General features: G+C 68.3%; 45 protein-coding genes (1 of these 45 running past the window's edge). 20 read left to right on the forward strand and 25 right to left on the reverse strand.

Going from position 1 to position 57671, the window contains the following annotated elements; genetic code table 11:
- The 3 genes from fliP to VD964_RS29165 form a co-directional block, all read left to right on the forward strand.
- Positions 1 to 470: flagellar type III secretion system pore protein FliP (gene fliP, locus VD964_RS29155; protein ID WP_324871929.1), on the forward strand; the 470-nt coding region annotated here is incomplete at its 5' end.
- Between the two features lie 282 nt (positions 471 to 752).
- Positions 753 to 2651 (forward strand): potassium transporter Kup, encoded by a 1899-nt coding sequence (locus tag VD964_RS29160; RefSeq protein WP_324871930.1) that lies wholly within the window; start codon positions 753 to 755, stop codon positions 2649 to 2651.
- Between the two features lie 189 nt (positions 2652 to 2840).
- Positions 2841 to 3386, forward strand: a complete 546-nt coding sequence (locus VD964_RS29165) for a fasciclin domain-containing protein (protein ID WP_324871931.1) — start codon at positions 2841 to 2843, stop codon at positions 3384 to 3386.
- An 81-nt stretch (positions 3387 to 3467) separates the two neighbouring features.
- Here VD964_RS29165 and VD964_RS29170 read toward each other — a convergent pair whose 3' ends face one another.
- From VD964_RS29170 to VD964_RS29190, 5 genes are all read right to left on the reverse strand, one after another.
- Positions 3468 to 7004, reverse strand: a complete 3537-nt coding sequence (locus tag VD964_RS29170) for a tetratricopeptide repeat protein (protein WP_324871932.1) — start codon at positions 7002 to 7004, stop codon at positions 3468 to 3470.
- 1 nt (position 7005) lies between these two features.
- Positions 7006 to 7713 carry an OmpA/MotB family protein gene (locus VD964_RS29175; RefSeq protein ID WP_324871933.1) on the reverse strand — a complete coding sequence of 236 codons (708 nt, stop codon included), beginning with the start codon at positions 7711 to 7713 and terminating at the stop codon, positions 7006 to 7008.
- Positions 7710 to 8486, reverse strand: coding sequence for a hypothetical protein (locus VD964_RS29180; protein ID WP_324871934.1), 777 nt, complete (start codon positions 8484 to 8486; stop codon positions 7710 to 7712). Before VD964_RS29180 ends, VD964_RS29175 begins: the two co-directional genes overlap by 4 nt.
- 4 nt (positions 8487 to 8490) lie before the next feature.
- Positions 8491 to 9198 (reverse strand): protein phosphatase CheZ, encoded by a 708-nt coding sequence (locus VD964_RS29185; protein WP_324871935.1) that lies wholly within the window; start codon positions 9196 to 9198, stop codon positions 8491 to 8493.
- Between the two features lie 290 nt (positions 9199 to 9488).
- Positions 9489 to 9617, reverse strand: coding sequence for a hypothetical protein (locus VD964_RS29190; protein WP_255542855.1), 129 nt, complete (start codon positions 9615 to 9617; stop codon positions 9489 to 9491).
- Positions 9618 to 9937: 320 nt separating this feature from the next.
- Here VD964_RS29190 and VD964_RS29195 point away from each other — a divergent pair, with 320 nt between their 5' ends.
- Together VD964_RS29195 and VD964_RS29200 are read left to right on the forward strand one after the other, a co-directional pair.
- Entirely contained in the window at positions 9938 to 10951 is a 1014-nt protein-coding gene (locus VD964_RS29195) for a patatin-like phospholipase family protein (RefSeq protein WP_324871936.1), read from the forward strand.
- Between the two features lie 84 nt (positions 10952 to 11035).
- Positions 11036 to 12616, forward strand: a complete 1581-nt coding sequence (locus VD964_RS29200; RefSeq protein WP_324871937.1) for a M10 family metallopeptidase C-terminal domain-containing protein — start codon at positions 11036 to 11038, stop codon at positions 12614 to 12616.
- Positions 12617 to 12626: 10 nt separating this feature from the next.
- Here VD964_RS29200 and VD964_RS29205 read toward each other — a convergent pair whose 3' ends face one another.
- A complete protein-coding gene (locus VD964_RS29205) occupies positions 12627 to 13613 on the reverse strand; it encodes an SAM-dependent methyltransferase (protein WP_324871938.1) in 987 nt (328 codons plus the stop codon).
- Positions 13614 to 13821: 208 nt separating this feature from the next.
- Between VD964_RS29205 and VD964_RS29210 the strand changes: the two genes are divergently transcribed.
- Together VD964_RS29210 and VD964_RS29215 are read left to right on the forward strand one after the other, a co-directional pair.
- Positions 13822 to 14106 carry a (2Fe-2S)-binding protein gene (locus VD964_RS29210; RefSeq protein ID WP_324871939.1) on the forward strand — a complete coding sequence of 95 codons (285 nt, stop codon included), beginning with the start codon at positions 13822 to 13824 and terminating at the stop codon, positions 14104 to 14106.
- 500 nt (positions 14107 to 14606) lie between these two features.
- Complete coding sequence (locus tag VD964_RS29215) at positions 14607 to 14912, forward strand: hypothetical protein (protein ID WP_149221741.1); 306 nt, start codon at positions 14607 to 14609, stop codon at positions 14910 to 14912.
- A gap of 76 nt (positions 14913 to 14988) precedes the next feature.
- On the opposite strand, the gene era is transcribed toward VD964_RS29215, so the two are convergent.
- The 7 genes from era to rpoZ all read right to left on the reverse strand — a co-directional run bounded on the left by era (position 14989) and on the right by rpoZ (position 21807).
- Positions 14989 to 15894, reverse strand: coding sequence for a GTPase Era (era, locus tag VD964_RS29220; RefSeq protein WP_044550586.1), 906 nt, complete (start codon positions 15892 to 15894; stop codon positions 14989 to 14991).
- Between the two features lie 253 nt (positions 15895 to 16147).
- Positions 16148 to 16933 carry a ribonuclease III gene (rnc, locus tag VD964_RS29225; RefSeq protein ID WP_324871940.1) on the reverse strand — a complete coding sequence of 262 codons (786 nt, stop codon included), beginning with the start codon at positions 16931 to 16933 and terminating at the stop codon, positions 16148 to 16150.
- On the reverse strand, positions 16934 to 17701 hold the full coding sequence (lepB, locus tag VD964_RS29230) for a signal peptidase I (RefSeq protein WP_324871941.1): 768 nt from the start codon (positions 17699 to 17701) through the stop codon (positions 16934 to 16936).
- Positions 17698 to 18183, reverse strand: a complete 486-nt coding sequence (gene acpS, locus VD964_RS29235) for a holo-ACP synthase (RefSeq protein ID WP_324871942.1) — start codon at positions 18181 to 18183, stop codon at positions 17698 to 17700. The genes lepB and acpS overlap by 4 nt, the downstream gene beginning before the upstream one ends.
- Positions 18180 to 18929 (reverse strand): pyridoxine 5'-phosphate synthase, encoded by a 750-nt coding sequence (locus VD964_RS29240; protein ID WP_324871943.1) that lies wholly within the window; start codon positions 18927 to 18929, stop codon positions 18180 to 18182. Before VD964_RS29240 ends, acpS begins: the two co-directional genes overlap by 4 nt.
- A 141-nt stretch (positions 18930 to 19070) precedes the next feature.
- Positions 19071 to 21230, reverse strand: a complete 2160-nt coding sequence (locus VD964_RS29245; protein ID WP_324871944.1) for a bifunctional (p)ppGpp synthetase/guanosine-3',5'-bis(diphosphate) 3'-pyrophosphohydrolase — start codon at positions 21228 to 21230, stop codon at positions 19071 to 19073.
- A gap of 142 nt (positions 21231 to 21372) precedes the next feature.
- Positions 21373 to 21807 (reverse strand): DNA-directed RNA polymerase subunit omega, encoded by a 435-nt coding sequence (rpoZ, locus tag VD964_RS29250; RefSeq protein ID WP_149221747.1) that lies wholly within the window; start codon positions 21805 to 21807, stop codon positions 21373 to 21375.
- 262 nt (positions 21808 to 22069) lie between these two features.
- Here rpoZ and VD964_RS29255 point away from each other — a divergent pair, with 262 nt between their 5' ends.
- Positions 22070 to 22717, forward strand: a complete 648-nt coding sequence (locus VD964_RS29255) for an NYN domain-containing protein (protein ID WP_206692521.1) — start codon at positions 22070 to 22072, stop codon at positions 22715 to 22717.
- A gap of 73 nt (positions 22718 to 22790) precedes the next feature.
- Here the strand turns inward: VD964_RS29255 and pdxA are convergent, their stop codons facing one another.
- From pdxA to lptG, 3 genes are all read right to left on the reverse strand, one after another.
- Positions 22791 to 23819 (reverse strand): 4-hydroxythreonine-4-phosphate dehydrogenase PdxA, encoded by a 1029-nt coding sequence (gene pdxA, locus VD964_RS29260; protein ID WP_324871945.1) that lies wholly within the window; start codon positions 23817 to 23819, stop codon positions 22791 to 22793.
- Positions 23816 to 25276 carry a peptidylprolyl isomerase gene (locus VD964_RS29265; RefSeq protein WP_324871946.1) on the reverse strand — a complete coding sequence of 487 codons (1461 nt, stop codon included), beginning with the start codon at positions 25274 to 25276 and terminating at the stop codon, positions 23816 to 23818. Before VD964_RS29265 ends, pdxA begins: the two co-directional genes overlap by 4 nt.
- A gap of 185 nt (positions 25277 to 25461) precedes the next feature.
- A complete protein-coding gene (lptG, locus tag VD964_RS29270; RefSeq protein ID WP_324871947.1) occupies positions 25462 to 26556 on the reverse strand; it encodes an LPS export ABC transporter permease LptG in 1095 nt (364 codons plus the stop codon).
- Positions 26557 to 26828: 272 nt separating this feature from the next.
- On the opposite strand from lptG, the gene VD964_RS29275 reads away from it, so the two are divergent.
- The 4 genes from VD964_RS29275 to VD964_RS29290 all read left to right on the forward strand — a co-directional run bounded on the left by VD964_RS29275 (position 26829) and on the right by VD964_RS29290 (position 31941).
- Positions 26829 to 27407: a GNAT family N-acetyltransferase gene (locus VD964_RS29275; protein ID WP_324871949.1), complete on the forward strand. Its 579-nt coding sequence runs from the start codon at positions 26829 to 26831 to the stop codon at positions 27405 to 27407.
- A 37-nt stretch (positions 27408 to 27444) separates the two neighbouring features.
- Complete coding sequence (gene guaA / locus VD964_RS29280; RefSeq protein WP_324871950.1) at positions 27445 to 29013, forward strand: glutamine-hydrolyzing GMP synthase; 1569 nt, start codon at positions 27445 to 27447, stop codon at positions 29011 to 29013.
- 119 nt (positions 29014 to 29132) lie between these two features.
- The gene (locus VD964_RS29285) at positions 29133 to 30710 is read left to right on the forward strand and encodes a glycosyltransferase (protein WP_324871977.1); all 1578 of its coding nucleotides are present in this window, start codon (positions 29133 to 29135) and stop codon (positions 30708 to 30710) included.
- Positions 30711 to 30714: 4 nt separating this feature from the next.
- Complete coding sequence (locus VD964_RS29290; RefSeq protein ID WP_324871951.1) at positions 30715 to 31941, forward strand: glycosyltransferase family protein; 1227 nt, start codon at positions 30715 to 30717, stop codon at positions 31939 to 31941.
- 430 nt (positions 31942 to 32371) lie between these two features.
- Here VD964_RS29290 and VD964_RS29295 read toward each other — a convergent pair whose 3' ends face one another.
- Positions 32372 to 33442, reverse strand: a complete 1071-nt coding sequence (locus VD964_RS29295; protein WP_324871952.1) for a lytic transglycosylase domain-containing protein — start codon at positions 33440 to 33442, stop codon at positions 32372 to 32374.
- Between the two features lie 360 nt (positions 33443 to 33802).
- On the opposite strand from VD964_RS29295, the gene VD964_RS29300 reads away from it, so the two are divergent.
- Positions 33803 to 35029 (forward strand): efflux RND transporter periplasmic adaptor subunit, encoded by a 1227-nt coding sequence (locus VD964_RS29300; protein WP_324871953.1) that lies wholly within the window; start codon positions 33803 to 33805, stop codon positions 35027 to 35029.
- A 15-nt stretch (positions 35030 to 35044) separates the two neighbouring features.
- Positions 35045 to 38170, forward strand: a complete 3126-nt coding sequence (locus tag VD964_RS29305; RefSeq protein WP_324871954.1) for an efflux RND transporter permease subunit — start codon at positions 35045 to 35047, stop codon at positions 38168 to 38170.
- Between the two features lie 3 nt (positions 38171 to 38173).
- On the opposite strand, the gene VD964_RS29310 is transcribed toward VD964_RS29305, so the two are convergent.
- Positions 38174 to 39256, reverse strand: a complete 1083-nt coding sequence (locus VD964_RS29310) for a patatin-like phospholipase family protein (protein ID WP_324871955.1) — start codon at positions 39254 to 39256, stop codon at positions 38174 to 38176.
- Between the two features lie 176 nt (positions 39257 to 39432).
- Between VD964_RS29310 and VD964_RS29315 the strand changes: the two genes are divergently transcribed.
- The 4 genes from VD964_RS29315 (at position 39433) to VD964_RS29330 (ending at position 44281) form a co-directional block, all read left to right on the forward strand.
- On the forward strand, positions 39433 to 40254 hold the full coding sequence (locus VD964_RS29315; RefSeq protein ID WP_324871956.1) for an RNA methyltransferase: 822 nt from the start codon (positions 39433 to 39435) through the stop codon (positions 40252 to 40254).
- Entirely contained in the window at positions 40251 to 42452 is a 2202-nt protein-coding gene (locus tag VD964_RS29320; RefSeq protein WP_324871957.1) for a helicase-related protein, read from the forward strand. Before VD964_RS29315 ends, VD964_RS29320 begins: the two co-directional genes overlap by 4 nt.
- A gap of 230 nt (positions 42453 to 42682) precedes the next feature.
- The gene (locus VD964_RS29325) at positions 42683 to 43972 is read left to right on the forward strand and encodes an Nramp family divalent metal transporter (RefSeq protein ID WP_324871958.1); all 1290 of its coding nucleotides are present in this window, start codon (positions 42683 to 42685) and stop codon (positions 43970 to 43972) included.
- Between the two features lie 81 nt (positions 43973 to 44053).
- Complete coding sequence (locus VD964_RS29330) at positions 44054 to 44281, forward strand: SlyX family protein (RefSeq protein ID WP_324871959.1); 228 nt, start codon at positions 44054 to 44056, stop codon at positions 44279 to 44281.
- A 206-nt stretch (positions 44282 to 44487) separates the two neighbouring features.
- On the opposite strand, the gene VD964_RS29335 is transcribed toward VD964_RS29330, so the two are convergent.
- The gene (locus VD964_RS29335) at positions 44488 to 46056 is read right to left on the reverse strand and encodes a multicopper oxidase family protein (protein WP_324871960.1); all 1569 of its coding nucleotides are present in this window, start codon (positions 46054 to 46056) and stop codon (positions 44488 to 44490) included.
- 684 nt (positions 46057 to 46740) lie between these two features.
- On the opposite strand from VD964_RS29335, the gene VD964_RS29340 reads away from it, so the two are divergent.
- Positions 46741 to 46950 (forward strand): hypothetical protein, encoded by a 210-nt coding sequence (locus tag VD964_RS29340; RefSeq protein WP_324871978.1) that lies wholly within the window; start codon positions 46741 to 46743, stop codon positions 46948 to 46950.
- A gap of 12 nt (positions 46951 to 46962) precedes the next feature.
- Here VD964_RS29340 and pbpC read toward each other — a convergent pair whose 3' ends face one another.
- The 5 genes from pbpC to cutA all read right to left on the reverse strand — a co-directional run bounded on the left by pbpC (position 46963) and on the right by cutA (position 57095).
- A complete protein-coding gene (gene pbpC, locus VD964_RS29345) occupies positions 46963 to 49029 on the reverse strand; it encodes a penicillin-binding protein 1C (RefSeq protein WP_324871961.1) in 2067 nt (688 codons plus the stop codon).
- Between the two features lie 3 nt (positions 49030 to 49032).
- The gene (locus tag VD964_RS29350; protein ID WP_324871962.1) at positions 49033 to 54249 is read right to left on the reverse strand and encodes an alpha-2-macroglobulin; all 5217 of its coding nucleotides are present in this window, start codon (positions 54247 to 54249) and stop codon (positions 49033 to 49035) included.
- A 191-nt stretch (positions 54250 to 54440) separates the two neighbouring features.
- On the reverse strand, positions 54441 to 55352 hold the full coding sequence (locus VD964_RS29355; protein WP_324871963.1) for a LysR family transcriptional regulator: 912 nt from the start codon (positions 55350 to 55352) through the stop codon (positions 54441 to 54443).
- Positions 55349 to 56587, reverse strand: coding sequence for a gephyrin-like molybdotransferase Glp (gene glp / locus VD964_RS29360; RefSeq protein ID WP_324871964.1), 1239 nt, complete (start codon positions 56585 to 56587; stop codon positions 55349 to 55351). Before glp ends, VD964_RS29355 begins: the two co-directional genes overlap by 4 nt.
- A gap of 175 nt (positions 56588 to 56762) precedes the next feature.
- Positions 56763 to 57095: a divalent-cation tolerance protein CutA gene (gene cutA, locus VD964_RS29365; protein WP_324871965.1), complete on the reverse strand. Its 333-nt coding sequence runs from the start codon at positions 57093 to 57095 to the stop codon at positions 56763 to 56765.
- Positions 57096 to 57220: 125 nt separating this feature from the next.
- On the opposite strand from cutA, the gene VD964_RS29370 reads away from it, so the two are divergent.
- Positions 57221 to 57538, forward strand: coding sequence for a hypothetical protein (locus tag VD964_RS29370; protein ID WP_324871966.1), 318 nt, complete (start codon positions 57221 to 57223; stop codon positions 57536 to 57538).
- Between the two features lie 70 nt (positions 57539 to 57608).
- Here the strand turns inward: VD964_RS29370 and VD964_RS29375 are convergent, their stop codons facing one another.
- Positions 57609 to 57671 carry the 3' end of an ATP-binding protein gene (locus tag VD964_RS29375; protein WP_324871967.1) on the reverse strand. It continues 1137 nt past the right edge of the window, so only the last 63 of its 1200 coding nucleotides appear in the window; the start codon falls outside the window, past its right edge — the gene reads right to left on this strand; its stop codon occupies positions 57609 to 57611.

Consider the following 57671-nt stretch of genomic DNA (forward strand, 5'->3'; position numbering starts at 1 on the left):
CGCTGGCCCTGTTCCTGACCTTCTTCGTCATGGCCCCGGTGTTCGAGCGCAGCTACAACCAGGGCATCCAGCCGCTGATCAACCAGGAAATCGACGAGATGGAGGCGTTCCGCCGCACGGTGGCGCCGCTGCGCGAGTTCATGCTGAACCACACCAGCGAGAAGGATTTGCGGCTGTTCATGGACATGGCGCGTATCCAGTCGGTGCCGGAGCCCTCCGACATGCCGCTGCACGTCCTGGTCCCCGCCTTCATGATCTCGGAGATCAAGCGCGGGTTCGAAATCGGCTTCCTGCTGTTCCTGCCCTTCCTGATCATCGACATGGTGGTGTCGTCGATCCTGATGTCGATGGGCATGATGATGCTGCCGCCGACCATGGTCGCCATCCCGTTCAAGATCATCTTCTTCGTGCTGGTCGACGGGTGGTACCTGATCGCCGGATCGCTGGCGCGCAGTTTCGGCACGCTTTGAAAATAGGTGCGGGCTGAAATTGCACGCTTAGCGCGAAATACCCTGCGCACTTCGTCGCATCCCCCGCGCTTGGGCTTCGCCGCGCAAGCGCGCGCTGGCGTCCGCCGCCGTAAACGCGTATGAGGAAGCCGATGAGCGCAGGCGGGGGACCGGCAAGGAGGCCGGACCGCCGGATGGCTCCGACCTGTCGCGATCGCCGGACCGGGGTTCGACAGTCGGTGCCGTCACCGTCGCACCGGGCGCCATCGCAACGACGGACCAACCTCGGACCGCAACCACTGCATGACTGACACCGCTTTGAAGGCCGCGCCGCCAGACACCGGCAAGCTCGCGACGCTGACCCTGGGCGCGCTCGGGGTCGTTTTCGGCGACATCGGCACCAGCCCGCTCTACACGCTTCGCGAATGCTTCGGCGGCGAGCACGGGCTGGCACTGACCCCCGACAACATCCTCGGCATCATGTCGCTGGTGTTCTGGGCCCTGGTGATGGTCGTCACCGTGAAGTATGTGGGCTTCGTCATGCGGGCCGACAACAAGGGCGAGGGCGGCATCCTGTCCCTGCTGGCGCTGGCGTCGAAGACGCGGCCGGATGCGTCGGGCCGTCTGACCCTGCTGACCGCACTGGGCCTGTTCGGCGCCGCGCTGTTCTACGGCGACGGCATGATCACCCCGGCGATGTCCGTGTTGTCCGCGGTCGAAGGCCTGGAGGTGGCGGAGCCGGCGCTGGAGTCGGTCGTGGTGCCGCTGACGGTCGCCATCCTGATCGCCCTGTTCGCCATCCAAAGCCACGGCACCTCGCGCGTCGGCGCGCTGTTCGGCCCGATCATGCTGGCGTGGTTCTCGACGCTCGGCATCCTGGGGCTGGTCGAGGTGGTCCAGCAACCGGGCGTCCTGGTCGCCTTCAACCCGCTCTACGCCCTGTCATTCTTCGCCAACCACGGCGTGGCCGGCTTCCTGGTGCTGGGCGCCGTGGTTCTGGCGGTGACCGGCGGCGAGGCGCTCTATGCCGACATGGGCCATTTCGGCCGCCGCCCGATCCAGGTGGCCTGGCTGGCCGTGGTGCTGCCGGCGCTCCTGCTGAACTATCTCGGTCAATGCGCCCTTCTGCTGAGCGATCCGTCGGCGGTGCGCAGTCCCTTCTATCTGCTGGCGCCGGAATGGGGGCTCTATCCCCTGATCGGCCTGTCCACGGCCGCCACCGTCATCGCCAGCCAGGCTGTCATCTCCGGCGTCTTCTCCCTGACCCGGCAGGCCGTGCAGCTGGGCCTCTGCCCGCGGCTTGACATTCGCCACACCTCCAACGAGGAGGAAGGGCAGATCTACATCCCCCGTGCCAATTGGGGCCTGCTGGCCGCGGTGCTTGGGCTGGTGGTGCTGTTCCAGTCCTCCAGCCGGCTGGCGGCGGCCTATGGCATCGCGGTGACCGGCGACATGATCATCACCACCACCCTGTTCCTCGTGGTGGCGCGGCGCCGCTGGAACTGGAGCCTGCCGCTCTGCCTCGGTGTCGGGGCGGTGTTCCTGACGATCGAGATCTCCTTCTTCGCCGCCAATGCGGTGAAGATCCCCCATGGCGGCTGGGTGCCTCTGGTGATCGCGGTCCTCACGCTCGGCCTGATGGCCACTTGGCGTCGCGGCCGGGCCGTCCTGACCATGCGGCTGGCCGAGGAATCGCTGCCGCTCGACGCCTTCATCAAGCGGCAGGCGAAGTCCTCCGACATCCTTCGGGTGAAGGGCACGGCGGTCTTCATGACCTCCAGTTCCAACACCGTGCCGATCGCGCTGCTGCACAACCTGAAGCACAATCAGGTTCTGCACGAGCGCGTCGTCTTCGTCACCGTGGTGGTGGAGGACGTGCCCCGCGTTCCCGCCAAGGACCGCGTGGTGGTGGAGGGGCTGGCCGAGGGCTTCTACCGCATCACAGTGCGCTACGGCTTCTCGCAGGAACCGAACATCCCGAAGGCGCTGCGGCTGTGCAAGGCGTTCGGGCTGGAGTTCGACGTGATGGCGACCTCCTTCTTCCTCGGCCGCGAGACGCTGATCCCGCAGATGAACTCGCAGATGGCGCTGTGGCGCGAGAAGCTGTTCGTGGTGATGTCCCGCACATCGGTCAGCGCCACCGACTTCTTCAAGCTGCCGCCCAACCGCGTGGTGGAGTTGGGCACCCAGGTGCAGCTGTAGGGCCGGCAAGGCGGTCTGCCCCCTGTCCTGCTCGCTGAACAGGGGGCGACAGCAACCCGAAAGACCTACCCCCATCGGCCAAATAAAATCGACGCCCCCTCGGCAAATACCTGTGATCTGCCCGGAAGCCTCCCCCGTAACGGTGGTGTGTCCGCGGGAAGCGGACCTTCACCGATAAGAGGGAATGCTATGAAGAAGGTTGCCACCGTGGCGATCGCCACCCTTCTTTTTGCCGGTTGCGCCAATGCCGCCATGGAGAAGATGGTCGGCGGCGCGCCGATGTACCCCAACAAGACCATCGTGGAGAACGCGTCCCAGTCGAAGGACCACACCACGCTGGTCGCTGCCGTGAAGGCCGCCGGGCTGGTCGACACGCTGAACGGCAAGGGTCCCTTCACCGTCTTCGCCCCCACCAACGACGCCTTCGCGGCCTTGCCCGCCGGCACCGTCGACACGCTGCTGAAGCCGGAGAACAAGGGCCAGCTGACCAAGGTGCTGACCTATCACGTCGTGCCGGGCAAGCTGGACGCCAAGGACCTCGTGGCCGACATCAAGAAGGGCAACGGCAAGGCGATGCTGAAGACGGTGGAAGGCATGCCGCTGACCTTCACCCAGACCGGCGATGCCGTGATGGTCGCCGATGCATCCGGCAACATGGCCCGTGTGACCATCGCCGACGTCCAGCAGTCGAACGGCGTGGTCCACGTCATCGACAAGGTTCTGCTGCCGAAGTAACGGCGCGGAAGGGGCGGCGGGACGGGTCCGTTCCCCCCGCAGGGTGCGTCCCGCCGCCTCAGGACCCTGTCAGGACGTCTATCAGGACGTCGGCTTGTCCGCGGGCTGCTTGCCGCCGCGATATTCCTTCAGGAACTTCTTGAACATATCTACTTCCGCCACGCGGGAGCGGATGGTCCCCACGTCGATCAGTCCCATCGCCTGTTCGGGGCGGGTCAGGATGCGGAAGGCGTCCTCGTTCGGCCCGCCCTTCATCGACCCTTCGAAATCCTTCTTCAGCAGATTCAACCCGTTGCCGTCGCCGGCCAGAGCCAGCGCGACCGCCCGGTTCAGCACCAGCTGCGACATGTTGGGATCCAGCGGCTTGCCGGGCGCAGGCGGCGGTCCGATCACCTTGTTCAGCGCCAGCGCCGCGGCATCCCACTTCTGGCCCTTCCAGGCGATGTCGACGCGCAGCAGGTTGGCGTTGCCGCTGTCGTCCTGCGCCAGCAACTGCATCGCCTCGTCGCCGCGATTGAGTTCGGCCAGCGCCTTGGCCTGCATCAGCCGCCGTTCGGCCGCCAGATCGGCCGGCAGGCCGGCGATGTTCGACAGTTCCAGCGCCTTCAGCGCCTCTTCCGGCTTGTTGTCGAGCAGACGGACGGAGGCGAGACGCGTGCCGATCCGCGCCTTGTCCAGGCCGGAAAGGCGGAATTCCACCTGATGCTGCAGCAGGTCGGCGGCCCGGTTCAGCAAGTCGATGGAGATCAGCCGTTCCGCCAACTGCCGGATGATCTCGTCGCCGGCCTCGCCCACCGGGGTCAATTCGCGGAATTGGTCGTAGAGCTGCAGCGCATCGAGCGTCGGTAGGCGCTGCGCACCGTCCTTGAACAGGTCGGCGAAGATGCGCGACATCTCCCTGGTGATCGCCTCCGCCCGCGGCGTGTCGGCGACCAGTGCCGCCGTTTCCTTCATTGTGTTGAAGCCCTTGGCATATTCGCCGCCGGCAATCAGCACCTCGCCCATGCGCGAGCGGATCTGCATCTCCAGGTCGTCGCCGCGCCAGGTGAAGGTCAGGCCGGCCAGTTGCTCCGCCGCCGCAGTCGGCGACATCTTGCCTTCGGAAAGCTCCAGGTTGGTCAGCGCCAGCCCGGCCTTGGCGCGATAGAAGCGGTCGTAGCTGTTGAAGGCGGCGGTCAGCTGCTGGCGCGCCTGATCGGTCTCGCCGGTCTGGGCATAGAGCAGGCCGCGCAGGTACTGTGTCTGCGGGTTCTCCTCCTGCTCCGGGCCGCTGTGTTCGATCACGCGGTCGAACAGCCGCTTGGCGGTGGCGGTGTCGCGCGTCTCCAGCGCCGCCTCCGCCGCACGCAGGCCGAGCTTGCCGATCATCGGTTCCGGATAGCCGTTCAGGATCTGACCCGACGCCTTGAAACCGGCCATCGCCTTCGGCCAGTCGCGCCGGTCGGCGGCGATGGCGGCACGCCATAGGTTGGCTTCCGGGTTGTTGGCCAGCGACGGAATCGACAGGTCGGCCTCGCCGCCCTCCAGATCGCCGGCCAGCACGCGGGCCGCCCCGCGCAGCGCGCGGAATTCCGGCCAGCCTTCCAGGTCCGGCTGATTCTGCTGCAGAACATCCAGCAGGCCCAGCGTCTCCTGACCGAAACCGTTGGCGAAATAGAAGCGTGCGAGGTCGAGCTGCGCCTTCGCCCGCTCCGATTCCGGAGCATTGACGACGGCGAGCTGGAGGTCCTGGCGTGCCTGGGTGAAATTGTCGAGGTCGCCGTGCTTCCAGGCCGGCAGGTTGAACAGGCGGCGACCCTGCGCCTGGGCCTGTGCCTGGGCCGGCTGCGCCTTCGGCGGCTCCATGGACGACGCGCCGCCGGTCGGCGGAACGGGCTGCGGGGCGGCGGCAAGCTGGGCCGGGACCGGCTGCGGTGCCGTCTGCTGTGCCGGGGCGGGCATGGCGCCGGGTGTCGGTGCCACGGCCGGATTGCCGGCATCGGCAGCCGGCGACAGGTGCAGCCCCCCGGCGGTGGTCAGTTCCACCCCCTCCTTGATCGCACGAACCGTCACATTGTCGGAGATCGGCCGCACCACAACGCCCTGGTAGGAGGGCATGACCTCCAGATCCGGATAGCGGTGGGGCTCGGGCAGGCCACGCCCCGGGCTGGGCAGCGGCACCACTTGAATGCGGTCGCCGACGTCGGGATCGGCAAACTGCACGACGTTGGCGGCGTCCGGGGCGCGAACCAGCAGCCGGGCGCCCAGCAGGAAATCGGGATCGGGTTCCACCCGCAGGTCGCCGGCGCTGCCGATGTTGGCGGGACGACCGGAGGACAGGATGCGCCAGCTGGTGCCCTGCCGCTCCACCGTCGGCCAGACCATCGGACCGATCTTGGTGCGGAACACGCTGCCGCCGGTCGCCGGCACCGGCTCCACCGCGCCCATCAGCTCGGATCCGGGACCGCTGAGCTTGCCGGCACCGATGGGCATGGGCCGGTCGAACACGACGTAGAGCTGGCCGGCCCGCGGATAGACTGCGATCGACGACGGTCCGCCGGTGTCGAAGGTCAGAACCGGTCCCTTGGGTCCGGCTACCGGCTGAGTCTTGGCATCGGTGGGCGTCGCGGGTGCCGCCTTGGCTTCAACCGGAGGAGCCGGCTGGGCAGCAGCGGCCGGTGCGGCAGCCGGTGTCGCGGTCGCCGCATTGGCGGCGGTGGCGGAGCGGCTGGTCGTCGTCGACGCAACGGTCGGCCCGTCGGTGGCCGGCGCCTGACTGCTCCCCTGGCCGCCCTGCGGCGGCATCGTCCCTTGCGATCCGGCGACCGTGGGCGCGGCTTCGGTCTTCGGCAGCCCGGCACGCGATCCGGGGTTGCCGACGGACAGAATCACGGATTTGCCCTGCGCGCTGTCGCTCACCTCGGCATCCTGCGGCACGGCCAGGGTGATGGCCAGCGACCCGTCCGGCTGGCGGTAGGACTCCACGTTCTGGATGTTGCGCAGCTTCGCCTTGGCCACTGCCGACAGGTCGGCGGTGCCGCCCTTGTCGAAGGAGACGGTCACGGCCGCCCCGTCGCGCTTGACCGAATAACCGACCGGCGACGGCCAGTCGAAGGTCAGCCGGCTCTGGTCCGGCTGGTCCGCAGCCCGCACCCGAACCCGGCCGGCGGACGGCACCGGCTTGGCGGGCTCCGCCTTCGCGGGTTCCGTCGTTGCCGATGCCGTCGCAGTGGATTGCGCCGCAGCGGGTGACAGGTCGATGGCGACGGCGTTGCCATTGCGGAAGCTCTTCAGCGAGATCGGACGCTTCAGGTCGAAGGAGACCGTCTTGCCGTCCGGCTCCACCCGGCCGCCGGCCAGATAATCCGGCAGTGCCCGAACCAGACGATCCAATTGCGCGTCGATCGGTTCGGTGAAGGTGACGACCAGCCGGTCGCCCTCCACCGACGCGGTGTAGTCCACCTTGCCCGGCCAGTCGAAGACCAGCCGCCCGAATTCCCTGTGGGTGCCGCCGCGCACCGGCACGGTGGCGGCATCGGACGGCAGAGGGGACAGCAGGACCGGCACGGTCAACAGCGCCACCGCGGCGGCACAGCCGCGCAGCCAGCGCTTTCTCCGATATGCCGACCGGTCAGTCACCTCAATCCGCTCCTTCTTCTCGCACCACGATATCCACCGGCAGGCGTCCGCCGCCAGCCCCTTCAACCGGCATCATCACAGCCCGCGCCACCAGATCCCGGCGATAGCCGGTTTCCCGCAACGCGGCGGAGACGGCGACCGCCCTGGTCAGCGCCCGTTCCCAGGCCACACCACCGGCCGGATCCTCGCGCTCCGCATGGCCGACCAGCTCGATCCGGTTGCCGATGCGGCCGATGACGGCGCCCAGCAGGAACAGCACCCGCCGCCCCTCCTCGGTAAAGGCGGCGCCGGTCGGATCGAACATCCGTTCCCCCGGCAGGCGGATGACGACGCGGTCGTCCTCGCGCCGGACATCGACCACCGACAACTCGGCGTTCGACCGCAGTTGGCTGCCCAGCAGGGCCGCCAGATAATGCAGGTCGATGGCCGCGCGCTGCTCCACCGCCTGCGCATTGAAGGCTGCCGACGGATCGGCCGGCCGGTCGGACGGTGCGGCGGCGGTGGACCGCGCGGCGGGGATCGAGTCCGCCACGCCCTTCGCCAGACGGGTCCAGCGTTCGGCCTCCGGCTCGCTCATCGAATACATCAGAACGAAGAAGGCGAGCATCAATGAGATCAGGTCCGTGAAGCTGATCAGCCACAGAGTCTTGCGCTGACCGCCGCGATCCTCGGCTCCCGACTTGCCGGATATGTTGGGAACGCGGATCATTTCCGCACCTCCGGCCTGCGCCTGGTCGTCCCATCCTCGTCCCAGCGCAGGGAGAACAGCAGACGCACACCACCCGGCTCGCCCCGCTCGATGCCGACGGTGACGTTGCGGGCCGGTGCGCCATCGGCGATCAGCGCACGGGCGAAGGCCCCGGCGCGCGCGACCGGCCCCGGCGGCTGGCTGGGCGTTCCCGTCGGGCCGATGCCCAACAGCGCGTCCAGTTCCACCCGCTCGCCATGGCGCGACTGGCGCAGCGCGTCGGCGATCCGGTCGATCAGGCCCTGGCGGTCCGGCCGCAGCATCATGGTGCCGGGGACGAACAGGTCGTCGGCGGGCAGACGCACCTCCAGCAGCTTGCCGGGAGCGACCACCTCCACCTTCGCGACCGCGATCTCGGTGGCGAACAGCGTGCCGACACCGTCTAGCCGCTGCACCGCAAAGACCGTCCCGGCGCGCGAGGCCACCGGCTCCGTCCCATCGCGCAGGCGCGGATCGATGACGAAGCTCGGGAAGGTCCGCTCCAGCGAGGCGGCGACCGCCTTCACCTTCTGCACGGTCTGCACGGAATGGGCGTTCAGCACGATGAAGAAGACCAGCAGCAGCAGGAACAGCGACAGCAGAAGCAGGATGCTGCCGTTGTTGGGATTGGCATGTTCCTCCCCGCCCCCACGGCCGGCCCGCATCGTCAGAAGCCCGGCGCCGGCCGGACCCGGTCCGCGGCCTTGGGTCGACCGGCCGCTGTTGAGCCCGCTGGTGGGTTTGCCGGCCAGCATGGCGTCAGTCGAAGCTGGCGAGCAGGCGGTCGATTTCGTCCTGGTCCATGGCGTTGCCCGGCAACTGCGGCCCATGCAGAAGCTGCTGGTCCGCCTCCTCCGCGCTCATCGGTTCGAAATGGACGGCGGTCTCGGCGTCCTCCGCCGCCAGCTTGGCCAGACGGGGGGCGTGGTTCTGGCGCACCTCGCTGCCGAAGGCGGCGACGATCATGTCCACTTTCGATTCGATGTGCTTCAGCGTCCGCACCACCTTGCTGATGCGCTGGCCGGTGATGTCCTGGAAGTTGCAGGCCTCGTAGATCGCGGTGATCTGGTCGTTCAGCTTGGCGGCGGTTTCGGCATCCGACTGCCCCGCGATGGCGCCGATGGCGTCGCAGGCGTCGAATATGGCAAAGGTCGCCTTCTCCGTCGCGCCGATCACCGCGTCCAGTTCGTCCGTGGCGGTGCGGATATGCTCGTCGCGGATTTCCGCTGGCTGGAGCGCCGCGATCTCCTGCTTGGCCGTCTCGATGTATTTGGCGAGGTCGACGACCTCCTTGTAGAGGCGCAGGTCGGTGGCAGAGATGTCGCCGTCCATGCTGCCCAGGATGGTCCGGAGGATGTCCGTCACCTCGTCCCGCGACAGGGGCTTGGCGGCCTCGGCGAAGGCGGCGTCGAGGCGCTGTCTCAGAAGCTTCTGTTCCGTCACGGCGGAATGGGCGGAGAAGGTCATCGGGCGTGTCCAGCGAGAGGGGCCAGGGCCTTGGCGGAATATGCCGGATCCTCCCCGGTCGGCGCCCTCCAGCGAGCGCCCGTCGGTGCCGCAGGGCGGAGGTGCAACGCTCCGACCGCTTGTGGCGCCCAACCGTCCCAGGAACTGTCCGAGCCGACCAAGCCTATGGCGCGAGGGTTAAGAGCCCGTAAAGACGACCCTGCCGGAGCGCAGCCGTGGCCCGTTCGCCACAGTGTGATCCACCCGTGATCGACCGGAGTGCGACCGCAGCGGGTGGGCAGAGAGGGTGATCAGAACAGGCCGGCGGCGGCCGGCGCGCCCAGCAGGGCGATCAGGACCAGGATGGTGACGGCAACCAGCCGTTCCGCCGGAGACCAGCGTTTCCAGTCCTTCCTGAAGCTTTTCAGTTCGTCGGCCATGACAGACCTTCCGGTTTCGAGAACTACACTGCAACGCAACGAAACTGCGCCGGGTCCAGTTGACGCATGGTTAACACCCAGCACAGAAGCATTCTTCCAACCGAACTGGCACAGAAATGCCACAGTCACCGCGTCCGAACCGATGATGCAGGTCAAAGATCGGTCAAATTCTCGGCATTGCCCAGCACCCGCGCGGCGATGGCCGGTGCGCCGGCGGCGTGCCTCTTACGGCCGCTTCCGTAACCGGCCGGCAATGCCTAGATGATACGCTCTAGACCAAGCCGCCGGGGTCGGCCGGGCGGCACCGACAGGGGATGCGGATGGCGAAGGGAACCGACCTGAAGATCGGGCTTGCGCTGGGCAGCGGGGCCGCCCGGGGCTGGGCGCATATCGGCGTCCTGCGCGCGCTGGAGGAGATCGGGCTCGAACCGGACATCATCTGCGGCACCTCCATCGGCGCCGCCGTCGGAGCCGCCTATCTGACCGGCCAGATGGACGAGCTTCAGGCCTGGGCGCAGAAGATGGGCTGGCTCGGCATGCTGGGCATCATCGATCTCACCTTCCGGCGCGGCGGGCTGGTCGCCGCCGAAAAGGCGTTCGGCCGCTTCGACAACGACCGCAGCAACATCCTGATCGAGAATTTGCGGCTGCCTTTCGCCACGGTTGCCACCGACCTGTCGACGGGGCGCGAGATCTGGCTGCGTGACGGGCCGCTGATGTCGGCGGTAATGGCGTCGGCCGCCATGCCCGGCCTGTTCCCGGCCGTGCGGCGCGACCATCACCTGCTGGTGGACGGCGCGCTGGTCAACCCGGTGCCGGTGTCGCTCTGCCGGGCGCTCGGGGCCGACGTGGTGGTGGCGGTGAACCTGAACAGCGAACTGTCCCCGCTCGGCCGCCCGAATGGACGCGGCAGCGGGGGGCGCGTGAACGGCAAGCCTGCCGTCGCCAAAGCCCCGGCCTCTGTGCCGGAGGCGGTGGTGGCCGGCGGCGATGCCGGCTCCCCGGCGCTGTCGCATCTGACCAGCCAGATCTCTACATGGCTCGGCCGCAAGCCCAGCAGTCGCACCCGCTTCATAGCCGACCAGATCGACGACGCCCATGCCCAGAAGCCGATGCCGAATGCGCTGGAGGTGATGGCCGGCTCCATCGACATCATGCAGGACCGCATCACCCGCTCCCGTCTGGCCGGCGAGCCGCCGGACGTTCTGATCGCGCCGAGGCTGGCCCATATCGGCATCCTGGAGTTCGACCGCGCGGCGGAGGCGGTGGAGATCGGTTATGCGGCGGCGTCCATGCTCCGCCCATCGATCGAACTGGCCCTGCGCCGCGCCTGACCGGCGCCCGGTTCCGCGCAACATCTCTGTCGACGGGCCCCGCCCCCGTCATACATCCCCGATCCCCGCGAGAGCCCAGCTTCCATGAGCCAGTCCGCGCTGACCGATTACATCTCCGCCCTTCTGACCAGCGGAGCGCCGCATTGGGGTTCCGGCGGGACGGTGCTGGACGGCACCTCCGTCGGAGGTGCGGTCACCGTCACCTATGCCTTCGCGACCAGTTCGCGTCAGGTGGCCGGCGCCGACGCCACCGGCTTCGCGACGATGAACAACGAGCAGCGCGCCGTGGTCCGTCAGGCATTGGCGGCCTGGAGCGCCGTGGCCAACATCACCTTCGTCGAAACGGCCGACGTTTCCGGCGCCACGATGCTGTTCGGCACCAACCGGCAGAACGGCGTCACCGCCGCCTATGCCTACTACCCATCCGCCGCGTCGCAGGGCGGCGACGTCTTCCTTGCCAACGACAGCGCCGGCAACGTCAATCCCACGGCCGGAAGCTATGCCTACATGACGGTCATCCACGAGATCGGCCATGCGCTGGGCCTGAAACACCCCGGCAACTATGACGCCGGCAGCACCGACGGAACCGAGGGACCCTTCCTTCCGGCCACGACGGACAATTATGCATACAGCATCATGTCCTACAACGGCAACGATGCCCTGCCGTCGGGGACCTACCTGACCGGTCCGAGCCTCTACGACATCGCGGCGATCCAGTATCTCTACGGCGCCAACCTGTCCACCGGTGCCGGCGATAGCAGTTACACGCTGAACACCGGCAGTTTCACCACCTTATGGGACCCGAACGGCCGCAACACGCTGAACGGCGGCACGCAGACGGCGTCGCTGTCGCTGGACTTGCGCACGGGTGGGTTCAGCAGTGCAGGAGGCACGACCTTCCTGGCACTGGCCTATGGCACCACGGTCCAGCTGGCGGTCGGCGGGAGCGGCGACGACATCATCACCGTCAACACGCTGGGGAATATCCTGGACGGCGGCGGCGGCACCGACACGGTGGTGTTCAGCGGCAGCCGGTCGCGATATCGCGTCCAACAGCTTGATGCCAGCCGCTACGTCGTCAGCGGCGCCGACGGCGTCGACCTGCTGAGCAACATCGAATACCTCCGCTTCTCCGACACCGGCACCGCCCTGTCGGCCAGCGTGTCCGGCAATTTCGATCCCCTGCGCTACATCGCGTCCAACGCCGACCTGATCGCCGCCATCCGCACCGATGCCGCCGCCGCGACGCAGCATCTCACCGGTGCCGGCGTCTTTGAGGGGCGCAGCCTGACCGGGTTCAATCCCTACAATTACCTGGCAGGCTACGGCGACCTGCTGAACGCCTTCGGCAGCGATGTCGGTGCCGCGACCCGCCATTACATCGAGGTCGGAAACCGCGAGGGCCGCAGTTCCACCCTGTTCGACACGCTGTCCTATCAGGCCGGCAACCGCGACCTGATCGCCGCCTACGGCGACAACCGAGAGGCGGCGGAACTGCACTACATCGTCAATGGTCGCTTCGAGGGCCGCTCCCTCGCCGGATTCAATGCCCCCGCCTATCTGGCTGCCAACCCCGACGTCAACTCCGCCGTGAGCGGCAGCATCGCCGGCGCCAAGCAGCATTACGTCAGCTATGGCTTCACCGAGGGGCGGGCGCTGGCGTGAGCGCCGGCGCCTATTTCGCCGGCCACATCCAGGTCAGCTCGTGCTTGTTGTGGTGCAGGTGGAGCACCCGACCGCCGGGAATCGCGGCGAAGGCGCGGGCGGTCTCATGGTCGGTTTCCGCCTGGAACTTCAGCGTGCAGACGAAGCGCTTGGCCAGCCCGCTGTCCATCCACTCCTTTACCAGCCGCAAGAGGCGGGTCGGATAGCAGATCACGTCGCAGCACAGCCAGTCGACCGGGCCGACCGTCGCCGGCTTCAGGCCGAAAGCGCTTTCCTGGCGGATCTCCACCCGCGGCAGGGCGGCGATGGCGGGGTCGAGCGGCGCCTTGTCGACGCTGACCACCGATGTCCCCAACTCGTGCAGCACCCAGGTCCAGCCGCCGGGACAGGCGCCCAGATCGAGGCAGCGGTCTCCCGGCCCCGGCTGTTCCCCGAACAGGGTCAGCGCTTCCCACAGCTTCAGATAGGCGCGGTTGGGGGGAGCGGTGCGGTTCTCGACGAAGGTGACCTCGCCGTTGCGGAACGGGCTGGAGCAATGCGCCGCCGCGATGATGGTGGACTCGTCGGTCAACGTCCAGGACCCCAGCGGCGCCGTCGGCAGCGGCGACGGGAAGACCACCGGCTTGGCTGAGACGTGCGGCAGGTTTTCCTGGATCAGGGCGGCGCGGCGGTGGTTCCGCTGCGACCACAGCGCCCAGTTACGCTGGATGCCGCGCAATGCCTTCGCCCCGCTCTTGATCGAGGCGAATTCGATGCGCACCGGATCGTACCAGATGTTCTGCGCCCAGGCCGCCGGCCTTGCAGGGCCGTCGACGAAGACCAGCCGGCCGTCGACCGACGCGACCTCCCCCAGCTCCGCCACCAGATCGTCGAGGAAGCCGTCGGCCGCCAGATACACCGTCTGGCCGAGCGGGGTCACCACCGCGCCGGGAGCGGTCTCACCGGGAGCGGGCTGCGGCAGGGAAGCGGAGGTGTCTTGGGGGGTGCTGTCGTCCATGCCCCAGGGGCTACCGCCGCCGGCCGGCGAATGCAAGCGCAAGGATGCGGCATGACACTTTCGCGGTGACGCGAAGGGGGCTGTGACAAAGCGTCCCGAACCTTCTTATATGCGACTGGTTCGCAAAGTGGGTGTTGACAACGATTCTCAGTCTCAGGTACTCCTGGGTTCAGGACAATCTTCTCACACCGCCGATCGCCGAGGGCTTATGTACGTCTGCATCTGCCACGCGTTGAACGATAAGAAGGTCAAGGCTGCGCTGGACAATGGCGCTACCAACCCGGCCTCGGTGTTCCGCCATCACAATTGCCAGGTCCAGTGCGGCAAATGCGTGCCGATGATGCGCAGCATGGCCAGCGAGCATCGCGCCGCCATGGCCCAGCAAGCCGCCACCATCGCCGCGACCGCCGTTCCGGCCCCCTGCTGCGGCGCGGCGGTGCCCGAGCCGGCCAATGCCGAAGCCGTTCCCGCCTATGCGATCGCAGCCGAATAATTACTGTTGAGTGACTGCCACTGGGCAAGCTGCGTTATCGCAAGCTCTACCACTTCCGACTTTCCGGTCGATATCGGGTCTACAACCTCGCCTTTCGGCTGCGACAGAATGTGCCCCGACTATGATTTTTGGGCGGATTGACCCGGCACCCCCAATCCGGCACAAAAGCGTCACGAAAACAAAAGAACGTCGTCAAAATGATGGCGTATAAAAAATCGAATGGGCCGGATGAAACCGGCCCAGGAGGAAACGCAATCCAACCAGGAAGACTTCCTCGGCCACCGGGTTTGCCTTGTCCGTAAAGGATCGGGCAACCCGGCGGGATTTGGATTCAGGACGCCGTTCCGCAACTGCTCACGTATTTCGCAATCGCATCACGGCCATCTCCCAAACGGGCTGTGCCGACTGCGCTTCCGGTGCGTTTTCGCAGCATTGGTCCGGCGCTATCGTTCTGTCCGACCGGGACGTCTGAAACGGTTGAGGATCAAGGGAGGATTTTCATGAGCCGCCGCAACCGGCACGCCTTCGACACGTTGAGCCGCGATCTCGTCCTTCGTGCCACCGACCGGATGGAGACCCTCCGGTCGATGGTGGAGCGCGCGGACAGCGACCGGCGCGAGACGTGGGAGCGTACGCTCGACCGTCTCCGCGGCCTGAACAACCGCGCCATCGCCCGCATCGAGGCCGCTCACCTGGCCGATGACGACGCATGGCCTTTCGCCCGTGCCCAGGCCGATCAGGCGATGATGGACCTCATGCGCGCGCTCGACGATTTCGACGGCCATCTGCGCCTGCTGGCCGCTTGAGGCTACCGACCAGACCACCGGCCGCAGCCGACCAAAAGGAAAAGGCCCTCTCCCGGTCGGGAGAGGGCCTTTTTCATTACGAAGCCCCGAAGTCCAGGCCCCAGGCCGAGTAGCGTTCCGGATCGTCGACCCAGCCCTCGCGCACCTTCACGAACAGGATCAGGTGGACGCGGCGCTCCAGCATTCCCTGCAACTCGCCGCGCGCGGCGGAGCCGAGAGCCTTGATCCGCTGGCCGCCCTTGCCCAGCACGATGGCCTTCTGACTTTCGCGCTGCACGAAGATGACCTGCGAGATCTTGACCGATCCGTCCTCGAACTCCTCCCACACTTCGGTCTCGACCGTGGCGGAATAGGGAAGCTCCTGGTGAAGCTGCAGGAACAGCTTCTCGCGGGTGATCTCCGCCGCCAGCAGACGCATGGGCATGTCGGAGATCTGGTCCTCCGGGAAGTGCCACGGCCCTTCCGGCAGCCGGTCGGCCAGGAACTGCTTGAGGTCGGCGACGCCGTCCTCGGTGAAGGCCGACACCATGAAGATGTCGGAGAAGATTCCCTCCTGCCGGAAGGCATCGGCGATGCCCAGCAGGACGTCGCGCTTCACCAGATCGATCTTGTTCAGGATCAGGATCGCCTCGCGCCCCTGCTCCTTCAGGCGGGCGACGATGCTGCGGGTGTCTTCGTCAATCGACCGGCGCGACACGTCGTAGAGCACACCGATGACATCGGCGTCCTCCGCCCCCTGCCAAGCCGCCGCCACCATGGCGCGGTCCAGCCGGCGCTTCGGCTTGAAGATGCCGGGGGTGTCGACGAAGATCATCTGGGCGTCGCCCTGGATGGTGATGCCCAGCACACGGGTGCGCGTGGTCTGCACCTTCGGGCTGACGATCGACACCTTGCTGCCGATCATCGCGTTCAGCAGCGTGGACTTTCCGGCATTCGGCGCGCCGACCAGGGCGATGAAGCCGCAGCGCGGATGCTCCGGCATCGTCAGCAGAGGCGGCAGGACGGAGATGGGCTGCCCGCGCGGGGCATCCTCATCGTCGTCCTCATAGTCGCCGTCCTCATACTCGTCGTCTTCGAAGTCGCCCTCTTCGGCGTCCTCACCCTCGGCGCCGCCGTCTTCATGCTCCAGCGCCTCGTCGTCCTTCACGGACTTCGGCTCCTGGGATTCCGGCTTCGGCTCCGCGGCTTCGGAACCGGGCGTCTCGATCTTCGTCTTGTCGATGTCGTCGCGACCGTCAGTCATCGACTTGCACTCCCACCTGGCGCAGCAATGTGCTGGCAGCCTTCTTTTCCGCGATGCGCTTGGACGAACCGGACCCGGAGACCGGATCCATGCCCGCCACATGCACAGCAACAACGAACAGCGGCTCGTGCGCCGGGCCGCTGCGTTCGATCAGTTCATAACGGGGCAGCGGCTTGCCGCGCCCCTGCGCCCATTCCTGCAGCGTGGTCTTGCTGTCCAGCGGCGGCGGCGTCGCCTTGTCGATCTCGCCGGCCAGGGCTTGGCGGACGAAGCGCGTCACCGGCTCCAGCCCGCCGTCAAGATACATGGCGCCCAGCACCGCCTCGCAGGCGTCGCCCAGTATGGTCCGGTTCTCCCGCCCGCCGCTCGATGCTTCCGCCGGGGACAGGCGCAGATAGGCGCCCAGCCCGATGGTGTCGGCGACCCGGCCCAGCGATTCCCGGCGCACCAGCGCAGCATGGCGCTTGGCGAGCGCGCCCTCGCGTTCGTTGGGATAGCGTTCCAGCAGCCACTGCGCGACGACCAGCCCGACGACGCGGTCGCCCAGGAATTCCAACCGCTCATAGGCGATGCCCGGCCCCTTGTGCGACTTGCGGCCGGCCCGCTCCAGCCCCATCAGGCTGGGGTGGGTGACCGCGTCGCGCAGAAGCGACAGGTCGGCGAAGTCATGACCCAGCGCGCGCGCCAGTTCCGCGACATCGGCGGACTGGACGGCACCATCGGTCTCGGTTTCGGAGCCGGCACCCGCATCGGCGGGCGCCCTGGTGACGGTGGACACTTACCGGACTCCGTTGAACAGGCGGCTGAAGCGCAGATCGACCGGCCAGCGCCAGATCTCGTAGAAGCGCGTGCCCTCGTCGAGCGAGAAGAACAGGAATTCGGCGCGGCCGACCATGTTCTCGATGGGAACGAACCCGACCTGCGACGGCACGCGGCTGTCCAGCGAGTTGTCGCGGTTGTCGCCCATCATGAACAGATTGCCGGCCGGCACCTTGAACACCGGCGTGTTGTCGAGCGGACCGTTGTCCGACTCCTCGATGATGCGGTGGCTGCGGCCGTTGGGCAGGGTTTCGACGAACTGAGCGGTGCGGATGCTGCGGCCCAGCGAGTCCGTGGTCACATAGTCCTCGATCCGCTCGCGCTTCACCGGCTGGCCGTTGATGTGCAGGATGCCGCCGATCATCTGGATGCTGTCGCCGGGCAATCCGACGACCCGCTTGATGTAGTCGGTCTTGTTGTCGCGCGGCAGCTTGAACACCGCCACGTCGCCCCGCTCCGGATGAGAGCCCAGGATCCGGCCCTCGAACAGCGGCAGGCCGAAGCCGACCGTGTATTTGCTATAACCGTAGCTGAATTTCGACACGAACAGGTAATCGCCGATCAGCAAGGTCGGGATCATCGATCCCGACGGGATGTTGAAGGGCTCGAACGCGAAAGTCCGCACGCCGAAAGCGATCAGAACCGCGAAGAACACCGTCTTCACGGTTTCGACGAACCCGGATTCCTTGTCCTTGGCGTTGGACGCCGTTTCTTTCTGAAAGGTCATTCTGGGGTCGCCGTATTGGTGGGCATTGTGGCCTCGGTGGGGGCGGACTCGATCGGTTCGGCGCTGATGACGACAAAGGCCTCGGCCATCGGGTATTCGTCGGTCAGTGTCACATGGATGCGGGCGCGCATGCCCGGCGGCGTGATCGCCTCCAGCCGGGCCAGCGCCCCGCCGGTCAGGCGCATGGTCGGCTGGCCGGACGGCAGGTTGACTACCCCCATGTCGCGCCAGAACACCCCGTCGCGGAAGCCGGTGCCGAGCGCCTTTGAGCAGGCCTCCTTGGCGGCGAAGCGCTTGGCGTAGGTCGAGGCGCGGGCGTTGTTCTTGGCGGCCGAACCGGCGCGGCGTTCGGACTTCGCCTGCTCGACCTCGGTGAAGATGCGGTCGATGAAACGCTGTCCGAAGCGCTCCAGCGACTTCTCGACCCGCCGGATGTCGATCAGGTCGTTGCCGATGCCGAGGATGGTGCCGGACATCATCATGCGGACGCCGCGGCGTTTCGCGCCGTATCCGTCGCCTTGCGCATGCGGGCGATCGAGTTGGTCAGACCGACGAAGATCGCCTCGCCGACCAGGAAATGGCCGATGTTCAGCTCCACGATGGTCTGGATCGCCGCCACCGGGCCGACCGTGTCATAGCTCAGGCCATGGCCGGCATGGCATTCGAGCCCGATCGCCTCGGCATGGGCGGCGGCGCGGACGATGCGCGCCAGTTCCGCCTCGCGCTCTGCCGGAGTGTGGGCGTCGCAATAGGCTCCGGTGTGCAGTTCGACCACCGGGGCACCCAGCCGCTTGGCGGCGTTGAGTTGCGCCGGCTCCGGATCGATGAACAGCGAGACGCGGATGCCGGCGGAACCGAGTTCGCCCACCGGCCGCACCAGATGGTCGTACTGGCCGATCACGTCCAGCCCGCCCTCGGTCGTCACCTCCGTGCGCTTTTCCGGGACGAGGCAGGCGGCGTGCGGCTTGTGCCGCAGCGCGATCGCCAGCATCTCGTCGGTCGCCGCCATCTCGAAGTTCAGCGGACGGTCGATCTCGGCGATCAGCCGCTCGATGTCGCGATCCACGATGTGGCGCCGGTCCTCGCGCAGGTGGGCGGTGATCCCGTCGGCCCCGGCCTCGATGGCGAGCCTTGCCGCACGCACGGGATCGGGATGCGCCCCGCCGCGTGCGTTGCGGACGGTCGCCACATGGTCGATGTTCACGCCGAGGCGCAGGAAACGGGACATGCACGGACTCCAAAGCGTCGCCGCCCACCGGAACGGGCGGGAGCGATTCCGTCTATATAGCGGTGCTCCGGCCTTCCGTCACGCCGAACCGACCGATGCACCTGCGGATGACAGGGATTTCACCGTCGAATGACGGAGTGTTCAGCGTCCCCGTGCCCGCTCCACCGAATGGATGACGGGGGTGGCGCGCAGGGCGGCCATGATATTGGTCAGGTGCTTGGCATCCTTCACGTCGATATCGATCAGCAGCTCGAAATAATCCGTGCTGCGATTCGTGATCTTCTGGTGGATGACGTTGCCCTGGTTCTTGCCGATCACCGTGAACAGCGTGCCGAGCGAGCCCTGTTCATTGCCGATGACGACGCTGATGCGGCCGACATGCTCCTCCGGCGAATCGGGGCCGGTTTCCCACGACACGTCGATCCAGCGTTCCGGCGATTCGTGGAAGCTTTCCAGCGTTTCGCAGTCGATGGTGTGGATCGTCACGCCCTTGCCGGTGGTGACGATGCCGACGATGCGGTCGCCGGGTAGCGGGTGGCAGCAGCGGGCGTAATGCACGGCCATGCCGGGGATCAGGCCGCGGATCGGCAGGGCCGATTCCTTGCGCCCCTTGGGCTTCGGCTTCGGCGCGCTGTCCTCCGTCTCGCGGACGACGGGGGCGGTCTGGGCCTTGTGGCCGGGGAAGACGGCGTGGAAGACCTCGCGAACGGAATGCAGGCCGGAGCCGACACCCGCCATCAGGTCGTCCACCGTCGGCTGCTGGAAGATCTTGGTGGCGGCCTCCAGAGCCTTCTCGGTGAACTCGTAGCCTTCCGCCTTGAACTGCCGCATCAGCATGCCGCGGCCCAGTTCCATGTACTGGGTGCGCTGCTGGGTGCGCAGGAACTTGCGGATGCGGGCGCGGGCCTTGCCGGTGACGACGAAGCGTTCCCAGCCCGGAACCGGCGTCTGCGCCTTCGAGGTGACGATGTCGACCTGATCGCCGTTCTGCAGCTGGGTGCGCAGCGGCAGCATGCGGCCGTTGATCTTGGCGCCGACGCAATGGTCGCCGACCTGCGAGTGGACGGCATAGGCGAAGTCGACCGGCGTCGCTCCGCGCGGCAGCGCGATCAGGTCGCCCTTCGGCGTGAAGCAGAAGACCTGGTCCTGGAACAGCTCCAGCTTGGTGTGCTCCAGGAACTCTTCCGGCTTCTGCGCATGCTCCAGGATGTCCAGAAGCTCGCGCAGCCAGCGGTACTCGCCGCCGTTCGGGCGCGGCTGGTGGTCCTGCTTGTAGGCCCAGTGGGCGGCGACACCCAGCTCGGCGATCTCGTGCATGTCCTGGGTGCGGATCTGCACCTCGATCCGGTTGCGGCCGGGACCGATCACGCCGGTGTGCAGGCTGCGGTAACCGTTGGGCTTGGGCGTGGAGATGTAGTCCTTGAAGCGCCCGGGCACGACCGGATAGTGCGCGTGGACGACGCCCAGCGCCTGATAGCACTCGCCGACCGAACCGACCGTGATGCGGAAGGCCATGATGTCGGACAGCTGCTCGAAACTGACGTTCTTGCGCTGCAGCTTGCGCCAAATCGAATAGGCCGACTTCTCGCGCCCCGACACCGTCGCGTCCGGCAGCCCTTCGGAGGCCAGCAACTCGCGCAGTTCGGTGATGATGGTCTGGACGCGGTTCTCGCCTTCGCTGCGCAGGCGGGCCAGCTGGGCCAGGATGCTGTCGCGCGCGTCCGGGTTCAGTTCCGCGAAGGCAAGGTCGTCCAGCTCGTCCTTGATCTTGTGCATGCCGATGCGCTCGGCCAAGGGCGAGTAGATTTCGATGGTTTCGCGAGCGATGCGCTTGCGCTTTTCCGGCTTTTTCAGGTGGAACAGCGTGCGCATGTTGTGAAGCCGGTCGGCCAGCTTCACCAGAAGGACACGGATGTCCTCCGACATGGCGATGACCAGCTTGCGGAAATTCTCCGCCTGCTTGGCCTGCTCGCTGTTCAGCTCCAGCCGCGACAGCTTGGTGACGCCATCGACCAGCCGGGCGATTTCCTTGCCGAACACCCGCTCGATGTCCTCGAGCGTGGCGACGGTGTCCTCGACCGTATCGTGAAGCAGCGCCGTGGCGATGGTGCCGGCGTCCAGCTTCATCTGCGTCAGGATGCCGGCGACCTCCAGCGGATGGAGGAAATAGGGATCGCCCGACGCGCGCGTCTGCGATCCATGCGCCTTCATGGAATAGACGTAGGCGCGGTTGAGGAGATCCTCGTCGGCGTTGGGATCATACGCCTTGACGCGCTCGACAAGCTCGTACTGCCGGATCATGCGGCCCGACCCGGCGCGCGCGGCGCCTTATAAGTGTTCGTGGTGGTTCTGTTCGAACCGAAGGGGAGCCGGATGCTCCCCGCCTTTCTCTTCGGGGAGGGGACGTGGCGCCCCCTCCTGGTCCTGCGGTCGTTGTCCAGAATCAGAGGTCTCCGTCGGGATCCTCGGTCATGGCGAAACCGGCGCCCGGCTCGGCGTCCATGTCGGCGGCGACGTCGTCGTCCTCGCCCAACTCCTCGCCGTCGCTCTCGCTCATGCCGTCTTCATCGCCCAGCGAATTGTTGCCGCGGGCGGCCCAGTCGTTCTCGCCGGCCATCAGCTCGACGATCTCTTCCTCCGGCTCGTCCGGCTCAACATGCTTCTGATGGCCCTTGATCAGGGCGTTCTTCAGATATTCGAGCGACACCGTCTCGTCCGCGATCTCGCGGAGCGCCACGACCGGGTTCTTGTCGTTGTCGCGGTCGATCGACAGCGGAGCGCCGCTCGCGACCTCGCGGGCGCGCTGGGCAGCCATCATGACCAGCTCGAAACGGTTCGGAACCTTCAGGACGCAATCTTCAACGGTAACGCGGGCCATGCCAGACGAACTCCGGATTCATAGGAAGCTCTAGACTATATGGATGTGGCCCGATAGGTGCAAGCGCGAACGACAGCGTTGCTGCATTGCGTCAGGAGAGCGATGGTGAACCGGCCTTTCACGCTGCCGATACGATCGGTAGCCACAGTCGGCAGGCGTTGCCCCCTTGTATGTTTGCGCATGATACACTAGATTTCAAAATTGGAACGCGAGCTTTTTGCGCAAGTTCCGTCAATTTTCTACAATCAGCGATGAAAGGATTATGGCATTGGAGCGCAACTCGACTTTGCCGCGTGATGTCAGCAAGTTGTTTTACAAGGAAGAGCGCCTCGCTCTTTTCATAGACGGCGCGAACCTTTATGCCGCCGCGCGATCATTGGGGTTTGACATTGATTACAAGCGGTTGCGTGACGGCTTTGCCGGGGAAGGCCGACTCGTGCGCGCCTTCTACTACACCGCTCTCGTCGAGGATCAGGAGTATTCCCCGATTCGTCCGCTGGTCGACTGGCTCGACTACAACGGCTACACCATGGTGACCAAGCCGACCAAGGAGTTCACCGACGCCTCCGGCCGGCGCAAGATCAAGGGCAACATGGATATCGAGCTGGCCATCGACGTGATGGAGATGGCCGACCATGTCGATCATATCCTGCTCTTCTCCGGCGACGGCGATTTCCGCCGGCTGGTGGAGGCGGTGCAGCGCAAGGGCGTGCGCTTCAGCGTCGTCAGCACGGTGCGCTCGCAACCGCCGATGGTTGCCGACGAACTGCGCCGTCAGGCCGACAACTTCATCGAACTGCAGGAGTTGGCGCCGTTCATCGCCCGCACCCATCATCACCGCGAACAGGCGCCCTCGCACCACGACCACCAGAGCGGTCCGACGATGTACGATCCGGACGACCGCGGCTGATACGGATACCGAAAACGGCATGAAAAAAGGAGCGCACCGGCGCTCCTTTTCCGTTTGCGGGAGTAGAGTGTGCTCAGAGGGCGGCCGGCCGCTGCCGGTTCCGCACCATTTCCTCCGCGGTTTTCAGCGCCGCGATCAGGCTCGTCGCGTTCGCCGCCCCGGTTCCGGCGATGTCCAGCGCCGTCCCGTGGTCGGGCGAGGTGCGGACGAAGGTCAGGCCCAGCGTGATGTTCACGCCGCTGTCGAAATCCACCGTCTTCACCGGAATCAACGCCTGATCGTGGTACATGCACAATGCGGCGTCATAGCTTCGGCGGGCGGCGGCGTGGAACATGGTGTCGGGCGGACGCGGACCGGACACGTCGATGCCGTCGGCGCGCAACGCCGCGATGGCAGGCGCGATGACGTCGATCTCCTCGCGGCCCATCGCCCCACCCTCCCCCGCATGGGGATTGAGGCCGGCCACCGCCAGCCGCGGCCGCACGATGCCGAAATCGCGCGCAAGCGCCGCCGCGGTGATGCGGCCCGCATGGACGATAGCGTCCGTGGTCAGCAGATCGACCGCGTCGCGCACCGACACATGGATGGTGACGGGCACCACCCGCAGGTCGGCGGCGGCCAGCATCATGATCGGCTCCTCGGTCAGGCCGGCAAGATGCGCGAGATATTCGGTATGGCCGGGATGGCGGAAGCCGGCGGCATAGAGCGATGATTTCTGAATGGGGTTGGTGACCACGGCTGCCGCCTGCCCCGCCTGCACCAGGGCGACCGCGCGGTCGATGCTGGCGATCACCGCGGCACCGTTCGCCGGGTCGGGAGTGCCGGCGACAACCGGGTTGCCGAGGCGCACCGGCAGGACCGGCAAGGCTTGGTCGAACAGCGCCACCGCGTCGCCGGGGTCTGCGATCTCCCGGACCGGTACGGCCGTTCCCAGCTTCGCCGCCAGCGCGCTCAGCCGGTCGGGATCGTCCAGGACGACGAAGGGCGGCACCGCCGCTTCATGGCGTGCCGCCCAGGCCTTCAGGGTGATGTCCCCGCCGACGCCTGCCGGCTCACCCATGGTGAGGGCCAGCGGCAGGCTATCCGGCAGGGCGGCCGTCACAGGCGCGTCTCGATGAAGGCGGTGCGGCGCAGATCGCGCAGGTACCGGCGCGACAGCAGTTCGGCCCGCTCGCTGATAAGGTCGCGCTCCACCTCCTCGCGGCCCGGCAGCTTGGCCTCCTGGATCGGAGTCGGCGCGGGCGGCGGCGGCGGGGCGGGCTGGGCTTCCGGCGGCGGCTGGATCATCGGCACGTCGCGCTTGCAGACGATCAGGATCACCGCGGCGGCCTGGCTCATCAGGACCGGGCTGGCCTGACCCAGCGGGATGCCGAGGGCGAGGTTCTGCAGGCCGGGCGCCATGTCCTTGACGCGCATGGTGCCCATGTCGCCGGATTCCGGCATGCCGGTTTCCTTGGCGCGGGCCTGGAAATCGGCGCAGCTCTTGATCGACTTCCGCAGCTTTTCCGCCTGTTCCTTGACGGCCTTGGCCTGTTCCTTGGATTCGATCGGGATGATGATCTGCTTCATGTTAACCGTCGCCTTGGCCACGTCGGGCCGAGGCTGCGGACGGGGGGCCGCCGGCTGGGCGGCGGGCATCGGCACCTCGCCGCCGCTGCTGCCGAACGGCCGCTGGCCACGCACCAGCAGGATGTGATAGCCGGTGGCCGTGCGGATGGGCGTCGAAAGCTGGCCGCCGCGCATGCCGGACAGCGCCTTGTCGACTTCCGGCGACAGTTCGCCGCTGCGCACCCAGCCGAGATCGCCGCCCGACGCGGCACCGGCGGACTGCGAGAACTGGCGGGCCAGCGCCGCGAAGTTGCCGCCGCGCTTCACCTCCTCCACCAGACGCTCGGCGTTGCGGCGCACCTCGTCGTCCTGGTCGGGGCTGTCCACCGCCAGGAAGATCTCGGCGACCAGATATTCGGGCTTGCCGATGTTGGCCTTCAGCCGCTCCATCGCCGCGTCGATCTCGTCCTCGCCGACGACGACCTCCTGGCGGATGCGGCGCTGCATCACCTTCTGCCAGGCCAGCAGCGAGCGGATCTGGTCCTTCAGGGTGGACACGGGCACGTTCTGCCGCTTCAGCATGTCCTGAAGCTGCTGGCCGTTCAGGCGGTTCTGTTCGGCGATGCGTTTGATCGCCTCGTCGATCTCGGCGGGCGAAACGGTGATGCCAAGGCGCTTGGCCTCCTGCATCTGCAGCCGCTCGTCGATCAGCAGGCGCATGACCTGCGGCGTCAGGCGCTGGATCGTGTCGGCGTTGCCGGCGGTGCCGGCATTCAGCAGGGCCATGCGGATGCGGGCATTGACGTCGGAGACCGAGACCACCTCGTCGTTCACGACCGCGGCGATGCCCTCCGCCCCCGGCGCCCGTGCCGGGCGGGCGGAATCGTCGCCCGTCCTCGGCGCCGCGGCGCCGGCGGCGGCCTTGCTGGACTGCGCCGCAGCGGGCAGGGCCAGAAGCGCGCAGGCGGTCGCCACGGCGACGGTGGTCCGGACGGCTCGCAAACTCGACATGGTGCTCAAGCTCCAAAAACGGGTCGCCCGTTATTACGGTGGGGCCGGTGCCCCATGCAAACGGAATCGGACCTCGCCCTTTCAGTGCAAAACCAACGGGGCGGAATTATGACCGACAGGGATAATCCCGCGCTTTGCGGCGAATGGACCCACCCTTCCCGGCATGGGATCCATGGACCCGCGTCTCAGCCATCCTCCAGATGCAGCAGCGCCGCGGTGCCCAGCAGCAGGCTGATTCCGGCCGGACTCCAGGCAGCCATGACGATGGGGATCGTTTCCGACATGCCGAAGGTGCGCACCACGTCGGTCATCACGAACAGCACGAAGCCGGTCAGCACCCCGCCGGTGACCATCGCCATCGTCCCGCCCCGCCGCGGCAGCCGCAGCGAGAAGGCAGCGGCGAACAGCACCATCGCCAGGAACAGGAAGGGCTGGGCGAGCAGCGACTGGTAATGCAGCCGGTGGCGCACGGCGGGGAAACCGGTGGTCTCCAGCGTGTGGATGAAGCGCGGCAGCTCCCAGAAGGAGATCGTCTCCGGCGGGGCGAAGCTCTCCTCGATGGTCGTCATGTCCAGTTCGGTCGGGATGGTGTAGGTGTCCAGCAGTTCCGGATCCTTCTTGGCCCGATTCAGGATGGCGTCCTGCAATTCCCACTTGCGGTCCCTCAGGACGGCGCTGTGGGCATCGATGCGGCCCAGATAGGTCTGGTCGGCATCGAACAGGAAGACGATGACGTTCGACAGCTCGAAGGTCACCGGGTTCACCAGTTCCGAATGGATGAAGAACTGCTCCTTCTCGTTGGTCTGGCGCAGCCACAGGCCGGATCGGGAGATGTTCAGCGTGCTGGACTGAAGCTTGAGGTATCGGTCCTGCAGCTGTTCGTACTTTGCGACGAACACCGCGCCGACCGGGTTGATCAGCGTCACCTTCACCACGCCGATGGCGGCGGCGGCGAACATCACCGGCATCAGGAACTGCCAGGCCGACACGCCGACCGCGCGCGCCACCACCAGTTCGGCGCTGCGGGTCAGCCGCCAGAAGGTGAACATGCCCGCGAACAGGATGACGAAGGGAAAGATCTGCTGGCCGATCTCAGGCAGCTTCAGCAGAGCCATCTGGATCACCAGCCCGAAGGTGACGTTGGGCTTGCTGCCGGCACGGCGCAGCAGTTCGACCGTATCGAGCAGCAGCACGATGGCGAGCAGGATCACCATCAGCAGGCAGAACCAGACGATGAACTGCCGCCCGATGTAACGGGAAAGCGTAGGCGAGGAATACATGCGGTGTCCGGTCTCCGGAGCCCCGCCCGGTGCGCCGGCATGGCGCTTGGGACGGACTGGCGGGCCACCGCGGCCGATGGGGTCGGGCGCGGCACCCGCCGGAACAGGTTCCGGCTGTTTACCCCCGTTGCACAGCGATGACAACTGGGCGGGGACGACAACCACCGCAGGGCTGCATCTGCAGCGTCAATTTCCTGCCTCCTTTTCCGGCTGGACTTCCTGCATCGGCAATCCAAACTGTTGATACAGATGCTGCACGGGAGGGTCGGTCGATGACGGACACCACGGTCGCAATCCGCCAGGCACGCGCAACGGACGCCGCCGGCATGGCCCGCGTCCATGTGCAGAGCTGGCGGTCCACCTATCCGGGCCTGATCCCGGCGCAGTTCCTGGTCAACCTTTCCGAACCGCCCGCCGCGCAACGCTGGGCAGCCATCGCCGAAACGCGCGGCCCCGGCCAGGGTGCCTTCGTCGCGGTGGACGTCGCCGGCCTGATCGCGGCACCCGGTACCATCATCGGCATCGCCTCCTTCGGCACGCGGCGGGTCGCGGTGCAGGGCCATGCGGGGGAGTTCCATGCGCTCTATCTTCTTGACGACGCAAAGGGTTACGGCATCGGGCGGCGGCTGATGGCGGCGATGGCGGACCGCTTCCTGGCCGCAGGTATCCGCTCCGCCGCGGTGTGGTGCCTGCGCGACAACCCGTCGCGCTGGTTCTACGAGCGGCTGGGCGGGATCAAGGTGGCGGAACGGCCGATCCGCTTCGCCGACACCGATCTGGTGGAAATCGCCTATGGCTGGCGCGACCTGACGCCGCTTGCACGCTTGTCGGCGGGGCCGGAGGTGCGGTAGTGAGGGGACTTGAGTCCCCACGCATCAGGATTCGCCGATGTCCAGCGCCGCTTCCCTTTCCGCCGAACGCGTCCTCATTCTCGATTTCGGGTCGCAGGTCACCCAGCTCATCGCCCGCCGCGTGCGCGAGAGCGGTGTCTATTGCGAGATCCACCCCTTCGGCATGAGCGACGAGCGTATCCGCGAGTATGACCCGAAGGCGATCATCCTGTCCGGCAGCCCGGCCTCCGTCACCGAGGCGAACGGCCCGCGGGCGCCGCAGGCGGTGTTCGACCTGAAGGTGCCGGTGCTCGGCATCTGCTATGGCCAGCAGACGATGTGCCACCAGCTGGGCGGCAACGTCTCCGGTTCCGACCATCGCGAGTTCGGCCGCGCCTTCATCGAGATCAAGGAGCCCTGCGCCCTGTTCGACGGCCTGTGGGAAATCGGGTCGAAGGAGCAGGTGTGGATGAGCCACGGCGACCGCGTCACGGCGCTGCCCGACGGCTTCCGCGCCGTGGCGGTCAGCGACGGCGCGCCCTTCGCCGCCATCGCCGACGACCAGCGCCGCATGTACGGCGTGCAGTTCCACCCGGAGGTGGTCCACACCCCGCACGGCGCCCAGCTGCTGGCGAACTTCGTCCACCGCGTCGCCGGCATCAAGGGCGACTGGACCATGGCCGCCTTCAAGCAGCAGGCCATCGAGAAGATCCGCGCCCAGGTCGGCACCGGCAAGGTGATCTGCGGCCTGTCGGGCGGCGTCGATTCGTCGGTCGCGGCCGTGCTGATCCACGAGGCCATCGGCGACCAGCTGACCTGCATCTTCGTCGACACCGGCCTGATGCGCGCCGGCGAGTCGGAAGAGGTCGTGCGGCTGTTCCGCGATCACTACAACATCCCGCTGGTCCACCGCGAAGCGTCCGACCTGTTCCTGGGCAAGCTGGCAGGCGTCACCGACCCGGAGCAGAAGCGCAAGATCATCGGCGGCCTGTTCATCGACGTCTTCGACGAGGAGAGCGCCAAGATCGGCGGTGCGGAGTTCCTGGCACAGGGCACCCTCTATCCCGACGTGATCGAGAGCGTGTCCTTCACCGGCGGCCCGTCGGTCACCATCAAGTCGCACCACAATGTGGGCGGCCTGCCGGAGCGGATGAAGCTGAAGCTGGTGGAGCCGCTGCGCGAACTGTTCAAGGACGAGGTGCGCGCTCTGGGCCGCGAACTCGGCCTGCCGCCGGCCTTCATCGGCCGCCACCCCTTCCCCGGCCCGGGCCTCGCCATCCGCGTCCCCGGCGAGATCACCCCGGAGAAGCTGGAGATCCTGCGCAAGGCCGACACCGTCTATCTTGAGGAAATCCGCAACGCCGGCCTCTATGACGCGATCTGGCAGGCTTTCGCCGTGCTGCTGCCGGTCCGCACCGTCGGCGTGATGGGCGACGGCCGCACCTACGACCATGTGCTGGCTCTGCGCGCCGTGACCTCCACCGACGGCATGACCGCCGACTGGTATCCCTTCCCCCACGACTTCCTGGCGCGCGTGTCCAACCGCATCGTCAACGAAGTCCGCGGCGTCAACCGCGTGGTCTACGACATCACGTCGAAGCCGCCCGGCACGATCGAGTGGGAATAAGGCGGGTAAGGCACTGACACCGGCCCGGCGGATCCACCCGCCGGGCCGTCATGCTGTCCGGGCGGTGCCGCAGGTCGGCCGGTGCCGCCTTTGCCCGCCAAGCCGACGCTTCGGTGCGCATGTCCAAGGAGCGCCAGATGGAAGAGCCCGGTTTACACACCGCCATCCTGAGCGAACTGATCGCCCGCCTGCGCGGGCCGGCCGGAACCGGTGAAGCGCTGAGGGACATCTCCGAAGCCTGCGAAACCGCGCGTGCCGCCGGCCTCGGCAGCGACGTGGAGGCGATGGCGGCACTGGACCGTGCGACGGCCGATCTGGACCCCATCCTCCGTGAATCGGCGCTGGCCTATGTTTCGGGCGATTTGCGCCGGTACCTGCGCATTCTCGATATGCTGGACAATGTGCTCGATCTGGCGCCGCTGGAGGGCATCAACCAGATCTACTGGAGTATGCAGCGCCAGTTGTTCCTGATGCGCATGGACATGGGGTCCGTCCCGGACTTCGTGGCCGGGCGGGTGTTGCCGTTCTACGAGCGCTTCCTGAAGCAGATGTCCCTTCGCCTGGGGCTGGCACCGGCAGCGAGACCGGCGGGCAAACCGGCGACCGGCCGGGTCGTCATGGTCACCAACCAGTTCCTGTCCGACCAGCACCAACCGTCGCGCGACCTGCTGACCCAGATGGTCCGGTTGCAGCGGGACCTGGGCCGCACGGTCCTGGCGCTGAACACCAATATGATGCCGGACCGCTATTACAGCCCCTTCATCCCGCCCTTCGCCGCCGCAGTGGAAGAGAGTCTGTCCGGCGATCGGACGATCCGGTTCGGCAACGACACCGGCCGTCTCCTGTCCTCCACCGCGCGCGGCATCACCGCCGAGAAGCTCAACGGCTTTTTCTCCGCGGTGGAGGAGTTCGACCCCGATCTGGTGATCGCCTTCGGAGGATCGGTGATCGTCGCCGATCTGCTGGCCTCCGCACGGCCGCTGCTGTGCATTCCGACAACCACCGGCCAGACCATCTCGCTCGCCGACATCGTTCTGGACTACGGCGGCAGGACGGCTCCTCCGGGCGAGGGGCGACTGTCCCGCTCCTGGCGGCCATTCCGGCTGGGCATGGCACTGCGACAGGAAGACGGTGCAGCGACGCGGTCGGAATTCGGTGCGGCGGACGGTTCCTTCCTGTTCGTGGTCGTCGGCAACCGGCTGGACGCGGAGGTTGATGCCGCGTTCATCGCCCTGCTGGAACGTGTGCTGGATGCGGTCCCGCAGGGCGAGGTTCTGTTCGCCGGAACCGTCGATACGCTGCCCAGGCGTCTCGCCGCCTCGCGTCACGCGGCGCGGCTCCGTTACCTCGGCCATGTCGAGCGCATCGGCGCGCTCCTACCTCTGTGCGACCTCTTCCTCAATCCCCGCCGCACCGGCGGTGGCGGCAGTGCGGCCCATGCGCTGGCATCCGGGCTGCCGATCCTAGCCTTCGACAGCGGCGACGTGGCAAGCATCGCCGGGCCTGGGTTCGTCGTGGGCGACAGTGACAGCTTCCTTGAACGCGCGGTTGCGCTGGCCGTCGACCCTGCCCTGCTGTCAAGAAGCCGCGAAGACGCACGCAATCGCTTCGCCACGGTGAAGCAGGAAGAGTCCGACCCGACCCAACTCCCCGTCTACATGAACGAGGCGGTCGACCTGTACCGGCTGAGGAGCTGAACCAGTGCGTTTCCTCCTGTGTGGCCACGGCACCTCCGAAGTCCTGTGGTCAACCCATGCTGCACTGATCGACCTTGGTCATGAATCGGTGCTGGCCCTGCCGGACATCTCGCAGGACATCATCGATCGTCCCATCGATGCCCTGTTCGTACTGAACCTCTTCCAGATTCCGCGCGACACCATCGAGATGCTGCTGGCGTATGTCGCAAGCTTCGGCAAGCGGCCCGCGGTGGTCCACCTCTGCCTGAACCACCCGGTCGAGGAGATCGGCGCCCAAACGGTGGAGGAGGTCAGGGAAGCCGATCAGTGGATGGATCGGCAGAATGTCTTCATGTGGTGCATGTGTCCGGCGGCGGCGCAGCAGGCGAACCGGATGGGTTTGTCGCGCGTATTTTACGAGCCGCTCGGCGTCCATCGCTGGATCTACATCGCACGATCGGCGGACGGCACATCCGATCTCTACAAGCGCTGGATGTCTCTGAACGATACGGAACTGGTCCGCCACCCCTATGCGGCCATGAGGGGTGAGGCCGATGCCGCAGAAGGCGAGGCTCTGGTCCGGAACCGCTTCCTCTATCTGGGACAAGGCTGGCCGGACCACATCCCGACCGGACCCGAGCTCTCCGACCCGGCAATCTCCACCGCAGCCGCGTCCGTTGCCGGCATCATGATGGAAAGGCCGGAGTTGAATCGGATTCAGGCGATGGATCTGTGCGGATTGGCCGAGCGGTCTGCGGATCCGGGCTGGACACTCCGTTTCAACCGGGCCTTCACCATTGCATTTGCGGTGGAGAACCGCCGCAGATTTGCCACCGCCCTCCGCCACGCCTTCGGGGAGACATTCACCCTCTGGGGCAATGGCTGGGAGCGCCTTGGTATCGATGCAGGCCCCGTGTCCTCGGCTCTGAGGAACGCTTACGGCACGGCAGCCGCCTGCCTGGATTTCGGCAGTCTCGCCTATGACACCGCGGTCTTTCCCAGAACACTGGAGATCATCAAACGGAATGGGCTGCTGGTCGGCTGGCGGCACACAGATGCCGCGCAACTTTTCGGCCCGTATGAGCAGGACCTTACCTTCACCGAAGAATTCGACGCGGTACGGGTCCTTGAAAAGCTGGCAAGCGATCCCGGCCACCGTGAGAAACTGCGCGAGGCCCATCTGAACTGGGCATACGAATCTCTGGCTCTCACCGGCATTTTGCCGAGGATCATCGCGCGCTTGCAAACCTGAGCAAAAATCCTGTCACGCAGGCCCACTTCAGAACAGCGGCTCGGCGGCCTGTGACCGGGTGCCCGGCTTCATGCCGCGCCGCCTGCCGCGGACAGGCTTTGGGCTGGCCGGAAGCAGCCCCTCCCTTTGGGCGCAGAGATCGTGCCAGACATGTCCCGGCCGCTCCGGCGTCCAGTACATGGGCTCGCCGAGCAGAACCTCTTCCCCGCAGCAGCTGCAAGGTGGATATGGGCTGGATGTGTGTTCGGACCGGTCCATCACACCGTTATGCCAGTGACGAGGCGACCCGTAAGTGATGCGGATCAAATCCGACCGCAAGAGGGCAAAAAAAATGTTCCGCTCAAGGTTGAGGGCGGAATCGCATGCGCGATCCGCCCTCTCCTGACCGCAGGACGGGGCTGCACGCCCGCCCTTGCTATGTCCGTCCCCGTTACTGTGCGTCCGCCAACGCCACACATGCGCGGTCGCGGCCGGCGAGGCTGCCGCAGCCGTCTGCCCGCTGCGAGACGAAGCGCATCACCACGCGCTCCCCCTTGCCGACCGATTGCGGAGGCAGCAGGGCTTCGGCGACTTGGGTGGTGAATTGCGGGCTGACACGGTGAGTCGACGAGGCCGGGCGCGGCTCGGCACTGGCGACCTGGACCGGCATGGCGGGTGCGGCGGCCGGTTGCGGCAGCGACGCGACGACGACCGGCGCAGCCGCCGGGACCGGAGCCGCAACCGGCTCCGCAGCCTTCTGTTCGGCCGGGCGCGGTTCCATCCGGCGCGGCTCGACCGCGCGGGAGGGCGGAACCTCGGCGGATGCGACCACGACGGGCGGCGGTTCGGACAGCTGCGGAGCCGGGACCGCTGGCTGCCCGCCGTGCGGCTTCGGCGCGTCGTCCGGCACCACCGCGATTTCGATGGCGCCGGCGCCGGTCGCCAGCGACGGCTCACGGGGGGCGGAGCCGCGCAGCACAGGGGTCAGCGCGGCCAGATACAGCTTGGTCTCGCGCGGCAGGCGCTGCTTGCCGGCCAGATGCTGGGCATAGCAGCCCGGTCCGCAATTGTAGGCGGCAAGGAATCCCGGCGCGCCGAACAGGTCGTACATCTCGCGCAGATAGGCGGTGCCGGCCATGATGTTGTCGCGCGGATCGGACGGATCGGAACCGAGGCCATATTGCGCCCGCATCAGCTCATAGGTGCCGGGCATCACCTGCATCAGGCCGATGGCCCCGGCGGAGCTGGTCAGAACCTTGCCGTTGCGGTTGGTGGCGCGGCCGTTGCTCTCCCGCATCATCACCGCGCGGATCCATTTCTCCGGCATATCGTAGCGCTGGGACGCCTCGCGGATCAGCGGGACCCAGCGCGAAAGCGGATCGTTCGGGTCGGGGACGTAGACTGCTTCGACAGGAGGTGCCGTCTGCACCTGCGGCGCTTCGGTGGCACAGCCGGCAAGGCCGAGCGCGAGGCACAGCATAGCTCCGGCGGCGTTGATCGTCGCAAGGTTCAGTTTGACCACGAGGGGATTTCCGTGCTGTTGGCGCGGCAGGACAAGAGATGGCTCGCTTTTCAATGTATAGCCCACGCCTGTCAAGCGACAACGCGACCGTTTTCCGAATCCTGTCCCGAAGATGCCCCAAAAAAGCCCTATTGATCCCTTGTTCTGGAGTGGGCAACTAGGATTTTCGGCAAATGTCTGTATGCCTATGTTCGCTGTCCCTTCGAACAGGACAGTTCCGTCACAAGCCGCGACAATGGGAACCTTGACGGAACATCGGCGCCACCCTTAATGGAGGGCGACGGCCGCGCCCTCAACCCGCTCCGATATTGCCGGCGCCGACAACGAAGACCGCGCAGGCACGGCCGAACTGGATCGAGCATGATGACCGCCCCGCAACGGACAGTTCCCCCGCCCCCTCAGCCGCTCAAGCCGCAACGACCTTCACCGCAAGACGATGCCCTTCCCCCGCCCCGCCCGCGGCGCTTCCGCTGGCTCGGCTGGCTCGTCGTCCTGCTGGTGGCTGTCGGTGGGCTGGCGCTGTGGCGGGCCCAGGGCCCGGCAGCGACACCCGCCGCCCCGCCCGTGCCCGCCGGCGGGCGTCCCGTGGAACTGTCGGCGCTGGAGGTGACGGCCGTCGCCCCACGCGCGCTGACCGAGACCGTCCGCCTCAGCGGCTCCGTCTCTCCGATGGAGCAGTCGGCGGTCAAGGCGGAGGTGGCGGCCAGGCTGGCCGAGGTGCCGGTGCGCGAGGGGCAGGCGGTGCGCCGCGGCGAGGTGCTGGCGCGCTTCGAGACCGTGGAACTTGCAGCCCGCCTGAACGAGAAGCAGGCCAATCTGGAGGGCGCCCGTGCCCAGCTGGTCCTGGCTGAAAAGACGCTGGCCAAGAACCGCACGCTGAACCGCAACAACATCGTCTCCGACACCAGCCTGGATCAGGCGGAAAGCAGCTTCGGTTTCCAGCGGGCGCAGGTGGACGCGCTGGCCGCCCAGGTGGAGCTGGCGCGCAAGGCCCTGCGCGACGCGGTGGTGGTCAGCCCGATCGACGGGATGGTCGCCACCCGCTCGGTCAATCCGGGTGAAAATCTGGCGGTAAATGCCGCGATGTTCACCATCGTCGACCTGTCGCGGGTCGAGGTGGAGGCGACCGTCCCGGCGGAACAAGTGGCGAGGCTCGCAGTCGGCCAGACGGCCCGGCTGCGGGTGGAGGGTTTTGGAGAGCGGGAGTTCGCCGGCCGCGTCGTCCGTATCAATCCGATGACGCGGGCGGGATCGCGCGCCGTCCCGGTCTATGTGACGGTCGACAACAGGGACGGTGCGCTTCGCGGCGGCATGTTCGCCAGCGGCGAGGTTCTGGTGGCGGAGGCGGCGGGCGCAATCGCGGTGCCGCCGGTCTCCATCCGCCATGACGACGAGGGAGAGTTCGTTCTGGTGATCGCCGACGGCCGCACCGTGCGCCGCCCGGTAACGCGGGTCGCGCAATGGGCGCGCGGCGATCTGGTGCAGGTGGAGGGGCTGGCGCCGGGCGACCGGGTCGTCACCGGCAACCTGCCCGGCCTGACCGCCGGCCGCGCCGTCGCTGTCGTCGGCACGGCCACCGGCTCCTGAGGACCGGACAGCCCCATGCCGATCACCCGCATCAGCGTCGACAATCCGGTCTTCGCCACCATGATGATGGTGGCGCTGATGGTGCTCGGCCTTTTCTCCTACAATCGGCTGGGCGTCGACCTGTTTCCCGACGTCGATTTCCCGGTGGTGGTGGTCAGCACCAGCTATCCCGGCGCCAGCCCGGAGACAGTGGAGACCGACATCACCCGCCCGGTCGAGGATGCGATCAACACCATCGCCGGCATCAAGACGCTGACCTCCCAATCCTACGAGGGCCAGTCGGTGGTGATCGCGGAGTTCGACCTGAAGACCTCCTCGGTTCAGGCGCTGCAGGACGTGCGCGAAAAGGTCTCGGCCATCCGCGCCACCTTCCGGGACGAGGTGAAGGACCCGCAGATCACCCGCTTCAACCCGGACGACCAGCCGATCCTGTCCATCGCGGTGACATCGGACCTGCGGTCCTTGCGCGACCTGACCACGCTGACCGACCAGATCATCCTGAAGCGCCTGCAGAATGTCCGCGGCGTCGGCAAGGCCACCATCGCCGGCGGGGTGAAACGCCAGATCCTGGTCCGCCTGAAGCCGGAGAAGCTGGAGGCCCTGACCATCGGCGTCGACGAGGTGATCGCCACCGTCACCGGCGAGAACCAGGACGTGCCCGCCGGAACCGTCACCGGCCAGGGACGGGAGCGCGTGATCCAGGTGGAAGGGCGCGTGCGCAACCCGCGCGACCTGCTGGACCTGATCGTCGCCCGCCGCGGCGACAGCCCCGTTCGTCTCGGTCAGGTCGCCGAGGTGATCGACGGGCAGGAGGAGCAGGACTCCGCCGCCATGCTGAACGGCAACCCGGCGCTGGCGGTCGATGTGGTGAAGGTCCAGGGCGCCAACACGGTCGAGGTCGCGCGCGGCCTGCATGCGGCGATCCAGGATCTGCGCACCAACGGCTCGCTGCCGCCCGACGTGACGCTGGCGGTGGTGCGCGACAGCTCCCGCGGGATCACCAACTCGCTCAGCAACGTGCAGAAGACCCTGGTCGAGGGCGGCATCCTGACGATCCTGATCGTCATGGTGTTCCTCGGGTCCTGGCGCAGCACGGTCATCACCGCGCTGACCCTGCCGGTCGCCGTGCTGGGCACCTTCGGCATGCTGGCGGCGATGGGCTTCACGCTGAACATGATGACGCTGATGGCGCTGTCGCTCGCCATCGGCATCCTGATCGACGACGCCATCGTGGTGCGCGAGAACATCATGCGCCACCTCGCCCGCGGCCAGGGCCACCGGCAGGCGGCACTCGACGGCACGGCGGAGATCGGGCTGGCGGTGCTGGCGACGACGCTGACCATCGTCGCGGTGTTCCTGCCGGTCGCCTTCATGGGCGGCATCATCGGCCGCTTCTTCCTGCAATTCGGCATCACCGTCTCGGCGGCTGTGCTGATCTCGCTGTTCGTGTCCTTCACACTCGATCCCATGCTGTCCAGCGTGTGGTACGACCCGGCGGCGCACGGCAAACATGGCCGCTCCCTCTTCGGCCGCTTCGCGGCTTGGTTCGAGCGCGGGTTCAATGCCGTCTCGCACGGTTATGGCCGGCTGCTGCGCTGGGGCCTGCGCCGCCGCTTGCTGGTGGCGATCGTGGCGCTGGCGATCTTCTTCGGCAGCTTCCTGCTGGTGCCGCGCATCGGCGTGGAGTTCGTGCCGGCTGCCGACCTCGGCGAGCAGATCGTGGAGGTGGAGACCCCCGTCGGCTCCTCGCTCGCTACCACCACGGCGAAGACCCGCCAAGTCGAGGCGGCGATTCGCGAATTCCCGGAGATCGCCTACACCTACAGCACCGTCAACACCGGCGTGTCCTTCGGCCACAACCGCGGCAGCATCTATCTGCGATACACCCCGATCGAGCAGCGCAAGCGGTCTCCCAACGATCTCGCCCCGTTGCTGCGCGAACGGCTGTCGGCGATCCCCGGCGTCACCATCGGCATCGCCATTCCCGGCGTCGGCGGTGTGCAGAAACAGATCCAGGTCTCGGTGCAGGGCCGCGACATCGCCGAGCTGGACCGGCTGTCGCAGACGGTCATCGGCGCCATGCGCGCCATCCCCGGCTTCGTCGATGTCGACAGCACCCTGAAGGCGGCCAAGCCGACGTTGGCCGTGCGGCTGGAGCGCGATATCGCCAGCGACCTCGGCATCGGCACCGCCAAGGTGGCCGACACCCTGCGCCCGCTGTTCGCCGGCGACACGGTGTCGAGTTGGAAGGCGCAGGACGGCGAGAGCTACGACGTGCTGGTCCGCTTGCCCGAAGGCGACCGCGCCGGCCGCGCCGACCTCGACCGCATCTATTTCTCCGGTGGGAAAGACGCCAACGGCACACCGCGCATGATCCCGCTGTCCCAGGTGGCGGAGGTGGTGACGACGCTCGGCGCTTCGCAGATCAACCGTCGCGACCTGCAGCGCGAGGTGAATGTCCAGGCCAACGCCCAGGGCCGTGCCGCCGGCGACGCCGGGCGAGAGCTGCAGGCGGCATTGGCGAAGATCGAGTTGCCGCCCGGCTACCGCATCGTCTTCGGCGGTTCCACCAAGGACATCGCGGAGACCAGCAGCTACGCGGCACAGGCGCTGGCGCTTGCCGTCATCCTGATCTACCTGATCCTGGCGTCGCAGTTCGGCAGCTTCCTGCAGCCGCTCGCCATCATGGCCTCGCTACCCCTGTCGCTGGTCGGCGTGTTCCTGGGGCTTCTGGTGGCGGGATCGACGCTGAACATCTTCAGCGCCATCGGCTTCATCATGCTGATGGGTCTGGTGACCAAGAACGCCATCCTGCTGGTCGATTTCGCCAACCAGGCGCGCAAGCGCGGCGCCGACCTGCACGACGCGCTGGTGGAGGCCGGGATCATCCGCCTGCGTCCCATCGTGATGACAACCGCCGCGATGATCTTCGGCATGATCCCGCTGGCGCTCGGCATCGGCGAGGGCGCGCAGCAGCGTGCCCCGATGGCCCATGCGGTGATCGGCGGCCTGTTGTCCTCCACCATCCTGACACTGCTGGTGGTGCCGGTGGCGCTGACCTATCTCGACACCCTGTCGCGCCGGATGAAGCGCTGGTTCGCCCACACCAATCCCGACGCGCAGCAGCACCCGGCGGAGTGAGCGTCAGACGAGGGCCGGCGACCGGGCGGAGCTTTCCACGCCGACGCGGCCCAGATTCTGCTCCACCCAGCGGCCCGCGGCCTCGCGCCCGGCGTCGCGCAGCCAGTTCAGGAAGGTCCAGTCGGTCATCAGCTTGGAATAGACGCCCAGATCCTGAAGATGCTCGTCGGCATCGATCAGGTGCAGGCGCGGGGCATCGGTGCGTGCGGACAGGCCGCGCAGTTCCTGCAGCAGGGCGGCGTTGAAGGTGATCTGGTTCAGGCGGGCGGCGATGCCGGCCGGATCCTCCGGGGTGGTGGCGCAGGTGAGGGGATTGATCGCAACCACCAGCAGGTCGGCGCCGGGACAGGCCCCCGCCAGCGGCGACAGCGGCGGATTGGCGAGATAGCCGCCGTCCCAGTAATCCTGCCCGTCGATCCGCACCGCGCGGAACAGGTGTGGCAGGCAGGCCGATGCCAGCAGATGATCGACTTCGACCTCCGTCTCGTCGAACAGGCGCAGGGCACCGCTGCGCACATTGGTGGCGCTGACGAACAGCCGCAGGCCGCTCCGCCGGATCAGCTCCGGCTCCACCATCTCGGCCAGCAGCCCGCGCAGGGGGTGGAAATCCGCCGACTGCGTCTGATAGGGGGTGATCCAGCGCTTCGCCCAATCCACCAGATGCGATCCCGGCGCATGGTCGACGTTCCAGCGGCCGAGCAGCCGGTCGGTCACGCTGGGCCGGATCGGCCCCAGCCGGCCGGCGGCACTCACCCGCTCCCAGAAATTGGCCAGTTCCGCCCGCGCGCCTGCGCATCCGCCCCGCGCCCAGCCCTGCACCAGCATCGCCGCGTTCATCGCCCCGGCGCTGGCGCCGCTGACGCCGACCAGCCGGATATCCTCCTCCAGCAGCCGGTCGAGCACGCCCCAGGTGAAGGCCCCATGCGCCCCGCCGCCCTGCAACGCCAGCGCCAGCGTGGGCTTCGGCGGCGGCAGGGCCAGCATGGACCCTGGCCCCGACAGCTCCAGCGGCTCCGCCGGCGTGACCTGCCGGCTGGTCGCGGGCTTGCCGCAAACGCGGTTCCACAGCTTGCGGATCATGGTCATGGTCGGCACGTCCTCGCTCAGCTATGCTGCATCGCAACATGAGCAGGACCTTGAGCATCGGCAAGGGGGTATGCCCACGGAAGGGGAGGATTGGCACCGCTCTATCCGCCCCGGCATTGGAAAGCCGCCTCCATATGCACTAAGTAGGCACACACCCCAGTTGCCGAGTGCCCCCTTTGCCCACCCCTCCGTACCAAGTCATCCCCATCACCGACCCCGAGGATCCGCGCATCGAACCCTACCGCGACGTGCGCGAACGCGATCTCGTCGGCCGTGACGGGCTGTTCATCGCCGAAGGCGCGGTGGTGGTGCGCAGTCTCGTGCAGTCCACACGCTACCGCGCCCGCTCGCTGCTGATCGCCGACAAGCGGATGGAAGCGCTGCAGCCGATGCTGGCGGCCCTGCCCGTCGGCACACCCGTCTACACCGCAACCCAGCCCGTGCTCGACCGCATCGCCGGTTTTCCCCTGCATCGCGGCATCCTGGCGTTGGGGGAGAAGACCGAAGTGCCCACCGCGGCTGATTTGCTGGCCGCCTGCGGCCCGGTTGCCCGCGTGGTGATGCTGTTTGGCATCGGCAATCACGACAACATGGGCGGCATCTTCCGCAATGCCGCCGCTTTCGGCGCCGACGCGGTGATCCTCGATCCCGGCTGCTGCGACCCACTCTATCGCAAGGCGATTCGCGTGTCGGTCGGGGCGACCCTGCTGGTACCGACCGCGAAGCTCGCCGCCGATGAGGACCCGCTCGCCCTGCTCGACCGCTTCGGCTTGGAGGCGGTGGCGCTGAGCCCCGCCGGCGCCGAGACGCTGGCCGCTCTGGCGCCACCCCACCGCGCCGCCCTGCTGTTCGGGTCGGAGGGGCCGGGCCTGCCGCCGGCATTGCTTGCCCGCGCCCGCAGTGTGCGCATTCCGATGGCGGGCAGCTTCGATTCGCTCAACGTGGCGACCACCAGCGGCATCGTGCTGCACCATATCGCCTCCGGACAGGCCCAATGACCGACGAGATTCCCAAGCTGCCGGCCGACCCGCATCTGGTCCACGACCTCGCCGTCGCCCATCCGGAGGTGACGACGCTGGGCGCCGCCGGCGTGCTGCGGATGCCTGACGCCGAGGCCCGCGGACTGGTGCCGCTCGGCCTGCCGCTGCCCAAGGGAAAGCGCGACCTGCTGGTCCCGGCGGAGCGGCGCGAGGCCATCCTGCTGGAGATCACCGGCCGCATCGACCGCGCCCACCGGCGCGACGCGCTGCTGGCCCAGGGGCGCCGCGCGCTCGCCGGCAGCCATACCGCGTTGCTGTCCTGCGAAGACCGCACCCGTGTCCGCGCCGTGCGCGGCGACGAGCTGCCCTGGCCCGGCCTGTCCCCGGCGATCCGGCTGCAGGTGTCGCGGACCTTCAACGCGCTGGACCTGTCGGACCTGTCCGATGCCGAACTGTCGGCGCGGCTCGACCATGACCCGGCATTGCGCGCCGCCTTGGACGACGCGCTATCCCGCGTCGCCGCCCGGCTGCGCGATCTGGCGCAGCGGGCCGGCGACGATCCCGACTGGGGATTCGCCAGCCTCGCCGACCGGTTGGGCAAGGCCGCCCGCAACCGCACCGATGCCGACGAGCTACTCGACCGCTGGGACCGCGAGTACGACCAGTGGCGCCGCGACCGGGCGGAGGCGCGCGGCCGGGCCTATGTCGACCGCCATTTTGACTTCTCCCGCTTCGAGCGGCTTTTCCCGGTGGCGCGCGGCATGAACCGCCGGCTGGTGCTGGTGATCGGCCCGACCAATTCCGGCAAGACCCACCGCGCCATCACCGCGCTCCGCGAGGCGCGCGACGGCGTCTATCTCGCGCCGCTGCGCCTGCTGGCTCTGGAGGTAATGGAGCGGCTGAACGCCGAGGGCACCCCGACCACGCTCGTCACCGGCGAGGAGGAGATCCGCACCCCCGGCGCCCGCCACACCGCCTCCACCATCGAGGTGATGGACCCCGACCGCCCGGTGGAAGTCGCGGTGATCGACGAGATCCAGATGCTTGCCGATCCGGCGCGCGGCTGGGCCTGGACCGCCGCGCTGATGGGTGTACCGGCGGAGACCGTCTACATCCTCGGCGCACCGGAGGTACGCCCGCTGGTGGAGCGCGCCGCCGCCCATCTCGGCGAAGCTCTGGAGGTGGTGGAACTCGACCGCAAGACCCCGCTGTCGATGCTCGACCGCCGGCTGGAGTGGGCGGAGGTGGAACGCGGCGACGCCCTGATCGCCTTCTCACGCCGCGAGGTGCACAGCGTCCGCGACACGCTGCTGGCGCAGGGCCTGTCGGTCGCGGCCATCTATGGCGCGCTGGCCCCGGCGGTGCGGCGGCGCGAAGCGGCGCGTTTCCTCTCCGGCGAGGCCGACGTGGTGGTGGCGACGGATGCCATCGGCATGGGTCTCAACCTGCCCTGCCGCCGCGTGCTGTTCACCGCACTGGAGAAGTTCGACGGCAGCGCCGTCCGCCCGCTGACCGCGACGGAGGTGAAGCAGATCGCCGGCCGCGCCGGGCGCTTCGGCCAGTTCGAGGAGGGACATTTCGGCGTCATCGCCCGCGGCACCCCCGCCACCCTGAAACGCCTGCTGGAGGCGCCCGACCGCCGCCTGCGCGCCGAAGCCCCCCTGCCCGTCCGCCCGACCCGCGCCATGCTGGCCCGCCTCGCGTCCCACATCGACAGCGACGAGACGCGCCTGCTGGTGGAATGCTTCGGCACCGCGGCTACTGCCGGCTCCCCCTTCCGGCTGGCCGATCTGTCCGCCCTGCGCCGCGCAGCGCCGATGCTGGACGCCCGACGGCTGACCTTGACTGCCAAGCTGGAGTTGCTGCTCGCCCCCGCCGATCTGGAGGAGCCGGAGGACGCCAAGGTCTTCGCCGCCATCCTCGACGCGGTGGAGGCGGGGGAAAGCCTGCCGCTCGCGCGCCTGATCCCGGCCCGGCTCGATGGGCTGACCGCCGATGTGCTGGAAGCGGCGTCCCGGACCTGCGACCTCTATTTCTGGGCGTCCCGCAAATTCCCCGATGCCCTGCCGGACCGCGACCGCGTGCGCAGCGCCCGCGACGCCATCGGGCAACGCCTGTCGGAAGCCCTCGCCTCCCGCGCCCGCCGCCGCGAACCGCCGCCCGCCGCCGGCTTCCGCGGCGCCCCGCGCAAGCGCTTCGGTCCGCGCCGACGGTGAGGGGCGCGATTGGTTCCCGGCAGAATTCGTCCGCATGGCACTGCTGCACTGCGAACGAAGTGACCTTCCCGCTGTTCTGAACTGGACCTGCTCCGGCAGTGCCCCCATATCGATAGATGCGTCCTATTGCGATGCTCAGGAACATCGATTGGACACTATCGAACCGGCCGGCCATTCTTGCATCAGCGGTCAAGTCTCTGGCCGCCAAGGACCGTTCAGGAGCAACCGGCGTGAAGACCGCATCCCCCACCATCGCCACCGACACCTCGTCCCGCCTGCCCGCACCGGGGCGCCGGTTCTGGACCATGCTCGGCCCCGGCTTCGTGGTGGCGGTCGGCTATATGGACCCGGGCAACTGGGCGACGGACATCGCGGCAGGGTCCAGCTTCGGATTCGCGCTGCTGTCGGCGGTGCTGATCGCCAGCCTGGCCGGCATCTTCCTGCAAGGGCTGATCGTCCGGCTGACGCTGGCGACCGGCAAGGATCTGGCCCGGCTGATCCGCGACCGCTTCCCCCGCCCGGTGGCGATGGCGGTGTGGGCCGTGTCGGAATTGGCGATGATCGCCACCGATCTAGCCGAGTTGCTGGGCAGCGCCATCGCGCTGAAGCTGCTGTTCGGCATCCCGATCATGGCCGGCGTGGTGATCTCCGCCGTGCTGACCTTCGGCATCCTGGCCCTGCCGGGTGCGAGGGGCCGTGCGCCCGAACTGGTGGTCGGCGCGCTGATGAGCGTGGTCGTGGTCTGCTTCGCCTGGGAGCTGGTGATCGCCCGCCCCGATCCCGGAGCCCTGCTGGCCGGGCTGGTCCCGAGCATCGAATTGGCCCGCGATCCGGAGATGCTGTACCTGTCGCTGGGCATCATCGGCGCCACCGTCATGCCGCACAATCTGTTCCTGCACTCCGGACTGGTCCGCTCGCGGCTGGCCGAGGTGAAGACGGCGGAGGAGCGCCGGCAGGCCGCCCGCTGGCTGACCATCGACCTGTCGACCGCGCTGGCGCTTGCCGGTCTGGTCAACGGCTCCATCCTGGCGGTCGCCGCCGTCGCCTTCCAGGGCGTCACCACCGGCAGCACCCCCGGCATCGAGGATGCGCACGCCCTGCTGGGCAGCAGCATCGGCGGGGCCGCCGCGCTGATCTTCGCCATCGCCCTGCTGGCCGCCGGACAGAGCTCCACCACCACCGGCACCATGGCCGGCCAGATGGTGACGGAAGGCTTCCTGAACCTGCGCCTGCGCCCCGTCACCCGTGCGCTGATCACCCGCGGCGCCTCGCTGATCCCGGCGCTGGCGGTTCTGGGCAGTGCCGGCGACGGCGCGGTGGATGAACTGCTGGTCTTGAGCCAGGTGGTTCTGGCCTTGACCCTGCCCTTCATCCTGATCCCGATGCTGTTGCTGCTGCGCAACGACAAGCTGATGGGTGGGCTGGCGATGGCGCCGTCGACCCTGCGGCTGGCGAGCTTGACGGTGCTGCTGCTGACCGGCCTGTCCGGCTGGCTGGCCGGCACCACGGCGATGGCGTGAGCGGAAAGGCACCTCGACCCGGAACGGGGAATGGTCCATCTTGCGGCCCCTCCCCGTTCCTCACTGTCTGACCGGTGCCCCATGGATCCCGTCCTCGAACAGCGTCCTATCGAAGAGCGTCTGGCCGACTTGGAAAGCCGCCTCGCCCACCACGAGCGCATGGCGGAGGAGATGTCCGAGGTCATCTTCGCCCAGGGCCAGACCATCGACCGCCTGACCGCACAGCTGAAGCGCATGCGCGACCGGGTCGAGGCGGCCGAATACGCGATCGCCTCGCCGCAGGATGACCGGCCTCCGCCGCATTATTGAGGGGTGGAGGCATTTCCGTGCCGCGTTAGACCCCCACCCTAACCCTCCCCCGCTCTCAGCGGACCTATGGTCCGCCTGCCGCGTCAGCACAAAGCTATGCTTTGTGCGAGAGCTGGGCGGGGGGGACCAAATGCTTGTTCGGGAGAGTGGCGGCAGTCCCTCCCCCGCCCAGCGGGGGAGGATAGGTGGGGGTCTAACGCAGCCGCTCACCCCACCCCCTCGACCACCACCTCCGTCATCATCCCCGTCGCCATGTGCAGCAGGTTGTGGCAGTGCAGCGGCCAGCGGCCGGGGTTGTCGGCGTCGAAGGCCACCGTCACGCTGCCCATCGTCGGCACCAGCACGGTGTCGCGCACCGCCCCCACCACCGGACGGCCATTGATCGCCACCACCTGGAAATGATGGCCGTGCAGGTGCATCGGGTGAGCCATCATCGACGGGTTCTCGAAGGTCAGTTCCACCCGCTGGCCCTGGCGCACCATCAGCGGCATATGAGCACCGAAGATCCGGTCGTCCAGGCTCCAGACATAGGGCGCCATCGACCCGGTCAGCCGCACCCGCGTCGACAGGTCCGCTGCGCGGGTTGGAAGGGACTGCCCGGCCACCAGCCGCCGCTCCAGCGACAGGTCGAGCGCTTCGGTCGCGGCGTCTCCCCGTTCCGCCAACCGCTGCACGGTGGCGCCGGGCGTGGCGAGCACGATTCCGGTCCGCTGCACCGCTCCCTCGCGCAGGGCAAGGATCGGAAAGGCACCGCCTTCGGAGGGAAGCGTCAGCCGGATGTCGAGGCGCTGCCCCATGCTGATCCCGAAGCGGTTGCCGGCGACCGGGTGCACGGGGTTGCCGTCCGCCGCGACCACCTCCCCGGTCAGGCGCCCGAGATCGAGATGGAAAGCGGTGGAGGTGGCGCCGTTGATCACCCGCAGCCGCACCCGGCCGCTCCGCTCCACCCGCACGACCTCGGGATCCGCAAGCGTGCGGTCGTTGGCGAGATAGGCGTCATACTCGACGTCGTTGAGGTCCATCGCCATGCCGCCGGACATGGCATGTCCTGCGGAACCATGAGCCATTCCACCGTGATTCATGGCACCGTGCCCCATGGATCCGTGTGAGCCATGCCCCGTTTGGCCATGCCCCGTTTGGCCATGTCCCGTCTGGCCGTGGCTGCCATGCCCCATCTCGCCGGCCGGACCAGTCAGCGCCGCCAGCACCTCCGCCGGATCGCGGAAGGTGAAGTCGTGCAGCAGGATGGTCATCTCCTGCTCGTCGGCGCGGAGGTCATCGGGGCTGCGGACCACCAGCGGAGCCGCCATCAGCAATTGTTCCTGCAGGCCGTGGTGGGAGTGCATCCAGTGCGTGCCCGTCCGCGGCGCGAAGTCGTAGCTCGCAGAGCCGCCGTCGCGGATGGTCGGGCGGTTGATGTCCGCCACGCCGTCCTGGGCATAGGGAGGAGTCTGGCCATGCCAGTGGATCACTGCCTCTTCTCCCGCCCGATTGGCGAGATCGACCAGAAACCGCCGTCCGGGATCGAGGACGAGTCCATGCGTGCCGTTGGGCTGGCGGATGCCGAACACGCTCGCCGCCTTGCCGTTCACGTCCAGCGTGCGGCGCTCAATGGTCAAACCGACCGGGGTCAAACCGACGGGGGTCAGGCGGACGGGCTGATCCGCGACCGGCGCGGCGGCCAGGGTGGAGCGGGGAAAGGCGGGCAGCAGCGCGGCACAGCCGCCGGCCATGGCCGTCGACAGCAGACGGCGGCGCGAAAGCGCGAGAGTCATTGCGGACACCGGAAATTCGAATTGGGGGAAAGTGCGGAAGGCGCCGTCACGCCCCGAGCGGACGCGGACGACGCGGACGCTTCATCCCAGCCGCGGTGGCGGAAGGTCCGGGCGCACTCCCTGCCCCTCGCGCAACGGTCCGGCGGGCCAACCCGGCGTCGACCTCGCCAGCACGACCGGAACGACCAACTCCTCCCCCGGCGCGGACGCCGCCACGGCAGCGCATGCCATGCCGCCGCAGCAGGGCTGCAGCACACCATGGTGAGCTGCTTCCTGACGGCCTGATCCTTGCGACTGGGCCGGAATCGGCCGGATATGGTCGGTCTTTGCCGCCGATTGCAGGTGTTGCTGCGCCGTGGCCGCGGGCGAAGGGCTGTCGCCGTCATGCGGGCATGCGGCGACGGCGGTACCTTGCCACAGCAGCAGGACGAGCATAGCCAGGGCTATCGCCCCCGCTATGCCCGTCAACCGCCGCAGCCAGTCGGTGACGCAGATCGGCACCGCAACGCTCCCGCTTGTTACCCAGCCATTTCAGATAGGCCGTCGGGCCGATGCGGTCAATCGCCGCCGGCCGCCGGACAGCCCCATTACCCATTCAGTCCTAAGAGCTTTCCCGAGCATGGAACTGCAACACAGCTCCCCTATATTCGCGCTCACCCGAAACAACCCACCTTCGTCGTGACCATGTCCGCCTCCGCCCGTCCGGCCAACACCCCGCACATCGCGACCCGTCAGCTGCATTGCGCCTGCTGCGGCCGTCCATTCGTCCGTCCGTCGACGCGGGGGCCGGCACCGCTCTATTGCTCGGTGGATTGCCAGAAGCAGATGCGGGTCCGCACGCGGGTGTGGAGCCAGCGCGACGACGCTCCGTTCGGTCTGCGGCGCGCGTCCTAGTCCGAAAAATTCTCAGCGGATCTCGACGGTCGCGCTGTCGCTGCGGCCGTCCGCGTCGAGCACCGTGACGCGGACCAGCCCCGGACCGTCCGGTCGCCACACCACCTCGCGTGCGATGGGCGACTGGGCGATGCGGCGCCCGTCGATCAGCCAGGACAGCGGCCTCCGCCCGCCGGTGGCGGTCATGGTCATCGGCTCCCCCTTCCCGTCCGGCCCCAGCGCTTCCAGCACCATGTCGCTGACCGGGAAGGTCAGGCGAAGCCGGTCGGTCTGGCGGGGACCGGCCACCTCGGCGTCGCCGGGCCGCAGGCGGCGCAGCAGTTCCGGCGGCGTCTCGTTGCGGACCAGGCCGGCGGGCCTTCCACGGTCGGCCGGAAGCCGGTCGAACACCTCGAACAGCAGCGGCGCCGCCGTGTTGCGGCCGTAATGGTCGGGACTGGGCGTACCGTCCGGCCGGCCTACCCACACGCCGACCGTATAGCGCCCGGTCACGCCGAAGGCCCAGGCGTCGCGGAAGCCATAGCTGGTGCCGGTCTTCAGCGCCACCGGCCCGCTGCCGCGCAGTTCCTGCGCCTGAACCACGCCAGGCGGCGGCGGAGAGCCTTCCAGGATCGCCCGAACCTGCTGCGCCGCCGTGGCCGACAGCAGCCGGTGTTCCGCCCCATTGACTTCCTCCCTGGTCGCGCGCAACGGTGCGACGAGCCCGTCGCGGGCAAGCCCGCTGTAGAGCGCCGTCATGTCCCACAGGCTGATCGACGCCCCGCCCAGGGCCACCGGCAGGCCCGGCAGCGCCGTGCCATGGGGAAGCACGAGCCGCGCGCCGGCCCGCCGCAACGCATCGGCAAATCGCAGCGGCCCCACCCGGTCGAGCACCAAAACCGCCGGCACATTCAGCGAGCGCTGCAGCGCCTCCATCACCGTCAGGTCTCCGGTGAAGCTGCGGTCGAAATTGCGCGGCGCCCAGTCGCCGAAGCGGGTGGAGACGTCGGCGATCTGGGTCAGCGGGTGAATGATGCCGTCGTCGAAACCCAGCCCATAGATGAAGGGCTTCAGCGCCGATCCCGGCGAGCGGACCGCCCGCACCATGTCGATGGGCCCCTGCCGCGTCTCGTCAAGCGCATTGGGACTGCCGAGATAGGCGAGCACCGAACGGTCGCGGTTGTCCACCACCAGCACCGCCAGCCCGGCCTGCGGGTTCAGCGTCTCCGCCGCCCGGCGGCCAAGCGCCTCGACCGCCTGCTGCAGCGTGCCGTCGATGGTGGTGGCGATTTCCGCCCGGCCGGGGTTGGCGCTGCGCAGCCGGTCGGCAAGATGCGGGGCGGAGGCCGGCAGGGGAAGGCGCGCCGACGGCACCGGCAGCGACTTCGCCTCCGCCACCGCCCTGGGCGACAAGGCGCTCGCCTCCGCCACCCGGTCCAGCACCTTGTCGCGCGCCGCCTGCGCCCGCTCCGGATAACGGTCGGGCCGCAGCCGGGACGGCGATTGCGGCAGCGAGACCAGCAACGCCGCCTCCGCCGCATCCAGTTCCACCGGCGGCTTGCCGAGCAGCATCAGCGAGGCCGCCCGGATGCCTTCGATGTTGCCGCCATAGGGGGCGAGCGTCAGGTACATGCCGAGGATATCGCGCTTGTCGTAGCGCCATTCCAACTGCGCCGCCCGCGCCGCCTCGATCAGCTTGGCCGTAAAGGTGCGAGGCCGCGGCTCCAGCAGGCGGGCGACCTGCATGGTGATGGTGGAGGCGCCGGAGACCACCCGCCCGGCCCCCAGATTCTGCGCCGCCGCGCGAAGCACCGCCAGCGGGTCGACGCCGGCATGGCTCTCGAACCGCCGGTCCTCATAGGCCAGCAGCAGCTCGACGAACAGGGGCGACACGTCCTCGGCCGTCGCCGGCAACCGCCACGCCCCCGCCCCGTTGGTGAAGACGCGCAACGGCTGGCCCTTGCGGTCGGTGACCGTCACCGACAGATCGGCCAGCCGGTCCAGCGGCGGCGGGAACAACCGGTCGAGCGCCAGCGCCGTGCCCATCAGGATGGCAATGCCCGCCGCCGCCGCTCCGGCCCGCCGGAACCACCTTCGCAATCGTCACTCCGCCGGACGGACCGTGATCCGCCCGGTGTTCTGGCGGGCGAAGAAGCGCGGCTTGTACATGTCCTCCACCGACGCGCCCGGTAGTTCATAGGTGCCGGGGGTGATGGCGCGGACGATGAAGGCAAGCTTGAAGGTCTGCTGATCCTCCGTCAGGTCCACCGCGGCGACATAGCGGTCGTCGCGCGCCTCGGTCGTGCGGGTGTAGCTGAGGTCGCCCAGCCACTGCATCTCCTCCGGCGTGCCGCCCCCCAGCTTGGCGTTCTCGATCTCCCAGCCGGCGGGCAGCGCATGGGTCACCATGCCCTGGTGGAACAGCTTGGTGTTCGCCTCGCCCTCCAGCACGACGACGAAGACGTCGTTCTGCTTGATGGTGTCGAGGTTCAGCACCTCGCCCTTGCGGGTGAAGAAGTTGCGCTTGATGCGCAGCCCTTCGCGCGCGGCCGGCTGGGGCGCCACCGGCACGCCGGACAGCGACACCGCCTGCCAGACCGCCGCCTTGCCGGAATTGGCGACCGGGATGCCGGCCTTCAGCTGGGCCAGCGTCGGGGTCAAATCGACCCGCGCGCCATCCCGCTTCGCACCGCCCAGCGTCACCTCCACCTTGGCCGGCGAACCGCGCAGCAGCGCGTCGGCGGCCAGCACCGACCATGCCTTTTCCTGCGTGTTGGTGCGGTTGGCGGCGGTGGCCGAGGCCGGAAGCCGGTCGATCAGCGCCGGGATGCGGTTGCCGGACATGTTGACCTCGGTCATCAGCGCCACCAGCGCCGCGGCGTCGCGGACGGTGGAGCCGTAATCGACGTGCCATTCCTCACGCGCCAGATGGCCGACGGCGCTATCGAAGGCGCTGGCCGCCCGCTCCTGGTCGCCCATGCGGGCCAGAGCCGCCCCCAGCTGCCCCTTGGCTAGCGGCGTCGGCAGCTTCTCCAGCGCGGTGTCGTGCAGGTAGCGCGCCGGCCCCGGCAGCGACACGCCGGCCAGCGCCAGCGTGTGCAGGGCATAGGCGCGCACCGTCAGATCCGCCGGTTCCGTCGCGCTGGCGATGGCGCGCTGGCGCAGCCAAGTCAGAGCATCGGTCAGCGGCTTGTCCGGTACCGCCTCGCCCTTCTGCTTGGCGCGCACCAGGAACTCGGTGGCATAGGCGGTCAGCCAGCCGTCGGCCTCGTCATGGGCGCCCCACAGGCCGAAGGCGCCGTCGAAGCGCTGCTTGTCCATCGTGCGGGAGATCGCCTGCTGGACGCGGGCCTCCAGCCCATCGTCCGGCTTGCGGTCCTTGCCCAGCGCCAGCTCGACGTCGCGCACCACCAGCAGCGGCAGGGCACGGCTGACCGTCTGTTCCAGGCAGCCGAAGGGATAGCGGTCGAGCGCCCGCAGGATGCCGCCGACATCGAAGGGCGGCGCGGTGGTGAAGCTGGCCGACCAGTTGGTCGTCCCCGGCATATAGGTTGCCAGTTCCGCCCCGTCGAAGCGGACGCTCTCGCCGGGCGCGATCTGGCGGGTGACGAACTGCGTCTCCACCGCCCGCGCCGGGCGCACGGTGATGCCGTACTCGTGGCTCAGCGTCAGATTCTCCGGCCCCTTCACCGCCACGGCGACATGGCCGATGCCGGCGGCGACGCCCTTCAGCGGCACGACCAGCGTCTTGCGCTCGCCCTTCGCCAGCGGAACCGACAGGTTGCCGCCCTCCACCGACACCGCATCCTGCGCGGTGACCGCCACCTCATAGGTGCCGGCCGCCGCCTCCACATTGTGAAGCGACAGCGTCACCCGGCTGTCGTCGCCGGGGGCAAGGAAGCGCGGCAGGATGGCGTCGGCGACCAGCGGATCGCGCACCGTCACCGGCCCGGCGGCGGAACCGACCCGACCACGGCTGTAGGCCACCGCCATGACGCGAAGCTCGCCGTTGAAGTCCGGCACGTCGAAGCCGATGCGGGCGGTGCCGTCGGCCCCCACCTTCACCGGCCCCTGGAACAGCGAGACCACGGTGAAGGGCACCACCGGCAGTCCGGCGCCGCTGGAATCGCCGCCCTGGCGCATGGCGCCGTAGGGACCGTCCAGCGGGTCGATCAGCCGGCCGTAATCGTCACGGATGTCCAAGCCCAGCCGGCGCTTGCCGAAATAATGCTTCTCCGGCTGCGGGCTGGCGAAGTCGGTCAGGCGCAGGATGCCCTCGTCCACCGCGGCCAGCGTGACATAGGTGTCCTCAATCGACCCGCCATCGGCGGCAGCGACCTTCACGCCGACCTCCAGCCGGCTGCGCGGGCGCAGCACCGGCGGCGCGTCCAGCGCGACGGCCAGCGTGCGCACCGACGGATCGACGCCGACCCAGGCGACGCCCATGGCGCGCACCGGCTGGCGCTCCCGGCCCTTGACCGGCGGACGGTAGGCGGTGGCGGTGACATAGGCGCCGGGACCCCAGGCGGCATCGACCGGGATCTCCACCGTCGCTCCCTCGGCCGGAACCGAGATGGTGCGCACGTCGAAGATGCGATCGGTCGCCACCGTCACCAGCAGTTCGCCGGCGAAGGGCGGCGCCACGCGGATGCGGGCGGTCTCACCCGGCTTGTAGGACTGCTTGTCGGTGGAGACCTCCAGCTTGTCCGGGATGTCGGCGGTCTCGTCGCCGCTCGCCCAGCCGGAATAGAAGCGGTAGGAACTGGCGACGCCCGCCGCCTTGTCCGTCACCTCCAGCCGGTAGCGGCCGAAGTCGCGCTTGCCGAGCGCCATCTGTGCCGGCTTGTCGGCGGCGACATCGACGGTGCCGGACGCCAGCGGCACGTCGCGCACGGTGGCGTTGTAGCTGTAGCGGCCATCGCGGCGGAACCAGACGAAGGAAACCCGTTCCTCCACCAGTTCCCACTTGATGCCGGGCTTGGCGATGGCGCTGCCGTCCGGCGCCACGGCGACGAGATCGAAGGCGGCCTCCGCCCCCTCGCCGATACGGCCATCGGAGAAGCGCGGGCGCAGGCCCAGCGCATGGGTCTTCGGCCGCACCGGCACGCTCACCGACTTGTGCACCGGGCGCCCGCCCGGCTCGGCCAGGGTGACGCGGATGTCGGCGCGCAGCGGCTTGCTGGTGTCGGGCACCTCCGGCAGCGTCACCTCGACACGCGAGACGCCCTGATCGTCGGTGGTCGGGAATTCCAGCGGGTCGAGCCGCTCGGTCGGGTTGTCCTGCACCCGGCCGAAGCGATAATCCTTGAAGGCCGGATAGGGCATCGGGTCGGGCTTCAGCGCCACCTCGGCGGTGCCGTCCAGCCCGGCGGCCGGCGGGCCGTAGAGGAAGCGGCCCTGCGCCGCCACCTCGAAGGGCTGGCCCGGCACCAGGATCGGCGCGCTGGCGGTAAGGTCGAGCGCCAGCTTGATCGGCACGAAGTCCTCGACCTGGAACTCGCCACGGCCGATCGGCTCACCCTTCGGGTCGCTGTAGACCAGCACCTCCCAGCCGCCGAGCGGCGCGGTGCGGGTCAGGCTCAGCGGCAGGAAGAAGCCGCCGGCTTCCCGGCCCTTCAGGGCGCCGCTGTAATATTCGGTGCCGCTTGGGCGCATGACCTTCACGGTCAGCGGGAAGTTGTCGACCGCCTCGGTCTTGTCGTCGCGCAGCAGGATCGACAGGTTCACCGTCTCGCCCTGGCGGTAGACGCCGCGGTCCGCATAGACGAAGGCGTCCATCGGCCCCGGCGCCGGACGCCCGCCGACTCCGCGGTCGCTGAGGTCGAAGGCGGCGCCGGTCAAATCCTGCATGGCGAAGTCGGTGCCGAGATAGGCCATCACCATCTCGGGCGCATTGCCGCCGGTCTTCAGCAGGCCGGGCGCGAAGCGGGCGCGGCCGAACTCGTCGGTCTTGGCGCGGGCCAGTTCGGCGTTGTTGCGGGCGACCAGCGCCACATCCACCCCCGGCAGCGGCTTGGCCGAGCCGAAGGAGCGGGCGAACACGGTCAGCCCGTCAGCCCCGCGGAAGCTGGTCAGACCGATGTCGGACAGCAGCACCCATTGGGTCGCCAACGCATCCCAGCGGTCGCTATCCTCCATGTCATGAGGACGGGCGGTGACGACATAGAGGCCGGCCTTGGGATCGTCGCCCACCGCCTGCCGGAACGGGATGGCGGCGGTGACGTCGCGATTGCGCTCCCCCTTCACGTCCAACGTGCCGGTCCAAACCAGCTCGCCATTCTCCTGGGCCAGCCGGTCCGCGGCATAGCCGGTCAGTTCGCTGAACAGGCTGGCGTCATATTTGTTGGAGACAAGCGCACGGTCGACGATGCGGTAGACCGACACGTCCAGCCGGTCGGTGTTGACGCTGACCACCGGAATGCCGTCGGCACCCTTGCGCGGCAGGATGTAGGCGGATCCGCGGAAGGCCGCCATGGAGGGCCGGTCGGGCACGCGCACGCGCTGGGTCTCGTCGGCCTTCAGCGCCACGCCGTCCTCGCCGGGCAGCCCCTGGCGCAGGGTGACGGTGTAGCCGTTGCCATGGGTGACGCCACGCAGGCACAGGCTGTTCTCCCGCGCTTCGAGCGCGGTCTTGGTCGGCGGCTCCACCCGGACGTAATCGTCGAAACGCACGCCCGGCTTGCCGGTCAGCCGGTCGGAGAACTGGAAGCAGACGCGCGGGCTGGTGCCTTCGGCGTTGACGGTGACGCCGGTCATCGCCAGCCCGGCCTTGCGGCGCATGGCGACGAACCGCTCCTCCAGCTTCGGCGCCTGGGTATCGAGGGTCGCCGCTTCCAGCTTCGGCGCCAGCTCACGGATGGCCTTCAGCGCCTTGACAGCCTCGTCCGGCTTGCCGAAGGCCTCGTCCATCAGCGTGGCGATGCGCCAGAGGATGGCGACGCGTTCCTCGTCCTTCGGGTTGAATTGGCCGGCCATCACGGCGCTCTGCAGCGCGCGGTCCTTGTTGGGCGGGGTGGTGGCCATCCAGGCGGCACTCAGTTCCAGCCAGACCGATGGCGAGCCGCCGCCCTGGGTGATGGTCTTCTCATAGGCCTGGATAGCGCCGGCCATGTCCTTGCGGTCGCGGGCGGCGCGCGCCTGCTTCAGCAGGTCGGCGATCACCTGCGGCTTCGGCTGCGGCGGCGATTTCAGCAGCAGCCCGTTGGCATAGGCGGTGGCATCGGACAGCGCCCCCGGCGGCGTGTAGTCGGCGCGGACCGGACCCGCCGCAAAGGCCATCACCAAAAGGACCCAGAGCAGCGTCAGCAGCCGTACCATCATGTCGCCTTACAACCGGAAGCGGGAATGCCCGGTTATAGCGCCGATAATCGGGCTATGGCGATAAGCCGAAGTGCCGATGCCACTTCCCGATAGCTTGCTGGACTCTACCTCTCCCCCTGGGGAGAGGGTCGGGGTGAGAGGGATGCACAGGTTGGATTCTCGGGAAAGGGCCGCGCCGCGTCCCCCTCACCCTAACCCTCTCCCCGGGGGGGAGAGGGAATATCCCCCACCGCCAAGCGCACGAACGCCCGCTCGGCGATGCTGCGGTAGCGGTCGCGGTGGCGCAGCAGATGGAAGGGCCGGGCCGGCAGGTCCAGCCCCTCCAGCGCCACGATCCGTCCGGCGGCCAGATCCTCCGCGACGATCAGGTCCGAGAGCACGCTCGCCCCCACCCCGGCCAGCAGGGCCGCGCGGATCACCCCGCCGCCGGGCAGCGTCATCGCGACATCCAGCCCGTCCGGGTCCACCCCCACACCGCGCATCGCCGCCTCGAACAGCGCGCGGGTGCCGGAACCGGGTTCGCGCAGGATCCAGCGTCCAGCGGCCATCTCCTCCCGACTGACCCGTCCCTGCCCGGCCCAAGGGTGCGAGCCGCCCACCACCAGCCGCAGGCGGTCGCCCTCGATCGGTTCGCTGACCAGCGCCGAATCGGACACCGCGCCCTCGGCAATGCCCAGTTCGGCGCGCCCGTCGCGCACGGCCTCCGCGACCTGTTCGGTGTTGCCGATGGACAGGTCCACGCGGATGCCCGGATAGGCCTCGGCGAAGCGCAACAGGCGCGGCGGCAGCCAGTGGTTGCCGACCGTCTGGCTGGCCGCCAGCCGCAATGCGCCGCGCGACAGGCCCGACAGCTCGGCCAGCATGGTGCCGGCCTCTTCCACCTTCGCCAGGATGGCGCGGGCCTGACTGTGGAGCAGCTGGCCGGCGGCGGTCAGTTCCACCCGCCGGCCGATGCGGTCGAACAGGCGCAGGCCATGCTCCGCCTCCAGCGCGGCGATGGCGGCGCTGACTGCCGGCTGCGACAGGTGCAGCACCTCGGCGGCACGGGTGAAGTGCAGCATCTCCGCCACCGTGGCGAAGATGCGCAGCTGCTCCAGAGTCACGCGAACAGGCCGGTGAAGGGCAGGAAGTCCACCAGATCGCCCGGCCGCACGGCGGTGGCCTCCGCCGGCACGTCGACCAGCCCGTCGGCCTCCACCATCGAGGTCAGCACGCCGGAGCTGTTGCTGGGGAACTTCACGGCGACCGGACGGCCATCGGCCCCACGCTCCAGCCGGGCACGCAGGAACTCGCGACGGCCCGGCTTCTTGGTGAAGGTGAAGTCGGCGACCACCAGACTGCGCGGCGTGGCGATGCTGGATGCCCCCGACAGGCGCAGAACCAGCGGCCGGCCGACCAGCAGGAAGGTGACCATCGCCGACACCGGGTTGCCGGGCAGCCCCAGGAAGGGCGTATCCCCGACCCGGCCCAGCGCCAGCGGCTTGCCCGGCTTGATCGCCAGCGTCCACAGGTCGATGGAGCCCAGTGCGTTGACCGCCGCCTTGACATGGTCCTCCTCGCCCACCGACACGCCGCCGCTGGTAACGATCAGGTCGGCGGTGCCGGCGGCCTCGGCCAGCGCGGCACGGGTGGCGTCCGGCCGGTCGGGCAGGATGCCGAGGTCGCGCACCTCCACCCCCAGCGCATCGAGCTGAGCGGCCAACGTGTAGCGGTTGGCGTCATAGATGGCATGGTCGGGCTTCGGCACCCCCGGCTCCCGCAGTTCGTCACCGGTGGAGAACAGCACGACCGTCAGCCGCTTGCGCACCGTCAGGCTTGAACGGCCGACCGCGGCAGCAAGCCCAACCTCCTGCGCGCGCATCCGCTGGCCGGGGTGCAGCACGACGGCGCCGGCCGTCATGTCCTCTCCCGCCGAACGGATATTGGAGCCCCGTTTCAGCGAGGCCGGGACCAGGACGGCGTCGCCGTCGGTCCGGCAATCCTCCTGCATCGCCACGGTATCGACGCCGGCCGGGACCGGCGCGCCGGTGAAGATGCGCACCGCCTGCCCCGGCCCGACGGTTCCCTCGAACTTGGAGCCAGCCGGCACGCGCCCCACGATGTCGAGGCGCCGGAACCCCTCCCCGGCATCGGCGGCATAGGCCCAGCCGTCCATGGCGGACACGTCCGCCGGCGGCACATTGACCGGAGCCACCACCTCCTCCGCCAGCACGCGGCCGAGCGCCTGGCGCAGCGGCACTTCCTCCGTCCCTGTCACGGCGCCATAACCCTGCGCGACGCGCGCGACCGCCTCGTCCAGCGACAGGGGGGTGGGGCCGTGTGCGGAGCAATCGTCCATGGTCTCGATGTCCTCGATAAGGTGTCCAGCGACGCGCCGGTCGGCTATCGCGCTCGCCCGAAGGAGCGGCCAAGTCGCGCGATCGGTAGCGCCAACTGCAGCGCGCGACCTTGATCGACGTCAAGATCCTGTTTCGGCATGTGCCGGTTGCGCGCCCCTTCCGCCTCCCGGCCGGTCAGGCTGTCTCCGCCCGCAACCAGTCCAGATAGGCGGGATTGCCGCGCCCGACCGCAAGCTCCACCACGCAAGGCGTCTCGTAGCTGTGCAGGTCGCGCACGCGGGCGGTGAGCCGGTCGAACAGCGAGGATCGGGTCTTGGCGATCAGCACCGCCTCCTCCGCCTGTTCGATGGCGTCGTTCCATCGATAGACGGAGGTCATGCCGTCCAGAATGTTGGCGCAGGCGGCCAGGCGCTCCTCCACCAGGGTGCGGCCGATGCGGAGCGCTTCCTCCTTGGAGCCGGCGGTGATGTAGGCGAAGACCAGCAGGTCGGTCCCGGTCTCAAGCATGGAAGGGCTCCTCCTTTTCGATGCACCTGCGATGAGCTTTCGCGTAGGATGCCCCCACTTTGCCACAGCCCCCACCAGGGCCGGCACCCCCTGTCCCATCCCGTTTCCGCAAGAGTCGCCCGTCCATGGCCAAGCCCCGCCGTTCCCCGTCCCGCAGCGCCCCGTCAGACGTCCAGGGGGCTTGGCTGCGCCGCGGTCTGGACCAGCCGGGCGGCAAGCTGCCGCTGTTCGACGAGAGGGGGCAGCGCGTGAAGAAGGCGACGGTCGAGGCGTGCCTGAAAGCCGGCTGGGCGGAACGCTGGTTCGACAATCCGCTGAAGCCGGACTGGCTGGTCTGCCGCCTGACCGAAGCCGGGCGCGTCGCGCTGAATGGACAGGGCTGCAACGAGGAAGTCCCGGCCGACGGGGCGGAGGATGATGCGCGCCAAGGTGCGCTGATCTGAGGTCAACTCATGGCGCGACGGCAGGAACGCCTCTGCCCTTGCGGGACGCTCCGGTTACCGGGCGACCCCGTCACTGGGCGACTTGGGCGACGCCGTCGACGCGCTTGATCCGAAGCAGCCTGTCTACCTCGGC

The organism is Azospirillum sp., assembly GCF_035628975.1.
GTDB lineage: Bacteria > Pseudomonadota > Alphaproteobacteria > Azospirillales > Azospirillaceae > Azospirillum.

Coding starts and splice junctions, on each gene's coding strand:
- VD964_RS29320 (WP_324871957.1), top strand. CDS start 40,251: ATGACCGACGAGATTCCCAAGCTGCCGGCCGACCCGCATCTGGTCCAC.
- VD964_RS29370 (WP_324871966.1), top strand. CDS start 57,221: ATGGCCAAGCCCCGCCGTTCCCCGTCCCGCAGCGCCCCGTCAGACGTC.
- era (WP_044550586.1), bottom strand. CDS start 15,894: ATGCCGGAGCATCCGCGCTGCGGCTTCATCGCCCTGGTCGGCGCGCCG.
- VD964_RS29300 (WP_324871953.1), top strand. CDS start 33,803: ATGATGACCGCCCCGCAACGGACAGTTCCCCCGCCCCCTCAGCCGCTC.
- VD964_RS29330 (WP_324871959.1), top strand. CDS start 44,054: ATGGATCCCGTCCTCGAACAGCGTCCTATCGAAGAGCGTCTGGCCGAC.
- VD964_RS29200 (WP_324871937.1), top strand. CDS start 11,036: ATGAGCCAGTCCGCGCTGACCGATTACATCTCCGCCCTTCTGACCAGC.
- VD964_RS29215 (WP_149221741.1), top strand. CDS start 14,607: ATGAGCCGCCGCAACCGGCACGCCTTCGACACGTTGAGCCGCGATCTC.
- VD964_RS29310 (WP_324871955.1), bottom strand. CDS start 39,256: ATGACCATGATCCGCAAGCTGTGGAACCGCGTTTGCGGCAAGCCCGCG.
- VD964_RS29350 (WP_324871962.1), bottom strand. CDS start 54,249: ATGATGGTACGGCTGCTGACGCTGCTCTGGGTCCTTTTGGTGATGGCC.
- acpS (WP_324871942.1), bottom strand. CDS start 18,183: ATGATGATGTCCGGCACCATCCTCGGCATCGGCAACGACCTGATCGAC.
- VD964_RS29275 (WP_324871949.1), top strand. CDS start 26,829: ATGACGGACACCACGGTCGCAATCCGCCAGGCACGCGCAACGGACGCC.
- VD964_RS29195 (WP_324871936.1), top strand. CDS start 9,938: ATGGCGAAGGGAACCGACCTGAAGATCGGGCTTGCGCTGGGCAGCGGG.
- VD964_RS29160 (WP_324871930.1), top strand. CDS start 753: ATGACTGACACCGCTTTGAAGGCCGCGCCGCCAGACACCGGCAAGCTC.
- VD964_RS29190 (WP_255542855.1), bottom strand. CDS start 9,617: ATGGCCGACGAACTGAAAAGCTTCAGGAAGGACTGGAAACGCTGGTCT.
- VD964_RS29305 (WP_324871954.1), top strand. CDS start 35,045: ATGCCGATCACCCGCATCAGCGTCGACAATCCGGTCTTCGCCACCATG.
- VD964_RS29205 (WP_324871938.1), bottom strand. CDS start 13,613: ATGGACGACAGCACCCCCCAAGACACCTCCGCTTCCCTGCCGCAGCCC.
- VD964_RS29265 (WP_324871946.1), bottom strand. CDS start 25,276: ATGTCGAGTTTGCGAGCCGTCCGGACCACCGTCGCCGTGGCGACCGCC.
- guaA (WP_324871950.1), top strand. CDS start 27,445: ATGTCCAGCGCCGCTTCCCTTTCCGCCGAACGCGTCCTCATTCTCGAT.
- VD964_RS29285 (WP_324871977.1), top strand. CDS start 29,133: ATGTCCAAGGAGCGCCAGATGGAAGAGCCCGGTTTACACACCGCCATC.
- VD964_RS29240 (WP_324871943.1), bottom strand. CDS start 18,929: ATGTCCCGTTTCCTGCGCCTCGGCGTGAACATCGACCATGTGGCGACC.
- rpoZ (WP_149221747.1), bottom strand. CDS start 21,807: ATGGCCCGCGTTACCGTTGAAGATTGCGTCCTGAAGGTTCCGAACCGT.
- glp (WP_324871964.1), bottom strand. CDS start 56,587: ATGGACGATTGCTCCGCACACGGCCCCACCCCCCTGTCGCTGGACGAG.
- VD964_RS29175 (WP_324871933.1), bottom strand. CDS start 7,713: ATGATCCGCGTTCCCAACATATCCGGCAAGTCGGGAGCCGAGGATCGC.
- cutA (WP_324871965.1), bottom strand. CDS start 57,095: ATGCTTGAGACCGGGACCGACCTGCTGGTCTTCGCCTACATCACCGCC.
- VD964_RS29210 (WP_324871939.1), top strand. CDS start 13,822: ATGTACGTCTGCATCTGCCACGCGTTGAACGATAAGAAGGTCAAGGCT.
- VD964_RS29185 (WP_324871935.1), bottom strand. CDS start 9,198: ATGACCTTCTCCGCCCATTCCGCCGTGACGGAACAGAAGCTTCTGAGA.
- lepB (WP_324871941.1), bottom strand. CDS start 17,701: ATGACCTTTCAGAAAGAAACGGCGTCCAACGCCAAGGACAAGGAATCC.
- VD964_RS29255 (WP_206692521.1), top strand. CDS start 22,070: ATGGCATTGGAGCGCAACTCGACTTTGCCGCGTGATGTCAGCAAGTTG.
- VD964_RS29245 (WP_324871944.1), bottom strand. CDS start 21,230: ATGATCCGGCAGTACGAGCTTGTCGAGCGCGTCAAGGCGTATGATCCC.
- VD964_RS29335 (WP_324871960.1), bottom strand. CDS start 46,056: ATGACTCTCGCGCTTTCGCGCCGCCGTCTGCTGTCGACGGCCATGGCC.
- lptG (WP_324871947.1), bottom strand. CDS start 26,556: ATGTATTCCTCGCCTACGCTTTCCCGTTACATCGGGCGGCAGTTCATC.
- VD964_RS29165 (WP_324871931.1), top strand. CDS start 2,841: ATGAAGAAGGTTGCCACCGTGGCGATCGCCACCCTTCTTTTTGCCGGT.
- VD964_RS29180 (WP_324871934.1), bottom strand. CDS start 8,486: ATGCTGGCCGGCAAACCCACCAGCGGGCTCAACAGCGGCCGGTCGACC.
- VD964_RS29340 (WP_324871978.1), top strand. CDS start 46,741: ATGTCCGCCTCCGCCCGTCCGGCCAACACCCCGCACATCGCGACCCGT.